The organism is Mariniradius saccharolyticus AK6 (genome assembly GCF_000330725.2).
In the GTDB taxonomy this organism is placed as follows: Bacteria; Bacteroidota; Bacteroidia; order Cytophagales; family Cyclobacteriaceae; genus Mariniradius; species Mariniradius saccharolyticus.
On the sequence record NZ_AMZY02000010.1, the window covers coordinates 1 to 57,671 of the forward strand.

46 protein-coding genes and 1 tRNA gene (1 of these 47 running past the window's edge) are annotated in these 57,671 nt (G+C 46.8%); 20 read left to right on the forward strand and 27 right to left on the reverse strand.

The genetic code is table 11. The features are described 5' to 3' along the window. Positions 1 to 119: 119 nt before the first annotated feature. The gene (locus tag C943_RS09270) at positions 120 to 2,402 is read right to left on the reverse strand and encodes a patatin-like phospholipase family protein (RefSeq protein WP_008626963.1); all 2,283 of its coding nucleotides are present in this window, start codon (positions 2,400 to 2,402) and stop codon (positions 120 to 122) included. 117 nt (positions 2,403 to 2,519) lie between these two features. On the opposite strand from C943_RS09270, the gene C943_RS09275 reads away from it, so the two are divergent. Together C943_RS09275 and C943_RS09280 are read left to right on the forward strand one after the other, a co-directional pair. Continuing rightward, entirely contained in the window at positions 2,520 to 3,038 is a 519-nt protein-coding gene (locus tag C943_RS09275) for a DUF4494 domain-containing protein (RefSeq protein ID WP_008626964.1), read from the forward strand. A gap of 112 nt (positions 3,039 to 3,150) precedes the next feature. After that, positions 3,151 to 4,317, forward strand: coding sequence for a hypothetical protein (locus C943_RS09280; RefSeq protein WP_040479927.1), 1,167 nt, complete (start codon positions 3,151 to 3,153; stop codon positions 4,315 to 4,317). 65 nt (positions 4,318 to 4,382) lie between these two features. Here C943_RS09280 and C943_RS09285 read toward each other — a convergent pair whose 3' ends face one another. After that, positions 4,383 to 4,985 carry a hypothetical protein gene (locus C943_RS09285; protein WP_008626966.1) on the reverse strand — a complete coding sequence of 201 codons (603 nt, stop codon included), beginning with the start codon at positions 4,983 to 4,985 and terminating at the stop codon, positions 4,383 to 4,385. Between the two features lie 233 nt (positions 4,986 to 5,218). Between C943_RS09285 and C943_RS09290 the strand changes: the two genes are divergently transcribed. Next, positions 5,219 to 6,121: a PAS domain-containing protein gene (locus C943_RS09290; protein WP_008626967.1), complete on the forward strand. Its 903-nt coding sequence runs from the start codon at positions 5,219 to 5,221 to the stop codon at positions 6,119 to 6,121. Here the strand turns inward: C943_RS09290 and C943_RS09295 are convergent. The 5 genes from C943_RS09295 to C943_RS09315 all read right to left on the reverse strand — a co-directional run bounded on the left by C943_RS09295 (position 6,118) and on the right by C943_RS09315 (position 14,788). Next, positions 6,118 to 7,830, reverse strand: coding sequence for an efflux RND transporter periplasmic adaptor subunit (locus C943_RS09295; RefSeq protein ID WP_008626968.1), 1,713 nt, complete (start codon positions 7,828 to 7,830; stop codon positions 6,118 to 6,120). The genes C943_RS09290 and C943_RS09295 overlap by 4 nt on opposite strands. A gap of 29 nt (positions 7,831 to 7,859) precedes the next feature. Further along, positions 7,860 to 9,320, reverse strand: a complete 1,461-nt coding sequence (locus C943_RS09300) for a TolC family protein (protein ID WP_245545528.1) — start codon at positions 9,318 to 9,320, stop codon at positions 7,860 to 7,862. A gap of 38 nt (positions 9,321 to 9,358) precedes the next feature. Further along, the gene (locus tag C943_RS09305) at positions 9,359 to 13,246 is read right to left on the reverse strand and encodes an efflux RND transporter permease subunit (RefSeq protein WP_008626970.1); all 3,888 of its coding nucleotides are present in this window, start codon (positions 13,244 to 13,246) and stop codon (positions 9,359 to 9,361) included. A 161-nt stretch (positions 13,247 to 13,407) separates the two neighbouring features. Continuing rightward, positions 13,408 to 13,791, reverse strand: coding sequence for an HYC_CC_PP family protein (locus C943_RS09310; protein ID WP_008626971.1), 384 nt, complete (start codon positions 13,789 to 13,791; stop codon positions 13,408 to 13,410). Positions 13,792 to 13,864: 73 nt separating this feature from the next. Next, positions 13,865 to 14,788 (reverse strand): LysR family transcriptional regulator, encoded by a 924-nt coding sequence (locus tag C943_RS09315; RefSeq protein WP_008626972.1) that lies wholly within the window; start codon positions 14,786 to 14,788, stop codon positions 13,865 to 13,867. 103 nt (positions 14,789 to 14,891) lie between these two features. On the opposite strand from C943_RS09315, the gene C943_RS09320 reads away from it, so the two are divergent. The 3 genes from C943_RS09320 to C943_RS09330 all read left to right on the forward strand — a co-directional run bounded on the left by C943_RS09320 (position 14,892) and on the right by C943_RS09330 (position 16,955). After that, positions 14,892 to 15,392, forward strand: a complete 501-nt coding sequence (locus C943_RS09320) for a hypothetical protein (RefSeq protein ID WP_008626974.1) — start codon at positions 14,892 to 14,894, stop codon at positions 15,390 to 15,392. Further along, positions 15,389 to 16,348, forward strand: a complete 960-nt coding sequence (locus C943_RS09325; RefSeq protein ID WP_008626976.1) for a sodium-dependent bicarbonate transport family permease — start codon at positions 15,389 to 15,391, stop codon at positions 16,346 to 16,348. The genes C943_RS09320 and C943_RS09325 overlap by 4 nt, the downstream gene beginning before the upstream one ends. An 82-nt stretch (positions 16,349 to 16,430) precedes the next feature. Further along, positions 16,431 to 16,955: a hypothetical protein gene (locus C943_RS09330; protein ID WP_008626978.1), complete on the forward strand. Its 525-nt coding sequence runs from the start codon at positions 16,431 to 16,433 to the stop codon at positions 16,953 to 16,955. Between the two features lie 88 nt (positions 16,956 to 17,043). Here the strand turns inward: C943_RS09330 and C943_RS09335 are convergent, their stop codons facing one another. Then, the gene (locus C943_RS09335; RefSeq protein WP_008626979.1) at positions 17,044 to 17,916 is read right to left on the reverse strand and encodes an SDR family oxidoreductase; all 873 of its coding nucleotides are present in this window, start codon (positions 17,914 to 17,916) and stop codon (positions 17,044 to 17,046) included. 126 nt (positions 17,917 to 18,042) lie between these two features. On the opposite strand from C943_RS09335, the gene C943_RS09340 reads away from it, so the two are divergent. After that, positions 18,043 to 18,858, forward strand: coding sequence for a hypothetical protein (locus tag C943_RS09340; protein ID WP_008626980.1), 816 nt, complete (start codon positions 18,043 to 18,045; stop codon positions 18,856 to 18,858). A 131-nt stretch (positions 18,859 to 18,989) separates the two neighbouring features. On the opposite strand, the gene ahcY is transcribed toward C943_RS09340, so the two are convergent. After that, a complete protein-coding gene (gene ahcY / locus C943_RS09345) occupies positions 18,990 to 20,309 on the reverse strand; it encodes an adenosylhomocysteinase (protein ID WP_040479930.1) in 1,320 nt (439 codons plus the stop codon). A 69-nt stretch (positions 20,310 to 20,378) separates the two neighbouring features. Next, entirely contained in the window at positions 20,379 to 21,134 is a 756-nt protein-coding gene (locus C943_RS09350) for a biotin--[acetyl-CoA-carboxylase] ligase (protein ID WP_008626984.1), read from the reverse strand. Between the two features lie 90 nt (positions 21,135 to 21,224). On the opposite strand from C943_RS09350, the gene rsfS reads away from it, so the two are divergent. The 4 genes from rsfS (at position 21,225) to C943_RS09370 (ending at position 25,407) form a co-directional block, all read left to right on the forward strand. Then, positions 21,225 to 21,572, forward strand: coding sequence for a ribosome silencing factor (gene rsfS, locus C943_RS09355; protein ID WP_008626985.1), 348 nt, complete (start codon positions 21,225 to 21,227; stop codon positions 21,570 to 21,572). Between the two features lie 62 nt (positions 21,573 to 21,634). After that, positions 21,635 to 23,740, forward strand: coding sequence for an ATP-dependent zinc metalloprotease FtsH (ftsH, locus tag C943_RS09360; protein WP_008626987.1), 2,106 nt, complete (start codon positions 21,635 to 21,637; stop codon positions 23,738 to 23,740). Positions 23,741 to 23,824: 84 nt separating this feature from the next. Continuing rightward, positions 23,825 to 24,586 carry a UDP-2,3-diacylglucosamine diphosphatase gene (locus C943_RS09365; RefSeq protein ID WP_008626989.1) on the forward strand — a complete coding sequence of 254 codons (762 nt, stop codon included), beginning with the start codon at positions 23,825 to 23,827 and terminating at the stop codon, positions 24,584 to 24,586. Then, positions 24,574 to 25,407: a TolB-like 6-bladed beta-propeller domain-containing protein gene (locus C943_RS09370; protein ID WP_008626991.1), complete on the forward strand. Its 834-nt coding sequence runs from the start codon at positions 24,574 to 24,576 to the stop codon at positions 25,405 to 25,407. Before C943_RS09365 ends, C943_RS09370 begins: the two co-directional genes overlap by 13 nt. A gap of 23 nt (positions 25,408 to 25,430) precedes the next feature. Here C943_RS09370 and C943_RS09375 read toward each other — a convergent pair whose 3' ends face one another. Continuing rightward, entirely contained in the window at positions 25,431 to 25,859 is a 429-nt protein-coding gene (locus C943_RS09375; protein WP_008626994.1) for an FKBP-type peptidyl-prolyl cis-trans isomerase, read from the reverse strand. 212 nt (positions 25,860 to 26,071) lie between these two features. On the opposite strand from C943_RS09375, the gene C943_RS09380 reads away from it, so the two are divergent. Continuing rightward, positions 26,072 to 27,457 (forward strand): sigma-54-dependent transcriptional regulator, encoded by a 1,386-nt coding sequence (locus tag C943_RS09380; protein ID WP_008626996.1) that lies wholly within the window; start codon positions 26,072 to 26,074, stop codon positions 27,455 to 27,457. Continuing rightward, complete coding sequence (locus tag C943_RS09385) at positions 27,447 to 28,790, forward strand: sensor histidine kinase (RefSeq protein WP_040479933.1); 1,344 nt, start codon at positions 27,447 to 27,449, stop codon at positions 28,788 to 28,790. Before C943_RS09380 ends, C943_RS09385 begins: the two co-directional genes overlap by 11 nt. On the opposite strand, the gene C943_RS09390 is transcribed toward C943_RS09385, so the two are convergent. After that, a complete protein-coding gene (locus C943_RS09390) occupies positions 28,780 to 29,241 on the reverse strand; it encodes a hypothetical protein (RefSeq protein WP_008627001.1) in 462 nt (153 codons plus the stop codon). The two genes, C943_RS09385 and C943_RS09390, sit on opposite strands and share 11 nt — an antisense overlap. A gap of 254 nt (positions 29,242 to 29,495) precedes the next feature. Here C943_RS09390 and C943_RS09395 point away from each other — a divergent pair, with 254 nt between their 5' ends. From C943_RS09395 to C943_RS09410, 4 genes are all read left to right on the forward strand, one after another. Continuing rightward, complete coding sequence (locus tag C943_RS09395; protein ID WP_008627005.1) at positions 29,496 to 30,356, forward strand: UDP-2,3-diacylglucosamine diphosphatase; 861 nt, start codon at positions 29,496 to 29,498, stop codon at positions 30,354 to 30,356. Between the two features lies 1 nt (position 30,357). Further along, on the forward strand, positions 30,358 to 31,509 hold the full coding sequence (locus C943_RS09400) for a glycosyltransferase family protein (RefSeq protein WP_008627006.1): 1,152 nt from the start codon (positions 30,358 to 30,360) through the stop codon (positions 31,507 to 31,509). A gap of 152 nt (positions 31,510 to 31,661) precedes the next feature. Further along, positions 31,662 to 34,334 carry an MGH1-like glycoside hydrolase domain-containing protein gene (locus C943_RS09405; RefSeq protein WP_008627022.1) on the forward strand — a complete coding sequence of 891 codons (2,673 nt, stop codon included), beginning with the start codon at positions 31,662 to 31,664 and terminating at the stop codon, positions 34,332 to 34,334. Continuing rightward, the gene (locus C943_RS09410; RefSeq protein WP_008627024.1) at positions 34,309 to 34,908 is read left to right on the forward strand and encodes a ribonuclease HII; all 600 of its coding nucleotides are present in this window, start codon (positions 34,309 to 34,311) and stop codon (positions 34,906 to 34,908) included. The genes C943_RS09405 and C943_RS09410 overlap by 26 nt, the downstream gene beginning before the upstream one ends. Here the strand turns inward: C943_RS09410 and C943_RS09415 are convergent. The 7 genes from C943_RS09415 to lepA form a co-directional block, all read right to left on the reverse strand. Beyond that, the gene (locus C943_RS09415; protein ID WP_081610469.1) at positions 34,905 to 35,450 is read right to left on the reverse strand and encodes a DsrE family protein; all 546 of its coding nucleotides are present in this window, start codon (positions 35,448 to 35,450) and stop codon (positions 34,905 to 34,907) included. The two genes, C943_RS09410 and C943_RS09415, sit on opposite strands and share 4 nt — an antisense overlap. Positions 35,451 to 35,500: 50 nt before the next feature. After that, complete coding sequence (locus C943_RS09420; protein ID WP_169334617.1) at positions 35,501 to 36,847, reverse strand: hypothetical protein; 1,347 nt, start codon at positions 36,845 to 36,847, stop codon at positions 35,501 to 35,503. Positions 36,848 to 36,896: 49 nt separating this feature from the next. Beyond that, the gene (locus C943_RS09425) at positions 36,897 to 37,853 is read right to left on the reverse strand and encodes a DUF1295 domain-containing protein (RefSeq protein WP_211208876.1); all 957 of its coding nucleotides are present in this window, start codon (positions 37,851 to 37,853) and stop codon (positions 36,897 to 36,899) included. Between the two features lie 133 nt (positions 37,854 to 37,986). Beyond that, positions 37,987 to 38,070, reverse strand: a tRNA-Leu gene (locus tag C943_RS09430). 112 nt (positions 38,071 to 38,182) lie between these two features. Further along, on the reverse strand, positions 38,183 to 39,067 hold the full coding sequence (locus C943_RS09435) for a bifunctional 5,10-methylenetetrahydrofolate dehydrogenase/5,10-methenyltetrahydrofolate cyclohydrolase (RefSeq protein WP_008627038.1): 885 nt from the start codon (positions 39,065 to 39,067) through the stop codon (positions 38,183 to 38,185). Positions 39,068 to 39,133: 66 nt separating this feature from the next. Then, on the reverse strand, positions 39,134 to 39,490 hold the full coding sequence (locus tag C943_RS09440; protein ID WP_040479939.1) for a four helix bundle protein: 357 nt from the start codon (positions 39,488 to 39,490) through the stop codon (positions 39,134 to 39,136). Between the two features lie 63 nt (positions 39,491 to 39,553). Then, positions 39,554 to 41,341: a translation elongation factor 4 gene (gene lepA, locus C943_RS09445; RefSeq protein WP_008627043.1), complete on the reverse strand. Its 1,788-nt coding sequence runs from the start codon at positions 41,339 to 41,341 to the stop codon at positions 39,554 to 39,556. Between the two features lie 182 nt (positions 41,342 to 41,523). On the opposite strand from lepA, the gene C943_RS09450 reads away from it, so the two are divergent. Beyond that, entirely contained in the window at positions 41,524 to 42,069 is a 546-nt protein-coding gene (locus C943_RS09450; protein ID WP_040479945.1) for a DUF4924 family protein, read from the forward strand. Positions 42,070 to 42,217: 148 nt separating this feature from the next. Here C943_RS09450 and C943_RS09455 read toward each other — a convergent pair whose 3' ends face one another. Together C943_RS09455 and C943_RS09460 are read right to left on the reverse strand one after the other, a co-directional pair. Beyond that, a complete protein-coding gene (locus tag C943_RS09455; protein WP_040479948.1) occupies positions 42,218 to 43,741 on the reverse strand; it encodes a VWA domain-containing protein in 1,524 nt (507 codons plus the stop codon). Between the two features lies 1 nt (position 43,742). Next, positions 43,743 to 44,696: an ARPP-1 family domain-containing protein gene (locus tag C943_RS09460; protein WP_040479951.1), complete on the reverse strand. Its 954-nt coding sequence runs from the start codon at positions 44,694 to 44,696 to the stop codon at positions 43,743 to 43,745. A 396-nt stretch (positions 44,697 to 45,092) separates the two neighbouring features. Here C943_RS09460 and C943_RS09470 point away from each other — a divergent pair, with 396 nt between their 5' ends. Further along, entirely contained in the window at positions 45,093 to 45,710 is a 618-nt protein-coding gene (locus C943_RS09470; RefSeq protein WP_211208877.1) for a hypothetical protein, read from the forward strand. A gap of 144 nt (positions 45,711 to 45,854) precedes the next feature. Here C943_RS09470 and C943_RS09475 read toward each other — a convergent pair whose 3' ends face one another. From C943_RS09475 to C943_RS09500, 6 genes are all read right to left on the reverse strand, one after another. Further along, entirely contained in the window at positions 45,855 to 46,370 is a 516-nt protein-coding gene (locus tag C943_RS09475; RefSeq protein ID WP_008627061.1) for a nuclear transport factor 2 family protein, read from the reverse strand. Positions 46,371 to 46,941: 571 nt separating this feature from the next. Next, the gene (locus C943_RS09480) at positions 46,942 to 49,311 is read right to left on the reverse strand and encodes an ABC transporter permease (RefSeq protein ID WP_008627063.1); all 2,370 of its coding nucleotides are present in this window, start codon (positions 49,309 to 49,311) and stop codon (positions 46,942 to 46,944) included. A gap of 64 nt (positions 49,312 to 49,375) precedes the next feature. After that, the gene (locus C943_RS09485) at positions 49,376 to 51,748 is read right to left on the reverse strand and encodes an ABC transporter permease (protein ID WP_008627065.1); all 2,373 of its coding nucleotides are present in this window, start codon (positions 51,746 to 51,748) and stop codon (positions 49,376 to 49,378) included. A 214-nt stretch (positions 51,749 to 51,962) separates the two neighbouring features. Further along, on the reverse strand, positions 51,963 to 52,661 hold the full coding sequence (locus tag C943_RS09490; RefSeq protein WP_008627067.1) for an ABC transporter ATP-binding protein: 699 nt from the start codon (positions 52,659 to 52,661) through the stop codon (positions 51,963 to 51,965). 335 nt (positions 52,662 to 52,996) lie between these two features. Continuing rightward, positions 52,997 to 54,724, reverse strand: coding sequence for a tetratricopeptide repeat protein (locus C943_RS09495; protein WP_157198499.1), 1,728 nt, complete (start codon positions 54,722 to 54,724; stop codon positions 52,997 to 52,999). A gap of 435 nt (positions 54,725 to 55,159) precedes the next feature. Then, positions 55,160 to 56,410 (reverse strand): efflux RND transporter periplasmic adaptor subunit, encoded by a 1,251-nt coding sequence (locus tag C943_RS09500; protein ID WP_040479959.1) that lies wholly within the window; start codon positions 56,408 to 56,410, stop codon positions 55,160 to 55,162. 342 nt (positions 56,411 to 56,752) lie between these two features. Here C943_RS09500 and C943_RS09510 point away from each other — a divergent pair, with 342 nt between their 5' ends. After that, positions 56,753 to 57,671: the 5' portion of a sigma-54-dependent transcriptional regulator gene (locus C943_RS09510; RefSeq protein WP_008627073.1), read on the forward strand. Its footprint extends 470 nt past the window's final position; the window shows 919 of its 1,389 coding nt (coding positions 1-919); its start codon is at positions 56,753 to 56,755; its stop codon lies beyond the right edge, outside the window.

Genomic DNA, 57,671 nt, shown 5'->3' on the forward strand with positions numbered 1-57,671 from the left:
AACCCTTTGTAAGTAATTGTAATTCAGCTTCTTTGAAGAAGTTTTACCAACTATTTACCAGTAATATGCCTAAAAATAAAGCTGCCACTACGGTGTAGTCTCCAAATCCAACAAAGGCGCTACTCCAAAAACCTGATCTCCCTAATTTTTCGAAGCGACTCTTGGTTGAATTTGTTGTTGATGTTGTCCAGGATCGACTTCTTTTCCCTTGCCGTTAGGCGCCAGTTGAGAGAGGCACGCAGGATTTCCTGTTGGTTGGGATTAAATACCCCGTCCTCATCCGCCAAGCCGCGATCTTGCAGGAATTGAAGGGTCGAATATTCGAACTCAATCCTTTGAATAGGAAAAGGCATAAGTTCCTGCACGCGAGTAAAAGCATTTTCGTTGTGTAATGTCTGTACATTGTCCCAATTGATGTAGATGTTTTTGAGTGGCGTGAAGAGCTTCTCCAAAAATGTAGGCAGCTTTTTGCGCTCCACTGCCTGGAATTTTTCCGAGTCCCTGATCGCTACCAAAACGACACCCGATGTATTTTCCTCGATCCAATCATGAAAAACATAGATAAACCTTAAGGCATCTTGGATTCCGAAATTATCAGAAAGGCCTGCGTCCATGGTCTGCATTATCGGATTTGATGGTAATTGGATGTTGGGTGTGATAAAGGGAAAGGTCGCACCCATCCGTAGCGCACTGATAAACCGAAGATTTCCGGCATCGTGTGCAGCATAAAAACGTTGAAAATCAATAGCTTGGCTTTTTTCCCGGCGCCCTTCCAGCCTTTCATTTGATATTCCCAGAAAGGAAACAGAATACGGCGCAATAATCAGTTTTCTGCCGTCATTGGTGATGAGCGGCGTAATCGGCATCATAGGGATCTTGGACACCAGTTCGGGCTCGCGGTATGCACTTATTGGCTTATCCATTATGCCCTCGGTGTTCGAGTTGAGCTGCTGCTCGAAGGCATAGCCCCGGTCCTTCAGGTACTTCCGACCGTTGTATTCAAAATGTTGGTTTCTGATGAGCAGGTCATTTACCAAAAGTGTGAAAATAATCGGGTTAAGGTTATCTGCGGAAATTTGGTCCAAGTATTTGGAATCACTGACATCGAAAGCCGAGTCCAGTTTCGACCGCAGGTAAAGCTCCCTGAAAAAACCCGCTCCTATCAAACCGCCCGAAGCTCCGGTTATCATCTGTGTATGGGCGAAAAGCTGCTGACCGCTCGCCTTTTCCACCTCCTGCATCACGCGTAGCGTCCACAAAGCCGCCCGTTGCCCTCCGCCCGATACAGCATAAAACACCATCTTGGGTTTCGTTCCCGCTGGAAATTTCTTCTTCCAATTTTCCAATATTCCGAGCGTGCGCTCTTTATCACTTTCCACCGAATCCTGGTGGAGTATGTCCTGCAAATGTGTGGTACTGTATTCGACTGGCTCTTTTTGATAATCCAATCCAAACGCCGCATGCGGCCGGTTCAGGATTTTTGTACCGGATAGGAGATTGAAAAGCAATAATGCCGCAAAAAAAGTCGGAATCGACCAATCCCGCAACCAAAACACAATCGCGCCAACAGCCATAACCAATATTGCCAAGAGTAACAGGGAACTTGCGGCCGCGGGAATTTGAAGCAATGGAGACTCACGGAAAAAACCCAGAATAAACACCGTGGTGATCAAAACTATCTGGATGACCACCATGTTGAGGTGGTTTTGGTCAAAAACCCTGAGCAGCTGATGGGCTTCAAATCGCGCCAAGTCCTGTCTGACCTCTTTGAACCGCATCTCAATGGAGATGTAATCGAGGACCTTGTTCTTTGCTTTTTTGGTTTCAGATATCCGCTTGAGCATATTTGCCCGTGGAAGCGTGGTTTTGCGCAGCCTTTTCTCCACGCTCCCCGCAAACAACACGAAAAAATCCTTGTTGGTCCACCTGAAGTAGGCGTACAAGACGGTCAGCGTCGTCATGGTCCCTGCAGTAAAGCCAAAGAAAAAATGTAGGATTATCCACTTGTTTTCATGCTCGTTGTCTAGTTGGAAGGACAAAAAGGAAATCACATAAAGCAGGTAAAAGCTGAGGGGAATTATGGAATTGTTGATACAAAAGGTTATAAACGGTCGTTCGACAATTGCCAAGAATTTAAACTTGGTCCCATCCAAGATATAGGCGGTCATGTGAAACGCCATTGTGAAAATGGCCAATGCCACGCCGATAATGAAAAAGCCCTGCCAAGACACGGCATTCAGGTATTCCGGATCAAGGAACAGAAACGGAATACCCAAAACGGTGCCGAAATTTTGGGAGACAATCAGGAAAAGAAGTGCCCAAAACGACAACAACAACAGATTTTTCTTGAGTTGTAGAAAAAAAAGCTGAAGAGGAAAACTGTAAATTATTCGCTCCCACATAGGCTGGATGATTGACAAAATATAAAAGATTTCTTCGGGAAATCTAAATCCAATTTTCCATTGTGGCTTCGCATCCGATCGATTACCTTCGCCCCATCAATTTTAAATAGTAGCTTGATGAGAACTTGGTTTTTGTGCAGGGTTAAATATGCGAAAGAAAACGAGCAAGGATTGCTCAAGAATGTCTCCGAACAATACCTCGTGGATGCAGTCTCTTTTACAGAAGCGGAAGCACGGATTTATGATATGCTCGGCTCGACCATCAGGGGCGACTTTCAGGTGACTAATATCAGCAAAAGCAACTTTGTCGACGTGTTCCATTATGAAGACATCGACATTTGGCACAAGTGCAAAATCACCTATGTCATCGCGGATGCTGATAGCGGCAAGGAAAAAAAGGTGACCCAATACATGCTTGTGACCGCCCACAACGTCAAGGAAGCCTACGAGAGAATCCACGAAAGCCTCAACAATATGCTCGTTACCTTCCGGGTGCCCGACGTGACGGAGAGTCCGATCGTTGAAGTTTTCCCCTATGAAAAGGATGAGGAACTCAATCCGCCGATTCCGGCTAACCTAAAGCCACTGAAGCAGGTGGAGGCAGAATTAAGAGAATATGAAGAAGGGGCCGAATAAGCCCCTTTTTTATTATCATTTCGTTGGCAGATGAAGAATTCAATTTAAAATCGATTTATTTCGTTGAAACTAAGTATATTTGCATCGTTTGGACCAGCACCCTATTACCAATATGAGTACAATATCCCGATTGTCGTTGATTGCCGCCATGGCCTTGGTTTTTTTCTCTTGCAACAAAAACGAAGATCCGCAGCCGGAAAAAGCAAACGAAATATTCCAAAGAGTTCCAAATGGAAACTTTGCCGGAAATTCGATCAACGTCGGAAGAATTGAAGTACTCTCCAATCGGTTGTTTTACTCTGACCGGTCTAATCCAGGGTATATTTCCGATGATCTATCCGTTGAGCAGCTTTGCTGTTACGCATTAAACAATCAAGTTCATCTTCAATCTTTCAGCGAGGATTACGTAGTCGGCGTGAGCAATTACTTGAACTCATTTATTTTGTACTACGTCAACCAACCGAGAAATCCGGAGAGCATCTTCCTGCCAAACGCGCTGGGTCAAACCCTCGGTGATGCGTATATGTGGGGAGGAGAAAACCTAGGCCTTTTTGAATTGAATGACAATCTGCTCTTGGCTTTTGTTCATGTGAAAAATCAGCGAAATCTATACATTTTTGACCTGGAGAAACATGCGAGCAACTTCGGCCTACCTCAGGACACCACAGGTATCATCAAGGTCGACATTTCGCAACTTGGAGTCAGAAACCCAAATTGTGATATAGATAGCCCGGGAAAAATGAGTCGTTTCGGAGAAGGTTGGTTAGTTTCCTTTGTCCATAACTGCGGGTCAAATGCAGGAACCTACTTTGTAGATAAAACCGGAAAGCTGTCAAAAGTCAATGCAAATTTTGACGGAATCTTCTACCACTTGGGACATACCATTCTCGAAAATGGCAAACTTGTGGCATGGGACGACACCAACTTGTACCTGTCTTTGTCAGGATCGTTAGAAGACCTAAGGCCAATTGCAAAGCTACCATTTAGAATGCAGTTCCGAGCAGTAGGAAACCGACTGGTAACCTTTTTCGGAGGCAACAACCTCTTCGAAGCGATGGAATTCAATGATTACTCCGGTGATCCCATCAACTTTAAGAGAATTGACACCCAAGGTATGGAGTTTGCAGATTTGAACGACGTTCGTCTTTTTGGAGAAAGGGTTTTCGTTGCATCAAATACCGGCCTGTTTTTCAAAGCTGAATCAGACTTTTGGACCTATGCAAAAGGGACTGACGACGGAGAATCAAACAGTCTTACGCTTGGGTATTCACTAGAGTGATTTTCAACCTTCATTGGGATATCAGATTTAAATCTATGAAGACGCATCTAGCCCAAAAAGGCTGTCTAAACTTGTCTAAGCTGATTATCAATTACAAACCTGATCAAGTCCTCTACGGCAATTCCCGCTTTTGCGGCAGCGTCCGCGATGTCCTCCCGGCTGACCTGTGCGGCAAAGGTCTTGTCCTTCAGCCTTTTTTTGACACCACTGACTTCCATGCCGTCATATCCCTGTGGCCGCATCAGTGAGTACGCATGGACAAAACCGGAAAGCTCGTCGAAAGCATACAACATCTTATCCATCTCTGACTCTGGCTCTACCCCAAAATATCTCGGTCCATGGCTGGCGATGGCTCTCAGGATACGCGGATCCATTTGCCTTGTTTCCAGTTCCTCTATGATCCTCCGGCAATGCTGCTCGGGCCATTGGTCCCAATCGGCATCGTGCAGCAGCCCCGACAAATGCCAAAGGTGCTGTATTGCGGGATCATACCCTCTCGATTCCGCATATTTCTTCATCAAATGCCCCACTTGCTGCATATGAAAGAGTAGTTTTTCGTTTTTGACCCAATCTTTAAGCAGTTCCATCGCATCTTCTAGGCTCATTAGATTGCCGATATGCTCCTGGGATCCAAATTCTTGACGGTTTAATAAATAGGAATGATTCATAACAGTTTCTATTTTCAAATATTATTTTTTGCTTTTTAAATTAGTATTTGTGCATCTTGTTTTCTTTTTCTACCTTTGGCGCTTATAGACGAGACAATTCAGTAGACGCCTCACCAATGGAAGATTTTTTTCAACTTTCTGATTACTACTATTTCCTCATTCTGGACAAAAAAAGCAATATTTCGCTTTGTAACGCCCATTTTGAAAATAGTTGTCCCTTCATAGATAAACCTATGAAGGGGCTTTCCTTTTCTGAATTCCTCTATTTCAAGGACTTTTCAACATATGAATATTATTTGGAAAAATCCTTATCCGAAGGAAATAGAAAATTCACGCTGGACCTTAGAAAGGTAAATCGCACCGGAAACGACCTGGAATGGACTAAATGGGAATTTACGATTTCCTTTGGCAACCAAGGCGAGCCCATTATCACCGCCATAGGTCATATCATGGAGGAAAAGAAAGAGCGATCTGTCGATTTCCCGAGCGACTTGAGCGAGGTACATGCCAAGCACGACTTGATGGAGGGCATTTTGAACGATACGTTGATTGGGTTTTGGATTTGGAATATGGCTGAGAATACCGAACAGCTGAGCCTTTCCCTTACCGAAATGCTCGGCTACCACGTACATTCGGGTGATACCAAGGCTATCAAATGGAAACGACATATTCATCCCGCCGACCGGAATCTTGTTGAGAAATCCCTGCAAGAACATTTTGGGTCAGGGGGGAAAATCCCCTTTCACTGCGAGTTTCGTATAAGGAACCGCCATAAGCAAGACGTTTGGGTACTCGGCTATGGCAAGGTATTAAAATGGGCCGCGGATAACCACCCTGCAACGATGGCTGGATGCTTCTTCGATATTTCTGAAAAGAAAAAAACCGAGCACTTGCTGCTACACCAACAAAGGCTGCTTCACACAGTCACCTTCAACCAGTCCCATTTGATAAGGGCCAAATTGGCCAATATCCTTGGAATCTTGGAGATTGTAGATCCTAAAGCTCCTGCCGCCGAGACATTGCACTTTCTGAAAATGATCAAAAAGGAAGCAAAAAAGCTCGACGAACAGCTCAAGCGAAGCATTTCGCAATCCAGTGGATTCCAAATCCAGTCCTTGCAGCAAGCATCCCTTTAGATCGGTTTTTTTGGAGAATAGGTCTTCTTCACTTCCCCACAGGTCAACATCTTGTCTCCAAAATAGGGGTTTCTGATCTCCTTTTGCAGGCTAAGCCAGTTTGCGCCTTTGTCACCAAATGCCATCGGGCAAAACTGTTTGTAGAGTTGCATCTCTCCATTACCGAAATACTCCACAACAGAAATCAGGGATTCAGAAAGCGTCTCGAATTCCTTCCTTTTCAGCTCCAAGTCAGTATTTGACTGGATTCCCTTTAAGCTTTTCTGAAGAATTGCCGCACTATTCGTCCATTTCGTGGACTCCTTGCCCTGCAGTTCAGCCATATTTGCGCCGTCGATGTGTTTGGCGAGCGGTAAAATCAACGCATCAATCAATCCTGCGTCAGATTTCACAAAGGCATCTTTTAAATCCGAATAGGCTCCGATGATTTTCTCCAAAGATTGCTGAAAACCGAGTGGCGTCGCAGGGGCCTTTTCGGGAAGGGCCATCATACTGAAATTCCCGGAAAGCTGTGCCGCAGCATCCACCGCGAAAACGCCATTGCTCACCACTTCCTCTCCCAATTCCAACCCACTCGTCACCAAGTAGGCATTTCCTGCTTGTGGTCCAAGTACCACCGCCCTCAACTGAAACTTGGGACTCTCAGACGACCCGACCTGGACGTAAACGACTGATCGTGGTCCTGTCCATAGGACAGCTGACTTGGGTACATAGATCCCTGATTTGCCGATCTTTGCGGATTGGATCGTGGCGTTGACAAACATGCCCGGTTTGAGTTGATAGCCTGGATTTGGAGCTTCGGCGCGGACGGTTATCGTGCGGCTTTGCTCATTGAGTACGGGATCGACAAAACTCACTTTGGCAGAAAAATCTCTATCGGGATAGGCGGAAACCTTGAATTTGACCAGGTCGCCCATTTTCACCGAAGCAATATCCGACTCGTAGACGTCCAACATTACCCACACTTTTCCCAAATCGAGGATCTCAAACATAGACTGACCTCGGCTTATAAAATCGCCCAAAGCAACGTTTCTTTGGCTCACTATTCCTGCCTTGTCTGAGATGATGTCGAATTGGGTTTGGACCTGTCCGTTTTGTTGCAGCGACGCAATTTGTGCATCAGTCAGCTTCCAAGACTTAAGTTTTTGGATCGCGGCCTCGTAAAGCGCAGGCTGCCTATCTTTGATCTTGGCAGCTTCGAGCAGCTCCCGCTGTGCGTTGATCAAATCTGGAGAATACACGGTAGCTAATTTCTGACCTTTCTGTACCACATCCCCGGTGAAGTTGACAAACAACTGATCGATTCTCCCTGAGAAATTGGCGGTAAGGCTTTGGATACCCTGCTCGTTGGGTTGGATTTTACCAACCAACTCGATTGAACGTCCCGCATCCCCACCGTAAACCTGTGTGGTCGAGACATTTGCCAAAGCAACTGCCTCGGGTGTCATTTCCAAAATGTAGGGATCTGTATTGGTGCTTGAGGTAAACTGGCTTAGTGGAACCAGTTCCATGCCACAGATCGGGCAGTTTCCCGGTTCATTCTGTCGGATATGGGGATGCATCGGTGAAACCCATATAGTCTCGCCATCCGCTTCAGCTTGGATTGTACCATTTTCCACCTTCCCGTCACCCCTGACCAGCCAACCGATGACGCCACCGAAAAACAGGCAGCCGAGAATGATTATGATGATATTTTTATTCGTCTTCATATTCTTGATTATTGAAATTCAAAATTTGGTCAAATCCCGATCAATGCCTCCAAGCGGGCAAGGGCCGTGTGCGCCTCGACCATTGAATTGGTAAACTCCTGATCGAAAGCAATCAACTCTTTCATGATAGATAGTATATCTTCCAATCGACCCTCTCCCGAAGCATAAGATGTCACTTGGATTTCGAGGATTTGGCGGGTCATTTTTACCTGTTCCTGAAGAAGCATTTGTGTTCTTTGGGCATTTTGAAATGCCACCAGTTCGGCTTCAAATCCAGTTTCCAAGTTTTCCAAGACCGATTGTTTTTGCAGCGTGGCGTTGTCCCTCCAAAGTTCGGCCTCCCGCTGCATAGATTTGTATTTCTTCCTGTAAATGGGAAGTGACAGGGTTACCATCGGCATCACCATGTTGTTACCCATCCCGGATGGCATATATTCCATGCCGTCCATGCCTCCGATCATCCCTGATTCGGGACGCGGAGAAAACACCATATAGTTGAGCCCAAGTCCCATCATTGGCCGTCCTTCCAACTTCGCCATTTCGGCTTGCGCCCTATAGGCTTGGCCTTCTTTTTCCAACATATTGAGCATGGGATTATTCACCCAAATACTGTCAGAATTATCCAACATCATGGTAGAGGCCGAAATATCTGGAAAAAGAAGCCTTACATCGGATTGATAAGGCCTGCCAATGAGTTGGTTGAAACGAATCTTCAATGCTCTTAGACTTTCAGATGCCTGCTTGATTTCGTTCTCCAATGCCATCTTCTGCACCTGAATCCGCATAATATCGGTCATTTTCCCCGAACCGGTCGATTCCATCGAGTTCATCGCTTGGCTTTGGGCGGGCATCGGTGCAGATGCAGCGTTGCCTTGGTTTCCCATCCCCATTCCGTCTTGTCGAGGTGCTGACTTTGGCCCGCTTGGTCCGGAGCGCATTGCATTTTGTAGGGAAGTGGCCGCTGCGGAGACTTCACCTCCTTGATACTTGATCAGGGCAAGCTCTTCCATGATGTGCAGCAGCTCCAGATTTTCGCTTGTGACATCTATGTTGCTTTCAAGCAGCAGCATTTGGTAATAGGCCTCCTTTACCTGAAAGGCCAACCGGTTTTTCTCCTCCCTAAATGCATGGAACTTTGCCTCGGCCATCAGCATAGCCTCGTCCTTTTGAACCCTGTTCATGCCAAACCAAGGAAACATCTGCATCAGGGACATCTCTGCCCGCTGATTGCCCATGAGCAGTTCCATCGGCCGTAGAAAAATCCCGGCCGAAAACTGTGGATCGGGCAAAGCACCCTTTTGGTTGACTTTCTCCAAAGCAGCCTCGTATTGCTTGAAACTGGCTTGAATAGCGGGGTTGTTTTGCATCGCCATTTCAAGATATTCCGGCAAGCCTTCCTGCGCCTGTACAGTACTCTGTACGCAAATCCAGCCCAAGCCCGCAACAATCATTACTCTGGCGGCAACTTTTCTGATTATATGTCTATCCATCATATCTATGATTTTTTCTGTTTTCTGCCAAAACTCCATCAAACACCTTCATTCTTTGCCTCCCTTTTCAATTCCCATTCCTTGTATTTCCCGAAAAGGACTGGGACAATAAACAGGGAAATTAAGGCTACCGTCATCCCACCAAATGTGGGAATCGCCATCGGAATCATGATATCCGAACCCCGACCTGCGCTCGTCAGCACCGGCAATAATGCCAACAGAGTCGTCGCAGTAGTCATCAAACATGGTCGGACCCGCTTCAAACCTGCTTCCAAAACTGCCTCCCTTACTTCAGCCTTGGATCTGGGTAGGTTTTGGTCAAAACTCTGCTTCAGGTAAGTTCCCATGACTACGCCGTCGTCTGTCGCAATCCCAAAAAGCGCAATAAAACCAACCCAGACTGCCACAGATAAATTGAATGTGCGCACTTGGAAGAGTTCCCGCATATTTGTACCAAAAAGGTCGAAATCCAGAAACCAAGCCTGTCCATACAACCAAAGCATCATGAACCCCCCTGCAAACGCCATGGCGATCGCCGAGAAAACCATCATAACCAAGGCCGTGGACCTAAACTGGAAATATAGGATCAGGAAAATCACCGCGAGGCAAAGTGGAATTACAAAAGCGAGGCGCTTCTCTGCCCGAACCTGATTTTCATAAGTACCGGAAAATACAAAGGTGACCCCCGCGGGCACTTGGAGTTCGCCCGTCCTGATTTTCTCATTGATCAGATTTTGGCAGCTTTCTATCACCGCCACTTCGGCAAAACCATCCCGCTTGTCAAACATCACATAGCCGACCAAAAAGGTATTCTCCCCGCGAATCATCATCGGCCCCGGTCGATAGTTGATCGCGGCAAGCTGTTCCAAGGGAATCGGACCTCCAGATGGAGTGTCCACAAGAATTCGTTTCAATGATTCCGAGTTGTCCCTGTATTCCCGAGCATACCTTGCGCGTATCGAATAACGCTCCCTGCCCTCCACAGTCGTGCTCAAGGCCATGCCCCCGACGGCAACCTCAATGGTTTCCTGTACATCCGAGATATTGAGGCCATACCGCGCCAACGCATTTCTGTCCAAGTCAATTTCCAAATAGGGCTTGCCCAAGGAGCGATCCACGAAAACCGCCTCAGCTTTGACCGAAGGGACTTCCTTCAGCACATTGGCGATTTGAATACTGAAGGATTCTATGCTTTCGAGGTCGGGACCAAAAACCTTCAATCCCATTGGCGCGCGCATACCTGTCTGCAGCATGACCAAGCGCGTCTCGATAGGCTGCAATTTAGGCGCTGCGGTCACGCCGGGGATATTCGAAGTACGGGATTGGATCTCAGTCCAGATGTCATCAGCCGTTTTAATCTCGTCCCTCCATTGTCGGTAGTATTGACCACGGCTAGGATCAGGCACAAGATATTGTCTTAGTTTTCCTGAAATCTCTCTCGCCTCTGAATCCGGCAGGTATTGAAAATCCTTGTCCCAAATCAACCTCGAAACGCGATCGTGCAAATACGATTTCCCGTCAATATTCAATTCAAAAAACCCATCGTTATCTACCCTGAACCTTAGCTTCTGCCCGTTTTCATCCTGAAGGAATTCGGTTTTATAATTGATGATGTTTTCATACATCGACATCGGGGCAGGGTCAAGAGGGCTTTCGGCACGTCCCGCCTTTCCCACGACCATTTCCACTTCGGGAATTGCCTGCACCAGCATGTCGAGTTGCTTGACGATCTGCATATTGGCTTCCACACCTGAGTGGGGCATGGAAGTCGGCATCAGGAGGAATGAGCCCTCATTAAGCGATGGCATGAATTCCTTACCCATACCAGGAAAAGAATGTACCAAGCCTGACCAAAGCGAGCTCGTCCTAACGTTCCATCCGATTTGATCAAAACCCTTTGGAATAAATCCAAAAACCGTACTGAATCCCAGCCAAATATTCAGCCCGAGCAAAACTAGCCCGAATGGTATCAGGAGAAAGGCGCGGGCATGATCGAGACACCAAGTCAAAATCCTTCCATAGTACCTCAAAAACAAACTGAATCCGCCCAAGACCAAGCCTACCGCCAAGCCGATAAAAAGGAAATTGACAAAAAGGGATTGTGTAAATCCAAGTGGTCTCCATTCAATTGCCAACAAGAATGTCACTGCGATAACGGCGATCAACATGTTGATTTGATCTTTCCACCGGCTGTTTTGAAGCACTTTAGGGAAATAATGATGCACCAACGCGTTTGCCCCGAAAGCAATTAACACGATTCCGGCCCAAGGAAAAAAGAAAACAAGAAAGATTCCGGCCAACAGCTGTGCCCATTGCAGTGCCAAGCGATAGGGAAATGTTTGCCCCTTTCTCCCAAAGACCAAAGATGCAAACATGGGCATAAACACCAAGGTGAAAATCAGGGAGGCAACCAAGGCAAATGTCTTTGTGTAGGCCAGCGGCGCAAATAGCTTCCCTTCCGCAGCCTCCAATGTAAAGACCGGCAAAAAGCTCACGATCGTGGTCATCACTGCAGTGACGATTGCAGAGCCGACCTCAGTAGAAGCCTCATAGATCACCTCCAGCTTCCTCTTGCCGTCCGGGGCGGTTTCAAAATGACGGAGGATATTCTCATTGAGGATAATCCCCAAATCCACCATCGTACCGATCGCAATCGCTATCCCAGAAAGTGCCACGATATTGGCATCTACCCCGAAATACTTCATGAAAATGAACGTCATCAATACTGCTAAGGGTAAAAGTGCGGAGATCAGAAAAGACGCCCTTAGGTTATAAACCATCACCATGATCACGAGTATGGTGATAAGGATCTGGAGAATGATGGCTTCGTTGAGCGTATTCAAGGTTTCTTTGATCAATCCGGATCGATCGTAGAAGGGCACGATCGTCACCTTCGACTCAGTCCCATCAGCAAGCGTCTTGGAAGGCAAACCCGGAGAAATTTCATTGATTTTGGATTTGATCGCGTCAATCACAAGCAGGGGGTTTTCACCATATCGAGCCACTACCACGCCACCAACCGCCTCGGCGCCACCTTTGTCAAGGACCGCACGCTCCACCCGAGAGGCGGGGCCAATGTTTACTTTGGCGATGTCCCGTATCCGCAGGGGAACGTTGTTGCTGACTGCAACGACAGCGGATTCGATATCTTCGATCGTCTTTACATAGCCCAAGCCGCGGATGATATATTCGACTTGGTTGATCTCCATCGTGTTGGCGCCAATGTCCAAATTGGACTTTCGCACCGCATCCATCACCTGCATCATGCTGATTTGGTGGGATTTCATGGCCACAGGATCTAGATCAACCTGGTATTCCATCACATGACCGCCGATAGTGGCCACTTCCGATACGCCGTCGCTGGCAGCTAGGGCATACTTCACATAATAGTCCTGTACACTGCGCAATTCGTGCAGGTCCCAACCACCAACGGGATTGCCGCTTGGATCCCGACCTTCTAGGGTGTAGAAAAATACCTGCCCCAAACCGGTCGCATCAGGTCCTAACTTTGGTTGGACTCCCTCTGGAAGCAAACTCGCAGGCAGTGAGTTGAGCTTTTCCAATATCCGCGAGCGGCTCCAATAAAACTCGACATCTTCCTCGAAAATGATGTAGATGGATGAAAACCCAAACATAGAAGTGCTCCGGATGGTCTTGACACTGGGCATTCCCAGCAGGGAAGTAGTGAGCGGATAGGTGATTTGGTCCTCGACATCCTGCGGCGAGCGGCCCATCCATTCGGTAAATACAATTTGCTGGTTTTCACCGATATCGGGAATCGCGTCTACAGGTACAGGGTCATTAGGTAGAAAAGGAACCGACCACTTAAACGGCGCGACAACGATGCCCCAAAGAAGGATACCCGCCAACAAAAGGAAGGTGACCAGCCGATTTTCAAGGAAGAATTTTATGATTTGATTTAACATGATCTTGATTGATCCAATGGTGAAATAACACAATTGCTTTTCAGGGAAGGGGGAAGTCCAGCATGTTCGATTGGGTGAATTTCAAGATGCTTGTAGTGTTGATCAAAAAGACCAAAAGCAGTATCAAACCCAACCGGAATGCACTTCCGCTTATAAATGTATCAGATCAAAAAAATGCAGTGAAGGAGAAAAAGTGGTGTATTCAGTATCGATGGCGGCGACGAATCGGCAAATCCAAAAGTCAATTCTTGCGCAATTTCTGAAACCGGGACCGCGTAATTTCCAAATTCGGGGCAAATCGCATCACTTGCCATGGGTTCGAAATCCAACACGTCAGAAATCTGCTGATCGGTATTTGGGAGCTCCAAATTGGAGACGTCGTCACAACATCCCGGCATCGGTTCTTGGGAAGGACAGCAGGTTTTGGCATCGGCAAAAAGATTGATCCGCTGAAAATCCTCCCCGCAATAATGCATGGAATAGCTCATCCCTGCATTGAATAGCAGGTAAAATAGGAGGAGCGATATCTTCAGCAATTGCCTCACGGTAGGATAATAATTTCCAAAAGTACCAATGGAAAACCAAACAAACTTATATCATTCTCGATTTTTTTCAACTTCAAGACTTGACCGCCCAGTCAAAATACTTCTTGATGATACTTGTTTTCTGTTTTTCAATAAAGGTCAAATAGGCATCCGCAACTGGAGAAAACTTCTTGTTTTTCAGATAAATAAGGTTCCAATTGGTCACAATAGGCAACCCTTCGACTGGAATAACCTGAAGATCGCCATTCTTCAACTCATTTTTGATCCCAATCAGAGGCATGATCGAACAACCCAATCCAGCGATGACAGCCTGCTTCACCGCCTCGTTGGAAGTCAGCTCGAGTTTCTTCCTAACCGAAATGTTGTGGTTCTTCAAAAACCGCTCCATCGTCAGCCGCGTCCCTGAGCCATGTTCCCTAAAAATCAGTGTAATCTGTTCTATCAGCTCGGCTCCAGAAAGAGACTTGTCGACTTCAAAATCCCTGCCTCCGACCAAAAACAGCCTGTTTTCCATCAACTCGACTTTCTCAAATTGTATCACTTCAGGCAGGATGGACACCAAGGCAAAATCAATCTCATTTTCATCGAGGGCGTTGATAACCATGGCCTTATTGGTCACATCGAGCTTGAGTTCCACGCCGGGATTTTGCTCCAAAAACTGTGAAAGGAAATAAGGCATCACGTACTTCCCCGTAGACACCACCGAGATTTTCAACCGTCCAGTCAATTGCCCTTTGAAGGAAGCAGTCTTGAAATTAATCGCGTTGACTTGCTCGAGGATCTTTTCGGCAGCGACAGCAATCTCCTTCCCGAAATCCGTCACGTAAAGCTTCCTTCCCACCACTTCGGTCAAAGGAAGATCAAACTGCTCCTGAAAATTTTTCAACTGGATCGAGACCGCAGGCTGCGTCAAGTGCAGTTCCTCCGCCGCTTTGGTGATGCTTTGGAGTTGGGTTATTTTCAAAAAAACGTGCAACTGGTGCAATGTGTAATTCATAAATAACGTTTATGTTTTAGATTATAAATATAAATAAAAATATATTAATCTAACTCAAGAATTTTGCACAAGGTTTCATCTAAATAAAAAAAAAATTTCAGAAATGGAAAAAACCTTGATCCTCCTCTGTCCTTTCAGCAATTCCCAAAGTTTCCTGGACAGCCGCCTTCCGAAAAAAGACATCCGCTTTTTGACGGCTCTGGGCGGTGTTTTCCCCTTCCAGGACCGGATTTTTGTTGAAATGATGGGCAATTTCCTTATTTCTGAAAATATCAAGGAGGTCTATTTTGTGCAGGACCTGCATTCCAAGTTTTTGAGCGAGGGAATGCAGGAGGCCCAGATGGATCCAAATGATACGATAAAGGGAATTTCGGAGGTTTTTGATCGCCATCAAGTCGAAATCTCCGCGGCTTCAAGCCTTTCGCATCAGCTGTCAAAACTTTCCCTGTTTGTAATCGAGGACCAAGTGCATCAGATGTTGGGACAACCTTGCTTGCACAGGATCATACAGGAAAACAAAATCCAGATTAAGGGCATGCTCACGGACCAATCCCGCGCAAAATCCATCGAGTTTCACGTTCAGCAAGAACTGCAACTTTCATGAACATTCAGCTTCTGTTGGACAATTTCACCAACCCAGCATTCCTCTTTTTCCTTTTAGGTGTCTTGGCAGTCCGGATCAAAAGTGATCTCGAGATTCCCCAAAATTCTTCCAAATTTATTTCACTCTACCTCTTATTCGCCATCGGATTCAAGGGAGGACAAGAGTTGGCACACAGTACATTTTCGTGGAGCATTATTTCCTCAGTTGTCTATGGGATTTTGGCTGCCTGCTTGATCCCACTCTACACGTTTTTTATACTCAAAAGAAGATTTAGCATTGAAAATGCGGGGGCAATCGCAGCTGCATATGGTTCTGTCTCGGCCGTAACATTCGTAACCGCCGTATCATTTTTGGAAATGCAACAACAGGCTTTCCATGGCTATATGGTCGCGATCATGGCCTTGATGGAGGCGCCTGCGATTATTATCGGGGTATTGCTGATCAAGATATTTAGCAAAGAAAGCCAAACAGGTGTAAAGGTAAGAAGCGTAATCCACCATGCTTTTACCAATGGCTCGGTGCTATTGATTCTTGGCAGTTTATTGATCGGATTTTTGGCGAGCGAAAAAGAAGCGGAGGGTATCAAGCCATTCACTACTGATATTTTCAAGGGCTTCTTGGCGATATTCCTTCTCGATATGGGAATTTCCAGCGGTAGAAAATTGAAGGATTTTCTGGAATCCGGCAAGTTCACGGCAGCTTTTGCTGTCATTATTCCACTCATCAACGGCACCATAGTCGCCTATACGAGCCAATTCTGCTGCAATTCGGTCGGAGACAGATTTATCATGGCCATATTGGCAGCTTCCGCATCTTACATCGCTGTACCTGCTGCGATGAAAATTGCCGTGCCAAAAGCCAATCCTGGAATCTACCTTCCAATGGCCTTGGCGGTGACCTTCCCGTTTAATATCACATTGGGTTTTCCACTGTACTATATGGTCGCTTCCCTGTGAAAAATCAGGGAAAAATCTGACTAACGCTTTTGGCAAATACATCTTTTGTATATTTTCGCTCATCACCCAAAAAGCGAGTACAATGAAAAAACCAACAATCCGGATGGCGATTCTGGCCATTTTTCTGGGAATCAACCATTTCTGCTATTCACAAAATGAAGTAGACGTGCAGGATGCAGTAGCCGCCTACTTCAATGCCAAGCTTTGTGAAGACTATGAAACGATGCTGGGCTATACTTACCCTGACGTGGTAGAAAAAGCCGGAGGGCTAGACAACGTCCGAAAAGCTTTGATCCAAATTCAGGAAACCCAAAAGAAAAAAGGTTTCATTCTCCAAGAGTACAAAACCAAACCTGCTGTCCAACAGGTCGTCACAGGAGAAGAAACCCACGCAATCGTTCCTGTGACGACGGTTTCCAAAGTCCCTGGCGGTAAGGTGATCACCGAGACCAATGTAATCGCCGTCGGAACCGAAAAAAATACCCGCTGGTACATCATTGAGACCACTGCCTTGGATGACGGCAATGTCTCCAAAGTCTTGGCGACCTGGGACAATACCATGTTGCTGCCATTCAAGAAAGCACCTGTTTTCAAGGAAGACAAATAAAAAAGCCCTCCCAATCTGCTGGGAGGGCTTTTTTATAGATTTCTGATTTTCCATTTTGCCTTCAGGTAGCCCCAAATCACTTTGGGGCTCATGGCTTTTTTCCCCTTGAAGCCTCGAGCATGTCCCACATTTCCTGGGGAATCGCCTCCAGGTTGTTAAATTCGCCTGCGCCCATCAGCCACTCTCCCCCATCGATTGTGATGACTTCGCCATTGACATAAGCGGAATAATCCGAAACTAAATAGGCCGCCAGGTTGGCCAATTCCTGATGGTCGCCTACCCTACCCACGGGTACCTTTTTGGCAGGATCGAATTTTTTGACCAAATCCCCCGGCAACAGGCGGCTCCAAGCCCCTTCTGTAGGAAATGGACCTGGTGCGATGGCATTGCTTCTGATTTTATATTTGGCCCACTCCACTGCCAAAGACCGCGTCATTGCCAAGACGCCAGCCTTCGCCGCGGCACTAGGCACCACATATCCCGATCCGGTCCATGCATAAGTGGTCACGATATTGAGAAATGTACCTGGTTGTTTTTCTTTGATCCAATGCTTTCCCGCCGTCAAGGTAACTTGGGAAGTACCCTTGAGCACAATATCCAAAACCGTGTTGAAGGCGTTGGTTGAGAGACGTTCCGTCGGGCTGATGAAATTTCCTGCAGCATTGTTGAGCACCACGTCAACCCTTCCGGTCAGGGCGACTGCGTCTGCCCACATTTGTTCCACCTGGGCAATATCCCGTACATCGCAGGCCAAGGCGTGCACCCTACCGCCGGTCAGGTTTTCGATCTCTTTGGCCGTTTCGGTCAAAGTATCGAGTTTTCTACTGGTAATGATCAGTGTGGCACCAAGCTTCGAAAAGTAGGTTCCCATGGACCTCCCGAGTCCGGTCCCGCCGCCGGTCACCAATATTGTTTTGCCCCTCAGGGCACCTTCTTTCAACATTCCATCTGCGTAAGACATATGATTTGGGTTTAATTGCCGTTGAAGATAGACAATACGCCATGGAAAAAAAAGTTGGAAACCAGCATCCGACAAAGCGTGGTGCAAATCCCCGAAAGCGTTTAGATTTGTCCTGATTTGAAAAGAATGACAAGACAAAGCCTTCTTTCCTTTGCGATGCTATTGCTGACTGCCTGCCTTGGAGATGCCGAAAAAAACATCAGCACCGACCAACAGGTGGAAGGGATGGAAATCTTTCGCATCACCCAAAGCCTTGAAGAGTCGCTCTTCTTTGCACTTCAGGGCTTTGATTATTTCAAAACGGTCAATCCCGACACCCTGCCCGGATGTCCTGATGTCACGGTCAACGATGCAAACAGATCCGTCAGCTTGGTTTTTTCGGCCAAGTCGACCTGCACCAACAATGCAAATACCCCAAGAACCGGCAGAATCCTCCTGCAATACATCACCCGAAGTGTGCTTGAATCCAGTGTGGTGCTTACGTATGACAATTACTTTTTCAAAGGAAATGCCATCGAAGGCCTTCGGGAATTTCGCCGGCTAACGAGCATTGCAAACCCCAACCGTCGTACCGAAATCTTCGAAAATCTCATCATCCGTAACGAGAAAAACTCCAGCTCTCGGCTAAATGGCTCCTTCGTCCACCAAGTGACTTTACAAAATTCCACCTTAACCCAGTTCGGCAGTGGCGGTACCATCGAAGGGAGAAATATTGCCGGTCGGGCGATCAAAATGACTCAGGGAACCCTTAGGAACTATGACGTATCCTGTATTCTATCCGGCACGCTGATGCCCAAGCAAGGCAGCGAAAGCTGGGTAATCACCCATGGCGCCGGACAAGTATTCACTCACAACCTCAGCTACACGGGTGAAAACCCCTGCAAATCCACAGCAACGCTGACGCTACAGGATGGACGGGTGATAGTAGTGCAGTCACCTTGAAATCCTATTTTAGAGTAAATTCGGAGGAAGCCTTAAACAGCAAAATATTCAACTTCAAACCTCACATAAACATTCCAAACAAAAAACCCCGGCCTTTCAGCCAGGGTTTTTCTATTTAATTTGAAACTTGATCAATACCTGTAATACTCCGGCTTGAACGGTCCGCTGACCGATACGCCGATATATTCAGCTTGGTCCGGCCTAAGGGTATCGAGTTCGACGCCCAATTTCGCCAAGTGCAGGGAAGCCACTTTCTCATCCAAGTGTTTAGGCAATACATACACGCCAGGCTCATAATTCTTGGAATTGTTCCATAACTCGATCTGTGCCAAGGTCTGATTGCTGAATGAATTGGACATCACGAAGGATGGGTGGCCTGTAGCACAGCCCAAGTTCACCAAGCGGCCTTCTGCAAGGACGATGATTTCTTTGCCCTCCACATTGTACAGGTCAACCTGTGGCTTTATGACGTCCTTGGTGTGTCCATAGTTTTTATTCAACCAAGCCATATCGATCTCGTTGTCAAAGTGGCCAATGTTGCAGACGATCGCCTTGTCTTTCAGTGCCAGGAAATGCTCCTTCACCACGATGTCTTTGTTGCCGGTGGCGGTCACCACAATATCGGCTTCCTTCACTGCATCTGCCATTCTCTTCACGGCAAATCCGTCCATTGCGGCCTGAAGCGCGCAGATTGGGTCGATTTCGGTAACAATCACCCTGGCACCTGCACCGCGCAGAGACGCTGCGGAACCTTTGCCCACATCACCATATCCTGCGACTACGGCGACTTTGCCTGCCATCATGATATCAGTTGCACGACGGATAGCGTCAACGAGTGATTCCTTGCAGCCGTATTTGTTGTCGAACTTGGATTTGGTCACGGAGTCGTTGACGTTGATGGCGGGCATTGGAAGCGTGCCATTTTTCATGCGCTCATATAGTCTATGTACACCGGTGGTAGTCTCTTCAGACAAACCTTTGATGCCCGCTATCAACTCAGGGTAGTTGTCAAATACCATGTTGGTGAGGTCTCCCCCGTCGTCCAAAATCATATTGAGCGGCTTTCTTTCCTCTCCAAAAAACAGCGTTTGCTCGATGCACCAGTCAAATTCCTCAGCCGTCATTCCTTTCCAAGCGTATACAGATATTCCTGCTGCCGCAATGGCCGCTGCTGCATGGTCCTGGGTCGAGAAAATGTTGCAGGATGACCAAGTCACCTCTGCGCCCAAAGCAGCCAAAGTCTCTATCAAGACTGCAGTTTGGATAGTCATGTGTAGACAGCCAGCGATGCGCGCACCTTTGAGTGGCTGCGACGGGCCGTATTCTTCACGGATAGCCATCAAGCCGGGCATTTCCGCTTCGGCCAATTTGATTTCTTTTCTTCCCCATTCCGCCAAGGATATGTCCTTCACCTTGAACTTCACGTATTTTTCAGATTTGATTTCTGACATGATTGTATAATTAAATGATTGATTTTCAATTTGAGCTGGCAAAGTTAAGGCATTTCGTTCAAATAAATATCACAGAAATCTGAGCTCCTTGAATGCATATCTGTGCACCGATCCGCTTTTCTTCTCGATCCGTAGCCGCCCATCGTCCTCAATACCAAGGATTTTTCCTTCAAATTCCTCCCCATCATCGTACCTTGCCCAAATGCTGGACCTGAACAAGTGCTGCAGGTAGTCCGATTTGATTTGCAGCCTGTTTCCTTTTTTCAACAACAAATATTGGCGCTCTAGGTTTTTGACCAAGAGTTTAAAGATCTCCCATTTGTCAAACTCCTGACCAGCGAGTGTAGCCATCGAGCATGCGTAAGGGAGTGAAAAGTTCCTTTGATTGATGTTGAGGCCTATGCCTATCACAGAATACTCGATTGAGGTATTTTGGATCAGATTTTCGATCAGCACGCCTCCGATTTTCCCGGATTGGTCGTGAACGAGATCGTTGGGCCATTTGACCCAAATACCCGACAGATAGGAAGAAAGGGTTTCCCAAATCGCCAAGCTAACGACCATGTTTAACCAAAACTGCTCGGTAGGCATCAGGTAATCTGGACGTAGCACGATAGAAAAGGTCAGGTTTTTGCCCGGCTCAACCACCCAAACATTGCCCCGCTGCCCACGTCCCTTCGTCTGATTGTCTGTGATGATGATGCTGCCTTCGGCGATTTCCTTTGCCTTCAGCCGCCTCAGTGCTTCATCGTTGGTCGAGTGACACTCTGTCAGGTGAATGATGTCTTTTCCCAAAAAAAACGTGTTGGCAAGGATTTTATACATAAGGGATTGGTTATTTGCTACTCAAAATGGAACTTTGCTTGGCAGGCAATCGGATAAAACCTAACTTGTAAAATTACTTCAAACAAAAACATGACAGCAGAAGAGCTGAGCAAAATTATAGTAAAAGGAATGGAAGATAAAAAAGCTTCCGACATTGTGGTGATGGACTTGCGGGGCGTAAAAAATTCCTTCACCGATTTTTTTGTGATTTGTTCTGGAAACTCGGACACGCAGATTGAGGCGATATCCGATTCGATAGAGGAAACAACATTAAAATTCAAGGAAAAACCCTTTCGCAGTGAGGGAAAGACCAACAAGCAGTGGATCTTGATGGATTACATCAACGTCGTAGCCCACATCTTTTTGAAAGACAGGAGGAAATTCTACGGCTTGGAGGAGTTGTGGGGAGATGCAAAGATCACCCACATCGAATCCTGACCCGCCTGTTGAACTTTACGACCCAAATAGCGTTTTACAAACAATTGAATCCATAAGGAAGAATGAGCGAAAACAATAAAAATAAAAACTTCATGCCGAAGACGCCTCAGAAGCCCAACTTTCAGCTTTGGCTGATCATTGCGGCGGTGATCGTGTTGGTAGGCATCACTTGGTTTAACCAAAGGAATAGCGTAATCGAAAAACAACTAAAGGATTTCGAGGACATGTACTTGGCAAACGACGTGGCCAAGGTCATGGTGATCTACAACCAAAATGTGGTAGAAGTGAGCCTGAAGTCCGAGGCCTTGCAAAACAGCAAGTACAAGAATGAACTTGAAGCGAATAGTCCGTTCTACAATCCCGCTGGTCCACACTATCAGATCAGGATCGCATCGGTAGACAAATTCATCGATTATTTCAATGAATTGGAATCCAAAATGCCCGAGGGATCCCGTATTGGCTACACCGCCAAAACACAAGAGTCTTGGACAAATTGGTTCTCCAGCTTTGGCTTCTTGATTCTCCTATTCCTATTCTTCTGGATTATGATGCGCCGTATGGCAGGACCTAGCGGTCCGGGTGGGCAGATTTTCAATGTGGGAAAATCCAAAGCCCAGCTCTTTGACGCTGAAAATAAAGTCAAAATCACTTTTGACAATGTGGCAGGTCTGGATGAGGCGAAGGAGGAAATTCAGGAAATTGTGGAGTTTTTGAAAAATCCAGGCAAATTCACCAAACTCGGGGGTAAGATTCCGAAAGGAGCCCTATTGGTAGGCCCTCCTGGAACAGGTAAGACCTTGTTGGCAAAAGCTGTGGCTGGTGAGGCAGGAGTGCCTTTCTTTACCTTGTCCGGCTCCGACTTCGTGGAAATGTTTGTCGGCGTAGGTGCGGCACGGGTTCGTGACCTGTTCAAACAAGCCAAGGAAAAAGCACCTTGTATCATATTCATCGATGAGATCGACGCCATCGGACGTTCACGCGGAAAGGGCCAAATGCCCGGTTCCAATGACGAACGTGAGAATACGCTCAACTCTTTGTTAGTGGAAATGGACGGTTTCGGAACTGACAGCGGCGTCATCGTACTTGCGGCCACCAACAGGCCGGATGTATTGGATTCAGCACTCTTGCGCCCAGGTCGTTTTGATAGACAAATCTCCATCGACAAGCCGGATATCGTGGGACGGGAAGCGATCTTCAAAGTCCATCTTAAGCCAATCAAAACATCCGATGATGTGGATGCCAAGAAATTGGCGGCACAGACCCCTGGCTTTGCCGGTGCCGAAATCGCCAACGTCTGCAACGAAGCTGCGCTGATTGCAGCGCGAAGAAACAAGACTGCCGTGGATATGCAGGATTTCCAAGATGCCGTTGACAGGGTGATTGGCGGATTGGAGAAGAAAAACAAGATCATTTCTCCTGAGGAAAAGAAAATCGTAGCCTACCACGAAGCGGGTCATGCCGTGGCCGGATGGTTTTTGGAACACGCCGATCCATTGGTGAAAGTGAGTATCGTGCCCCGCGGCGTAGCAGCGCTGGGTTACGCACAATACCTGCCCAAGGAGCAGTTCCTCTACCAAACCGAACAATTGGTAGACGAGATGTGTATGACCCTTGGCGGTCGTGCCTCCGAGGAAATCATCTTCGGTAAAATCTCCACCGGCGCACTCAGCGACTTGGAAAGGGTTACCAAGATGGCCTATTCGATGGTTTCGGTATACGGTATGAACGACAAGATCGGAAACGTTTCCTTCTATGACAGCAAAGCATCCGACTACCGAATGACCAAGCCTTATTCCGAAACCACAGCCGAAACCATCGACGAAGAAGTAAGAAAGCTTGTCTCTTTTGCATATGAGCGCACCAAAGAACTGCTCAACCATAAAAGGGAACAGCTTGAAATTCTGGCCAAGGAGCTGTTGGAAAAAGAAATCCTTTTCCAAACTGACTTGGAAAGATTGATAGGTAAAAGGCCGTTTGCGAAGGAAACCACCTACGAGGCTTTCACCAAGAAAACCCCAAAGGTAGCTGCTAAAGAAGAAGCAGAACCAAAGGCAGAATCTGGGGAAAAAGTCCCTGCTGACAGTTCTACCGTGAGTTTCAGCAGCAATGGCAGCGGCATTTCCCATTCCAATGATCAATCGGAACTGGCGGATCCAACAAAACAATAGCGAATCAATCAGCAATGAATAAATAGGCCTCCTTCATGGAGGCTTTTTTCTTTCCTGTTATCTTTGGCCGATATCACTCAAGGCATGAACTTAAAAATTCACGACAAGAAGGTTTTTTTTGCATCTGACTTCCACCTTGGCGCACCCAACGAAACACTAAGCAAGGCAAGGGAAAAAAAGATCATCGCCTGGCTGGACAGCATCGAAAATGAAGCGGCGGCAATATTTCTGGTGGGGGATATCTTCGATTTTTGGTTTGAATATGAAAAAGTGATCCCAAAAGGTTTTGTAAAGTTCATTGCCAAAGTATCAGCTCTGCGCGACAAAAATGTCCCTATATTCTTTTTCACCGGAAACCATGACCTGTGGATGGATGATTATTTCACCAAAGAGCTTGGAATTCCTGTTTTTGATCATCCTATTGAAGTCAAGATTGAAGATAAGGTGTTCCTCGTCGGACATGGAGACGGCTTGGGTCCCGGAGATACCCAATATAAGATCCTGAAAAAAATCTTTACCAACCCCATTTGCCAATGGCTGTTCAAGTGGCTGCATCCTGACCTGGGGGTACGCATCGCACAAAAATGGTCGAAGAACAGCCGCATTTCGAACAACTCCAAAAACGAGGACACATTCAAAGGAGACGACGAGTGGCTATGGGCGTACTGCAAGCAGGTGGAGGCGAGCAGGCATTTCGACTATTATGTGTTTGGCCACCGACACTTGCCCTTGGAATTGCCTGTCGGAAACAAATCCCGGTACTACAACCTAGGCGAATGGATCAACAATTTCACCTACGGAGTATTTGACGGAAAAGAATTCAAATTGGAAAAATGGCAAGGATAAAAGCGCTGCTGCTACTTTTTCTCGCTCTTGGTAGTGGAAAAGCGTTCTCCCAGGAATCTGAATGGGGTGATTTTGTCGCCGTGGAATTTCCGCGTTTGGACAAAATCTCTCTTGATAACCAAGATTTTTTGTTTGTCGCCGACCCTGAGGGAAACCTCTACCAATACAATCTCTCTGGGCAGCGCATCAACAACTTCTCGCCTCCCCGTCAGGGTAGACTTACACAATTGGAAGCATTTTGGACAGTCAATATCTTCACTTTTTCCACTGACCTGCAGGAATACCGGATTTTGGACCGTTTTATCAACCCAATCTCCGAAAACAAGATCCCTGCCGAAAATATCGCTTTGGCCAAAGCCGCAACGCTCGGCAACAACAACATCATTTGGATCCTTGATGAAACAGATCTCTCGATCAAGCAATTTGATTTTCGCACCCGCCGGATTTTGCAGCAGCAGCCTTTGAACCTTGTGTTGGAAAATACCAGCCTTGACGTCCTCGATATCCGTGAGCATCAAAACCTGCTCTTTCTTAACATTGCCGGCCAGGGCATTTACATTTTTGACAACCAAGGAAATTTTATCAAAAGGCTGCAAGTATTCCCAAATGGCCGTCTAAGCTTCTGGAAGGGCTATTTATTTTTGGTGGAAAAAGACTCCATCCGACTTGTTGACTTCCAATCCGGCGCGGAGGAACAATTCAGGCTGTCGCTAGGTGCGGAAGTGACTGGAATTTTGGTGAACCGCAAGGCTGTCATACTCTACAACAAGCGTGGATTTAGGATTTATCAAAAAGAAAATACCCCATTGAAGGGGTATTAACTTTATTGAGATTGTATTGGGAATCATCCGATGGATACCAGAGTGATATCAAATATCAAATCCTCGCCTGCCAGTTGGTGATTGGCATCCAAGGTGATTTTTTCCTCATCCACATAGACTACTTTCACCGGCACGGGCTGACCCATTTGGTTTTGAAGCGAAAGCTCCATGCCAACTTCAGGCTTGATCGATGGGGGTACTTGATTCATCGGAATATCCAGCATCATATCCTCGCGCTTTTCGCCATAGGCTTCAATGCATGGAATTGTCACGCTTTTTTGGTCACCCACAGCCATGCCGTAAACGGCAGCGTCAAAACCCTTAATCATGTTACCGTCACCAAGTGTAAAACCAAGTGGCGACCTTCCTTCCGAAGAATCAAAAACGGTTCCGTTGAGCAATCTTCCAGTGTAATGGACCTTCACCGCATCTCCCTTTCCTGCAATAGACATAATTTTCTTTTTTAGTGGAGTACAAAGGTAGGCATTCCGAGACGCAATCAAAACTGACGGACACATCATAGCGGACAGTGTTCGGTAATGATATATTTATGTACGTTTTCGAACATATTTCAATCAATCGGGCTAGATTTAGGCTGAATCAGAGCCCTTTTGAAGGATGGCATCATTTTGTCAATAGAAGTTTCACCAAATAATCGCATACCATGGAAAGCCCCCAACTCGGAAAAATCCTGATCATTGACGACAATGAGGACCTGCTCTTTGCCGCAAAGATGTTTTTGAAAAAACATGCCAAAGAAGTCACCATCGAAAAGGATCCCAGAAGAATTCCTTTTTTGATCAATAACAACAGCTTCGACGTCATTCTCTTGGACATGAACTTCACCGACGACACCACTTCGGGTAAGGAAGGATTCCATTGGCTGAAACAAATCAAGGAAATCGACCCAAGTGCGGTGGTCATCCTGATCACGGCATTTGGGGATGTGGAGATGGCAGTACGCGCGCTCAAGGAAGGGGCGACTGATTTTATCCTGAAGCCTTGGCAAAACGAAAAACTTTTGGCCACGCTTACAGCTGCCTCCCGGCTAAAGGAAAGCTACAACCAAGTCGAAAAGCTCTCCACCAAACAGAAGCAACTCCAATCCGAGTTGAAGAAGCCTTATGCGGATATTATCGGGCAAAGCGCTTCGATGAAGAATATTTTCTCCATCATTGACAAAGTCGCGCAGACAGATGCCAACATCTTGATTTTGGGTGAAAATGGTACAGGTAAGGAATTGATCGCAAGGGCTATCCACGACCGTTCGCACCGCAAGGATGAGATATTCGTGGGCGTGGACATGGGTGCGATCACCGAGACGCTGTTCGAGAGTGAGCTCTTTGGGCATAAAAAGGGATCCTTCACCGATGCAAAGGAAGACCGTCCGGGCAGATTCGAAATTGCTGACAACGGGACCCTTTTCCTGGATGAAATCGGAAACCTGAGTATGCCATTACAATCCAAATTGCTAACCGTATTGCAGCGCAGGGAAGTGACAAGAATCGGCAGCAACAAGGCTGTCCCGGTGGACATACGTCTGATCTGCGCTACCAACATGCCCGTGCACGAGATGGTATTGGACAACACCTTCCGGCAAGACTTACTTTATCGAATCAATACCGTTGAGATTTTCCTTCCACCCCTACGCGAACGGCAGGATGACATCCCGATCCTCGCCAACCATTTTCTGAAATCCTATGCACAGAAGTACAGGAAAGAATTTGAGGGATTTACGCCAAATGCCATGCAGATGCTGCAAAAATACCACTGGCCTGGTAACATCCGCGAACTACAGCATGCCATCGAACGCGCCATCATCATGGCCGACGGCAAGCAATTGGACACCAGGGATTTCTTTTTCCTTTCTTCAAAACCGGTCAATGAAAAGGCACCCGCAATGGCCAATACCTACAATCTGGACGAAATGGAAAAAAGCACCATCCAAAGAGCAATCGACAAGAACGGAGGAAACATTTCAAAAGCCGCAAAAGAGCTGGGACTGACCCGCGCTTCTTTGTACAGAAGATTGGAAAAATATGGATTATAAAATTGGACTGCTGGGGCGGATCATACTACTAGCAGTATCACTGTTTGTACTTGCTTATTGCATCCTGAGTAGTGCGGGGGTATTCCTCATAGCGCTGTTTATCATCGTGGTACTGGCACAGGTGGTCTTTTTGATTGGCTATTCCGAAAATTCATTCAAAAAAGTCCGCCAATTTCTCAACAACATCAAACAGGACAATTACAGCAACGTCTATCCGGTCAAATTCGACGGCACGGAGACGGACGATCTGCACATAGAGTTCAATGCGATCCTCGCCAAACTCAAAGAAGACCAAGCCGAAAAAGAAGCCAATTACCAATATTTCCGATCAGTTTTCCAACACCTCAGCATCGGCCTGATTACATTCAACGAAGAGGGAAAAATCCAAATCGTCAATACTGCCGCCAAGCGGATGCTGAACATTTCCAATTTGGCAAACATCTCCGAGGTCGAAAAAATCAACAAAGAACTGCATCATGCGATCCATTCGCTAAGGACCGGCGGAAGCGAATTGATCAAGATCGCGCATCCCGATGGGATTATGCAACTTTCTGTGTATGTCATCGAATTGGTGATGCGGGAATCCAAATTCAAATTGGTATCCCTGCAGAATATCCAAAGTGAGCTTGAGGAAAAAGAAATGGAGGCTTGGCAAAACCTCATCAAGGTGCTGACCCATGAGATCATGAACAGCATCGCACCGATTTCCTCCTTGGCAGCCACCGTCAAGAGTGACATGGAATCCAAAATCAATTCCGCTTCCCAATTGGACGCGCACGACTTGGAGGATTACCTGATGGCGCTTTCCACGATTGAAAAAAGAAGCGAAGGCATGATCAAATTTGTCTCCGACTTCAGAAGTCTAGCCCACATCCCTGCACCGAAATTCCAAGCCATCCAGCTTCACTCGCTTTTTGAACATTTGGAAGTACTGCTGCAGCATCAGTTTGATCAGCACCAAATCCAATTCAGGAAAAAAATCGAGCCCGAGGATCTGATCCTATTCGGCGACCAAAGTTTGATCGAGCAGGTCTTGATCAACTTGATCCAAAATGCCATCCAAGCCGTCGAGGACTCCGTGACGCGGGTAATTTGGCTGGAGGCATTCATTGATGAGTCCGGTAAAATCATCATCGAAGTGGCCGATTCGGGCAAAGGAATCGACGAAGAAGCGCTTCCAAAAATCTTTATTCCTTTCTTCACCACCAAGAAAAAAGGCTCAGGAATCGGACTGAGCCTCTCAAAACAAATCATGCGCCGCCACAAAGGCAACATTCAGGTACGTTCGGAACTTGGCAGCGGCACGGTATTCAAGCTGATTTTCAACGGGTAGCGGATCTCTCATAAATGAAAATCTCACCATCACAACGCAACCAGGAATCGTTCACAAGCTGGTAATCGGTGTTGATAAAAAGCCTTTCTTCGGTTGTCGAGTTGCAATTGACAATGAGTTCCGGCTTCGTTTCAAACACCAGCCTCAAATTCAACAACTGCTCCTCGCTTGTATTGGGAATAATTGTAAACTTGCCTAACGCCCTTATCGGCTGTCCTGCATCTGTGTCGATACGTGTGGAAGTTTTTGCAAAACCACCTCCCGCAAAAAACTCATACTTTTCCGTAAATCCGATATCCTGACCCACGATTGGATCTCCACCCCTCGCGTCGACGAGCTTTACCAACTCCCAAGGGCCATTCACGCTTGTAGGGACATTTTCCTCTTTGTCGCAGGAAATCATTCCAAACGACGTCATCGCCATGATCAATGCCAATAAAACTTTCTTCATATCGACTTGAAATCTGAACTTTTGCTGTGAAGACGGACAATTTCTCGATTCCGTTTCATGCGGCTGTGAATTTCATGCATTTTCCCCAATTCCAGAAACGGAAAATCACAATTCGAACAAATAAGCGTGGACGGATTCCTTAACGTTTTCTTCACATTCACGGATACTTGGGGCAAAAACTTATCTTAATCATAACACGCTGTTTAAGACTGGATTAAACGAGAGTTTTAACTTTCGAGCAAATCCTAATCCACTTGAAAACCCACTTCAAAACCATCATCATCTCCGACGTGCATCTTGGCACCAAGGGATCAAAGGCCAAGGAGGTTGCAAGGTTTCTCAAACAATACAGTTGCGAAAACCTCATCCTCAACGGCGATATCATCGACGGCTGGCAATTGAAAAAATCCGGCTCCTGGAAGCGCAAGCATACGCGCTTTTTCAACAGAATCCTCAAGATGATCGAGCGTGACCAAACCAACGTCACCTATCTCCGCGGCAACCACGACGACTTCTTGGATCAAATTCTGCCTATCCAAATCGGCAACCTTTCGATTCAAAACGATATGATTTATGAAAGTAATGGGAAAAAATTTTTCATCACGCATGGAGATATTTTTGACAGTGTCACGACAAATCTGCGCTGGATCGCCTATTTGGGAGATGTGGGGTACACCTTTCTGCTGTGGCTAAATCGCCTGGTGAACTACCATCGAAGGAAACGTGGCCTTCCCTATTATTCTTTGAGCCAATACGTCAAGGGGAAAGTGAAAACTGCTGTGTCCTACATTGACCAATATGAGGAGGAACTGGCCAAGATGGCCAAAGCGAAAGGCTGTGACGGCATTATTTGCGGCCACATCCACAAAGCCGAAAACAGGATGATTGATGGCATCCTGTACCTCAACTCGGGTGATTGGGTGGAAACGATGAGCGCGCTCGCCGAAGACCACGACGGCAATTGGCAGTTGATCTATTACAATGAAATCAACTTCAGGAAATCCTACAGATCCGAAGACGACAAGGCAGTCGCAATCGAGCGGCCACGCGAATTAAAGACGGTCGCATTCGAATCCGTATCCAAAGGACTGAAAATCCCAAATTTCTTTTTCTAGGATGAAATTTCTCTTTATCGTCCAAGGGGAAGGACGGGGGCATATGACACAAGCCATTGCGCTTTCCCAAAAATTGGAATCCTGGGGCCATACCGTATCGGCAGTCTGTATTGGTAAAAGTGCAAGGCGGCAAATTCCGGCATTTGTCCACCAAAACATCGCCGCACCGATATATCTCTACGACAGCCCTAATTTCGTGACCGACGAAAAACAAAAGTCCATTTTACTCTGGAAAACATTTACCTACAATCTTGGTCAGATCAATAAGTACCAAAAGAGCCTTCGGATTATCGACGAACAAGTCAATAAATACCAACCAGATGTGATTCTGAATTTTTATGATATTCTTGGTGGTCTTTACAAATTGCTTTACAAGCACACGGGCGAATTCTGGACCATCGGTCACCAATATTTGATCGAGCATCCGGAGTTTCCTTTTGCCCCCAATCAGACTCTCGCCAAGTGGCTTTTCAAACTTAACACGAATCTCACTGCGATCGGCGCATCAAAAAAGTTGGCGCTCTCATTTAGAAATTTTACATCATCGTCAAACAAAAATCTGTATATCCTGCCCCCACTCCTGAGGAGGGAAGTAAAGGATCTCCAACCCAAAAACGATGATTTTTTCCTATGCTATATGGTCAATCCAGGCTATGGACAAGACGTGATCAACTTTGCGACAGCAAATCCAAACATTGAAATTGTGGCTTTTTGGGACCATAAATCAATGCCTGACGGGTACAAACCAGTCCCAAACTTGATTTTCCACCAAGTGAATGACAGGCTTTTCTTGGAAAAAATGGCTTCCTGCAAGGGCCTTGTAAGCACGGCCGGATTTGAGTCGATTTGCGAAGCGATGTATATGGGAAAGCCTGTCATGATGGTGCCTGTCGCTGGACAGTACGAGCAAGCCTGCAATGCCATGGATGCGGAAATATCAGGCGCAGGAATTCAAAGCACGGATTTTGACTTCCGGAAACTTATAGAATACATAGATCAAAAGGCGACAGAAGCTCTGGATTCTAAAACTTGGTTTGACCAATTTGATTCATTGTTTTTGAAAATTATCGCCGAAAACGATAAGCCACCGCTAAATTCTAGCTCGGTTAGAAGAGTCAAAAAATCGAAGGCTTTCGGAATTTTATCTTCCTGAAAAGAATCAAATAAGTTTCTGTCACCCCTTCATTCAATCTAAAACGATTGCGATAATTTTTTTCCGATTTCGGGTCTTCCTTCTTCCGATCATTTCGATTTACCCTATGCAAAAATCAGTAAATTGGGAAGTCGAATTTTTACAGGTTAGTTATGACAGAAGAGAAAAAACGGCTTCAGGAGACGAAGGATGGAGTTTACAATTGGAAGAAATGGGGCCCATACCTGACCGAACGCCAATGGGGTACCGTACGCGAAGACTATAGTCCAAACGGTGCCGCCTGGGACAACGTCACCCACGACGACGCGCGAAGCAAAGCCTATCGCTGGGGTGAGGAGGGCATCGGCGGAATCTCTGACGACAAACAAACCCTCTGCATAGCTTGGGCCTTTTGGAACGGGAAAGATCCTTTTATCAAGGAAAGGCTTTTTGGATTGACCGGTCCGCAGGGCAACCACGCGGAGGACGTCAAGGAAATCTACTATTATCTCGATTCCACGCCCACGCACAGCTACATGAAGATGCTGTACAAGTACCCCCAAAACGAATTTCCATATACCCAACTTTTGGAGGAAAACCGGAAGCGGACCAAAAACGACCCCGAATTTGAGATCATTGATACAGGTATATTTGACCAAGATGAATACTTCGATATTTTCATCGAGTATGCCAAAAAATCACACGAAGACATCTCTGGATTTGCCACGATCCACAACCGAGGGCCAAAAGATGCAGATATTTGGGTGATGCCGACTTTTTGGTTCCGGAAAACCTGGTTTACGGGTCAGGAGGCATTTATGCCAAAGCTTACCAAGACCACAGAAAATGTCGTCAAGGCATACACTCCTAATATGGGTAATTATTTCATCAATTTTGATGGAAATCCGGAGATCAGGTTTTGCGATAACGAGACGAACCGCGAGCGACTTTACAACATCCCCAACGACAAGAAATACCTCAAAGACGCCATCAACGACTTCGTTACCAAGGGCTACCAGCAATATTTAAATCCAAAGGATTTTGGTACCAAAACGGCTGCAATCTACAAACTCACCATCCCCGCGGGTGGAAGCGCAGTGGTCAAGTTCAGGATGATGCACCAGCAGTCAAAAGACGCCTTGGAACACTGTGACGCAATTTTGGAAGAAAGGAAAAGGGATGCAGATGAATTTTATGGAGAAATCCAAGAGCGCGTAAAGGACCCTGAAATGCGGAATATCCAACGTCAAGCCTATGCCGGGATGATGTGGGGCAAGCAGTTTTACTACTATAATGTAGACCGTTGGCTTGACGGCGACCCCGGACGATACCAACCGCCAAAGGAGAGGAAAAAGGGCCGCAACAGCAGCTGGCGACACATGTACAACCAAGATATCATCTCCATGCCTGACAAGTGGGAGTATCCTTGGTATGCGGTTTGGGATTCGGCCTTCCACTGTGTTCCGATTGCGAGGATAGATCCTGAGTTTGCAAAAGACCAGCTTATCCTGTTTCTCAACGATTCTTACCTCCATCCAAACGGACAGATACCCGCATATGAGTGGAATTTTTCCGATGTAAATCCTCCAGTCCATGCCTATGCCGTACAGCGGGTCTATCAGATCGACAAGAAAATGAATGGGGGAAAAGGCGACCGGGACTTTTTGGAACGCTGCTTCCACAAGCTGATGATCAACTTCACGTGGTGGGTCAACCAAAAGGACAGCGACGGCAAGAACATCTTTGAAGGTGGTTTCCTTGGTCTAGACAATATTTCAGTTATCGACCGCTCCCATGCCCATCGCTACAAGGGAAAACTGGAACAAGCAGATGCGACGTCTTGGATGGCTATGTTTTCGCTTAACATGCTTCGGATATCCTTGGACCTCTGCGAGTTCAACAAAAACTATCAATACACGGCGATCAAGTTCCTGGAGCATTTCCTCCATATTGCGGGGGCAATGAGCAATATCTCCGAAGAGCACATCAGCCTCTGGAACGATGAGGAAAACTTCTTTTTTGACGTTTTTCACCTACCTGGAAAAGAGCCAAAGGTGATGAAACTCAAATCCATTGTAGGCATCATACCTTTGTTCGCAGTTGAATCGATAAAGGTGGATATGTTTGAGAGCCTTCCGGACTTCAAGGACAGACTGGAGTTCTTCCTAAAGGAAAAACCCAAAATGGCAGCTTTGGTCTCGAGCTGGATCAAGCCAGGATACGAGAAACGGAGGTTGTTTGCCCTCCTAAGGGGACACAGAATGAAGAGCATCCTCCAAAAAATGCTTGACCCGAACGAGTTCCTAAGCGACTACGGCATCAGGTCGCTGTCGAAATACCACCTCAAAAAACCCTATAGCGTCAAAATCAACGGTGACCTGCTGACTGTCAGGTACACTCCTGGCGAGTCCGACTCTCTGATGTTTGGGGGCAATTCCAACTGGCGTGGGCCGATCTGGTTTCCCATCAACCATTTGATTATTGAATCATTGCGCAAATTCGATTACTACTATGGAGGCGAATTCTCGATCGAGTACCCGACCGGCTCGGGAAATTACGTCACGATGGATTTGATTGCCAAAGAGCTTTCGCTCCGCTGCATCAAGCTGTTTTTGCCGGATGAAAATGGAAACCGACCGGTATATGCCCATTATGAAAAATTCCAGAAAGACCCCCATTTCAAGGACCACATCCTGTTTTACGAGTATTTCCACGGAGACAACGGCCGAGGCCTCGGCGCTTCGCACCAAACGGGTTGGACTGGCCTCGTCGCCGAGATGATCCACAAGTATTACAAAACCGAAAGCACATCCAAAGACAATGCTGAGTCCTTTTTTAGAATTTGAGCGGATAGAAGCTGGCTGCGATGAAGTCGGGCGGGGTTGCCTTTGCGGGCCCGTCGTGGCCGCAGCGGTCATTTTGCCGCCTGACTTCGCCAACGCTTTTGTCAATGACTCAAAAAAATTGACCCGGGAAAGCCGGAATGTCTTGGTCAACGAAATCAAATCCGAAGCCATTGCCTGGTCCATCGCCGAGGCAAGTGTGGAGGAAATCGACCGGATAAATATTCTCAGAGCGTCTTTTCTAGCCATGAGCCGGGCAATTGAAGCACTAAATGTGAAACCCCAACACCTGCTGATCGACGGCAACAGGTTTAGCAGCCATTTGACAATACCTCATACCTGTATCGTAAAGGGCGACGGAAAATTCGCGAGCATAGCCGCAGCCTCCATACTGGCAAAAGTCTACCGAGACGAAATGATGGAACGCTTCGCAGCCCAATATCCAGGATATGGCTGGGAAACAAATGTGGGCTACCCTACGACTTCCCACCGCGAGGGAATATTGAAACTCGGCACGACCCCACTCCACAGAAAGAGCTTCAAGCTGCTGCCTGATCAACTGGAATTTGATTTCTAAAAGCGAAGGAGCATATACCCCTGAGGAACATATTTGGTAAGAGTCGTCAGCATCGACAGCGCAATTTCTGCTCCTTGCCACATATCGGCAGGTTTCATATTGCGCGCGATGAGCGATTGGCCACAGATATAGAACTCGACCCCAGCGTCCTTCAAAGCTTCATAGACAGGAAGGTTTGGATTTTTGCAGCCATAGAGCTTTTCATAGTATGCATCTCCGAGGATGCTAAAAACCGCACCACCATGTACCGCCACTTTCACCTGGATATGCTCATGCTTGACGCCGCCGATGCCATGGAGGTTGATCATGCGGGCAATATTGTCCACCATTCGGTTGATTTGCTTGGGATCGTCGGCCGGCGAGGCAAGGTCAATCACAATCTTGAACTTGCCATTTGGGTCGGGCCGTTCTGTGGCTTCAGGTATTTCATAAATACCACCAAAACCTTTCACGATCGGAAATTGTGCAGTTTGGCTTTTGCCTGAAATCGCGAGCAAACAAAGGAAAAATGTCGCAATCAATGTGTCGGTGGGTCGTAGCATGGGTTTGGCATTGGGTTGTGTCCTAAAAAGTACCCAAAAAACAATCCCCCTCAAACTTCTATTTTTTGAACCACGTGCCTTGACGTCCCATTGACGGTTTCAATGCCGGAAACAATGAATTTATTGTCCTTCCAATGATAAAACTTGACCTCTTCCCACTGCTCAAAATTCCGCTTCATTTGCATGAAATCCTCTATCCTGAGCAATCCTGCCAGGTTCCCCTCCTTTATCTGGTAAAGCTTATACCCAGGCAACACATTGTACTTGCTGTTGCCTTCGAAAATGAAATACAGGTCCTTATCGATTAAGCCAAGTGTGCTGTAATCCGACAAGGCATTTCCAAGCCCATAAAACACCTTCACTGAGGTATCGTAAATCCGTGCACCTGAGTGGTCGAGCAAGACAAAATGGACGAATTTTCGCACCACTTTATCGGAACTGGAAGCCATGGCGATGTATTTCCCGTCGGTCTTTGAGTGGTAGACCACCATCTCCCTTCTGAGGTTTTTTGCATTTCTCCTCCATCCGGGATTTTTCTTGTAGTCAAAAAAGCCCTCCAAAGATCGCATCGGATGAATCTTCGCCTCTTGTTCAAGAAAATCATTGACCGAAACATGGTAATATCCCGAAAACTGCTCTCCTTGCTTTTTGGCATAAGTCCCGACAATACTGTATCCAGATGCTGGGGATGAAATCAATTTTGCCGACTTGAAGATCAGTTTCTTCGGCCCGAGGGGAAGTATTTCCTTTTCGTAGACTTTTGCCCCAGAGGTAGCAAATCCAATCATCCTCAGCGACTGGTTGGTGTAATCGCCTTTTTTGTGGATCAGGATATCAAAGACATCACCCTTGACCTGAACATCCCAAACCCTTGTTTTTGGATAAAACAATTCGGACAGCGATATCAGTACCCCAGACCGATAATCGTACAATTGAACAAAATCACCTTTCTCCAGCGATTCAACCACCAAAAGGGTATTTCCGATGATCTTGAATTGATCAATTCTGCCAAGGTTGACAGAAATCGGATAAAACTTGATATCCTGGGTTTTTGTGTCGATGACACAAATCATCTTAAACGAATTTTGATTGGAGAGTAGCAGGTAAACTTTTTCCGCTACGACTTCATGGTTGATTGCCAAAAAATCCCGTCCAACTCGGTACTCTTCGAAAAGCTGGTGATCGAAATTCCCGTCTTTGAGCGACAATGACAGTACCCCCAAAATAGGATCAACTTGATAGGTAAGTACAAAATCCTCCCCCGTTACAACGCCGCTGTTTGCCCCGAATCCAAGTTGACTTTCGGTTTGTTGGCTCAATTCCTGACAAAACCCACCGACGGAAAAAAGAAATAATATTAAAGTCGTTCGAAATAGAAATGCGAAGCTTCGTGACATAACGGAATTTACGCCCCAGAAATGAAATGGTTTTTTAAAACCAAACACTTTAGGAAGTTGGTGCTGGACTTTCTTGGGTTTTTCCCTTTGGTCGTGGCACAAATCTAGGAACGCGGGCTTGATAGGATTTGTATTCGGGATACTTCGAAGCACTGATTTCCTCACTGAAATTAGAACTGCCTTGGAAAAGAATCAACAGCAACAGACAGCCGACTACCGACCAATTGAGCCACTGCCCAGACGTGGCTACAGAAAAAAAGTAGAAAGTCACCCAGAAACCTTGCTCACCGAGGTAATTGGGATGGCGGGAAATGGCCCAAAGCCCCTTGTCCAAAAAACCCTTTGCAAAATCCCCCACAAGCAACTTCCCCTCCCGTATCAGCCTCCATTTTTCAGATTGGTACTTCCACTGCTGCTCGTCGGCGGCGGTTTCCAATGCCAAGAAAAACAAAGTGCCGGCAGCCACGAAGTAATCCCACCTACCAATACCTCCATCGTCAAACTGCATTACCACCAGCATGGGTAGCGTAAACAACAAAATCAACACATTTTGATAGCCAGAAATAAAAAACAGATTGAATAGGGTCCATTTCCATCGGGGTTGAAACTCGGGCTTTTTCCGCAAAATCTCCCAGCGGTAGTCCTCTTCGCCCTCCCAAAACTTCCATCGATAGGCACCTTTTCTGGCAAAATTATAGGTAAGCCGCACTCCCCAAGCGCTTACCAATACTGCAAGCAGGATCATTCTTGGCGTGAAGTCACCATAATTTGCCATCACCCAGGCATAAATGATCGGCAGGATGCTCCAATATTTGTCAACCTGACTGTTATTGCGGGTAAGTTCTCCTACCAGAAAACAATAAGCAATCGACACGCCGCAGATCTTGACCAATAGCGAAAGGGCAGCCCATTCCGATTCTCCCAAGGGTATGCCAAACAGGTAGGTGAAAATGGGTACTACCAAAAGGGTGAATATCAAGAGTACAGCTGTTTGGACGATCTTCATGGAGACAGTATTTTCTATTGAAAATAGGGAGAAAATCAATTTTTCAAAAATCATTACAAACCTGGCGAAAAAAATACTGGACAAGGCAACCCACCTATCAACAAAAAAGCCCCGGAGAGAATCCGAGGCTTTGTGCGCATGAGAAGATTCGAACTTCCACACCCGTAAGGGCACCACCCCCTCAAAGTGGCGTGTCTACCAGTTTCACCACATGCGCGGTTAGGGTCTGCAAAAGTAGAAAGGTTTGGTATTCGTTGCAAGTGGGTAAATGAACTTTCCGAAGAAAAATTGGGCGGAATCAGACTCCGGTGTTCCCGCTTTCTGCAAGCTTAGGGAAAGATTTTCCTTTCCGCAGCCAACAGCGTATTGAAAAGCAAGGAGGCTATTGTCATCGGTCCAACACCACCTGGCACCGGGGTAATGGCCGAAGCTTTGGCCTCCACTTCGTCAAATTTCACATCTCCCAAAAGTCTGAATCCGGACTTTTTACTCGCATCATCGACCCTGTGGATTCCTACGTCAATCACGACAGCACCTTCCTTGACCATCTCTGCCGTGACAAACTCCGGTTTGCCGATCGCCACGATCAGAATATCGGCAGTCTTGGTGATTTCGGGAAGGTTTTGTGTGCGGCTATGGGTGAGCGTGACGGTACAATTTCCAGGATATTCATTTCTTGCCATCAGGATACTCATCGGAGAGCCTACAATATGACTGCGACCTATGACGACACAGTGTTTGCCTGCAGTTTCAATCTTATATCTTTTCAAAAGCTCCACAATTCCGTAGGGAGTAGCCGCCACATAGGCAGGCCAGCCCAAGGTCATCCGCCCCACATTGGTCGGCGTAAACCCGTCGACGTCTTTCTCGGGCTTGATCTTATCGGTTACTTTCTGGACCGAGATGTGTTTTGGCAGTGGCAACTGCACAATCAATCCGTCGATTTCGGGATTGGTATTGATATCTTCCACCACTTGGAGCAATTCCGCTTCGGATACAGCTGCATCCAAACGGACCAAAGTGGATTGGAAACCTACTTGCTCGCAAGCCTTCACTTTAGCACCCACGTAGGTCTGGCTCGCACCGTCGTTGCCGACCAATATGGCTGCGAGGTGGGGGATTTTTCCTCCTTCAGCCTTGATTTCGGCTACCCGAGCGGCGATTTCGGTTTTGATTTGTTCGGAAGTGAGTTTTCCGTCGATAAGAATTGCCATTTGCTATGGATTAAGTTTTTTTTGAAAGTACGAAATCCGAAGTACGAAGTACGAGGAAAGCACACCCTATTGGTTGCTTTTTGCTTTGTTAATCGAAGCCACAACCATCTTCAATATCTGTTCACCCTCATCTAAAAGCAGTGACAGTTCTCTCTCTAACGAAACATCACCGTTGATCTCTCTGATAAGTTCCAGGAAGTATAACGATTCATCAGCTTCCTCTTCGACAATTTTCAATTTATTAATGAAGTCAGCGGTTGACTTTGCGCGTTGACTCGCACGGTAGTTTGCTCCTACTGAACTGGAGCATCTGATAAGTTGGTTGACATAACTGTTGAAGCCTCTGGAATTAGGAAGTTTGTTGCAAAAATGCCAAACATCAACTGCAAACCGTTTTGTCCTTATTGTCAGATTGGTCTGCATATGGGTCTCAAAAGGGCCTTGAGTTAAGATATTCGTACTTCTAACTTCTAACTTCGTACTTGACTAATCCAATTTAAGTACCGCCATAAATGCCTCCTGAGGCACCTCGACATTGCCGACTTGCCTCATTCGCTTCTTGCCCTTCTTCTGTTTTTCGAGGAGTTTGCGCTTTCTGGAAATATCACCACCGTAGCACTTGGCCAAGACGTTTTTGCGAAGTGCCTTTACGGTCTCCCTGGCGATGATTTTGGTGCCGATGGCAGCCTGGATGGCGATTTCGAACATCTGACGCGGTACGAGTTCTTTGAGTTTTTCACAAAGTCTCTTGCCCCATTCGTAGGCTTTGTCGCGGTGCACGATGGCGGAAAGCGCATCTACGACCTCGCCGTTGAGCATCACATCCAATCTCACCATGTGGGATTGCTGGAAGCCCATCAATTCGTAATCGAGCGACGCATATCCCCGCGAAATGGTCTTTAATTTATCGAAGAAATCAAATACGATCTCGGCCAAAGGCATATGGAAGGTCAATTCGACCCGGTCAGAAGTCAAATAGATTTGGTTTTTGATCTGACCTCTTTTTTCCATGCAAAGTTGAATCACAGGACCCACATACTCTGCAGCCGTGATGATCGTAGCTTTAACAAACGGCTCTTCAATATGCTTGAACCTGGTCGGATCGGGCATGTCTGAGGGTGCGTTGATCAATTTCACCTCGTCATTGGTCATGATGGCCCTGAACTGCACAGAAGGCACCGTCGTGATCACCGTCATGTCAAACTCTCGCTCAAGCCGCTCTTGGATGATCTCCATGTGGAGCATTCCCAAGAATCCGCAGCGAAATCCAAAACCCAGCGCCGCAGAGGTCTCGGGTTCCCATACCAGCGAGGCATCGTTGAGCTGTAGCTTCTCCATCGACGCCCTCAACTCTTCGAATTCGGTGGTATCCACGGGATAAATCCCCGCAAAAACCATTGGCTTTACGTTTTCAAAACCCTTGATGGCCGCGGCACAGGGATTTTTCACATGGGTAATGGTATCACCGACTTTCACTTCTTTGGCGACTTTGATGCCGGAAATGAGGTATCCCACGTTACCCGCAGACATGGTCTGTTGCGGAATTTGGTTGATGCCGAGTATTCCGATCTCATCGGCCTCGTATTCACGGCCTGTGTTGACAAATTTGATCCGGTCACCCTTGTTGATCGTACCGTTAAAAATCCGGAAGATAACTTCCACGCCACGGAAAGAATTGAATACGGAATCAAAAATCATGGCTTGAAGTGGTGCTTCCGGATCACCCTTTGGTGCCGGTATTCTTTCCACCACGGCATTCAGGATATCTTCGATCCCAATGCCCTCTTTTCCGGAGGCAAGTATGATATCCTCTCTTTTGCAACCAATCAGATCGATCACCTCATCGGCCACGACGTCAGGGTCAGCGCCGGGAAGGTCAATCTTGTTGAGCACAGGGATTATCTCCAAATCATGGCCAATTGCCAAATACAAATTGGAAATGGTCTGCGCTTCGATACCCTGCGAGGCATCCACGATCAACAGCGCGCCCTCACAAGCGGCGATGGATCTGGACACTTCGTAGGAAAAATCTACGTGTCCCGGGGTATCTATAAGGTTGAGGACATATTCCTCACCCTTGTAGTTGTACTTCATCTGGATCGCGTGGGATTTGATGGTAATCCCCCTTTCCCTTTCCAAATCCATGTTGTCCAACAACTGGTCCTGCATTTCCCTGTCACTTACCGTGTTGGTAAACTGGAGCAGGCGGTCGGCCAAAGTACTCTTCCCATGGTCAATATGGGCGATGATACAGAAGTTTCTAATTCGTTGCATATTCATTCTGGGCGCAAAAATAGGTAAAATTGTGGGTTATTTTGGTATAGCCTCAAAACACCTAGGTAAATTTGAAGGGCAAGAGAACAAACCACAAAATGGCATCAACCAGATATTTGATCTTGGTGTCAATCCTTGATCAAACTGGTTGAAAGCAGCAATTGTTGGCCAGCAGAAAGAACATGAAAAAAATTGCTTTAAATAAACTGGAAAAGAATATCGCCGAATACATCCTGTATATGTACCAAATGGAGGATCTAATCCGGGCATATGATTTCAATTTGGAGGAAATTCGGCAATTTGTCGTGTCTCACTATCCTATTGCTGAGTCTGAAAAACAGGAAACTTTGAGCTGGTTTGCAGAAATCGCCCATGAATTGAAGTCCTCGGGCATCGAAAAACGAGGGCATCTAGTCCGGGTTCAAACACATATGGATACCCTAGCCAAGATTCACTGGGAAATCCTCAAGACCGACAAAAACTATTTCGAGCTCTTCCAAAAAGCCAAACCACATCTCCTTCAATTGGTATTGGAGGCGAAAGGTGAAAACCCCGGAAATGAAATCCGAATTTGCCTGCATTCCATCTACGGGCAATTGCTGGCGAGACTCCAAGGACGAGAGATTCCAGCAGATATCCTCGAAGCAAATGAGCGATTTGGCGATCTCATCAGTTACCTGGTGTTTGTCTTTCACCAACGTGAAAGGGAAAAAATCGAAAAAAACTGATCGTGTTGGCCATGCAATCCACACTTGTGCTTGGCCTTTACAGCGTGTGAGACCAATATTTGCCTCAACTACGTATGGAACCATAAATCCATTTTTTCAAGAATCTTTGAATCCTTTGATGCAACACTGATTTTCTAAGCTTACACGATCACCGCCGCGAGCGGGATTTCACTTCTTCCAGCAAAGCTTCTGTGCCGGTTTCGTGGTTTTGAATATGGATAAAACTGCCCTTTGTGCCAGTTGCCAGTTTTCTCAGATTACTTAGCGCCTTGCCGTCATTGCCCAAACCGACGACCGAAAGTATGATGCGGCGATTGGCGTTGATGCGTTGGCGGTCTTGTGTTGACAGGCTGAAAAGTCCATCTGTCACTAAGATGATCTCATTGTTGCCGTCTTCGACAAAATTACGAACAGTATAGTCATAGGCGAGTTCCAAGCCTTTGTTGGCCTTGGTCTCCCCGGCCGCCGCAAGACTGTCAATCAAAGCGTAAAGGCTATCTTTCTGGGTTACACCCCTCAGAGAAAAATGGACGATCGCCGAATCGGCAAAGCTCATCAGCGTGAGCCGGTCGATATCGCGGAGTTGACCGATGAGCCGCTTCAAAGACGATTTGAGCAATGGCAATTTATTGTCCCCTTTCATTGATCCTGAGCGGTCAATTAGGAACACCAAGTTGTTGGCCTTGTATTTCGCCACCTCCAGTTCGCTTTCCCCTACAGCCTGCATCGGCAGAAGTGGATCAATTTGGGTGTCGCGGGGTGGCGGTTTGATATCCGGGAAGCTCTGGGTAGAATCGGCACGGAGCATGAAAATATCGCCCGATCCATAGCTGTGTTTGTAAGAGACGAAATATGCGAAATCGCGCGATGGAGCGATACAATAATAAATTTCCGAATAATTGCTGTTCACGCGAAACCCGAGATTTTCCGGCACAGACCATTGGGTCCAGGAGTCGCCGAGGCGTCGGGAGCGGTAGATGTCGTCCGCGCCATAGCCGCCCGGACGGTTGCTGGCAAAATACAGCGTAGCGCCGTCATTGTCCAAAAAAGGCGTAGTGTCGTCAAACTCAGAGTTGAGCGGCGCTGGTAAGCGTTCGGGCATTTGCCAACGTAACTCCGTCCACGGCGCTGATGGGTTTTCCGGCTGGCAGACGTAGATATCTTTGCGCTCGTTTTCGGCGTAGCTCAGCAACAGCATTTTGGTTGGTCGGTGCAAAAAAGCGTTGACAAACCGCCCTTTGGCTTGCGTCCGCAATGTCGGTATGTCAAGCCGTACAAATCGTTTTTGACTGGGCAGGTACCATGATAGCCCTGTCGATTGCACCCAACCTATGTCCGTTTGCTCAAACCAGCCGTTGACCAGCAGCAAGTCGTTTTCCACTTGGGCAAACACATACTTACTCCCATCAGTCGGTGGATTAAGGCCCTCGGCTTTCTGTTTGGGTGCCCAAGTGCCCGCTTCGTTCCTTTGGCTAAACCATATCTCGTACCTGCCGGTGGTGGCGTTTTCACTGAAGTAAAGTGTGTTCCCATCCAGCGAGAACACCGGCAAAATCTGGTCTTCCTTCGTATTGACCGATGGTCCCAGATTTTCCTTGATCGAGTTGGTCTGCGCCAACAAAGGCATACCGCTCAGCAGCCACAAAAGCAGCGATTTCAATGCCTTTTTCAAATCAATAGGTGGTGATGTGGATGATTTGCTCGCCCTGCCTGAACATCTTGCCGTTTTGCCGTACAAATCTATCCTGCATCACAGTGTTGCTGAGCAAGTTGTCCATGTAGCGCTTTACGGACTCTTCGGTCATACTGACGGGCGCACCGAAAGTGAGGGCTTCGTCAATATAGGCGTAAATAAGGTTGTTGTACTCACGGTAAAACAAGTCAGGGGAAACAAAAATGTCGCAGCCCATCACCACACCGCCCGTTACTCCCACAATGCCAACGATGTTTTCTTTGTTCATGAATTTTTGGTTAAAAAACTCCAGGTATTCGTTTTCTCGCCTGATGTACTCCGGCGAATTGGCGTGGGCGGTATAGGCCTCTGTGCTGGTGCGGATACCGTCGCGGCGGTTTTCCTTGGAAATCTCCTCCCACACAGCACCTTGACTTTGCTCCCGGTCGATCACTTGTCGTAGGTGCATGCTGGCCTCATGGTAATTTTTGAATTTGGTGCTTTTGGTACCGCCTGACCACCGGCCTTTTTCCACGCAAAAAACCGGCACCTCTACCCTTCCGCTTCTTGGATTTACAATCATGTCCTGCGCAATTACGCGGTCTTGCATGCCGCCTGTGATTACCTCTCCTGACATCAAGAAAATAGGCTGGTCAGAAAAGTTTTCAAAAGTGAGTATGTTCACGTCTTCGCGGATTCGGCCCCTAGCGTCCGTCCGCTCAGTGAAAGCTGCTTGGTTGGTGGCCAAAGCCTGAGCCAAACTCATCACATTATTGAGACTGGCAGCTTGCTGATTGGCCTCGGCAAAACTCGGTTTGGCACGGATTGGAATGATTTTGAGATCCCTAAATTGGTGGGCACCGGCGTAGTCCACTTCGAGGTGTTCGTAGGTAAATTGGGCAAAGACCGAAGAGAAGACACAAGACAGGACAAGAATGAGCAATGTTGGTTTCATGGGGTCGTCGTTAATCTTTATTTTGTGTTAGACTAAATACGAATTTGTTTTCACAGTGGATAAGTTTTAGCCAAGAGGAATCGAAGAAATTTTTAAGGTGAAATAAAAACTCTTTTGAATTTTGGAGGCCATGGAAATTACACCCACTCCGAGCACGAATTCTTCGCCCATCGGGGCGATTCTGGCGAGTATTCGCAGCAAACGGCCGATTTGGAGATTTGAACAATGAATCGGTATTCGTCTTTCGACAACTTGCATTAGTGAGAAACCGAAAGAACCTGTGTTGCCGATACATCCATCGGCACAAAGGCTCGCGCCAAGAATTCTATACGTTATACCTAAATCGTGTAACATTTGTAATCATTGCGCATCATCCATAGGTTTACCGATATGTTGATGAAAATCAAGGAAAACATCCTCGCCCAACTCTTTGTGATCTACACCCGATATCTTGTCGGTTCGGGCTTTGTTTTTGCAAGCATCGTAAAAATCAAAGGCGAAAGATTCACTACCGTCAGCCACGAGGATGCCCCGTTCGGAACGGCATTCCATTTTTTCGAAACCATGTATCAGACCGGGATTTATTGGCAATTTCTGGGCTGGGGGCAGTTAGTCGCAGGTTTGTTGCTGATGACGCAGCGCTTCGCCAAATTGGGTGCGGTGGTTTTTTTCCCCATTATTCTCAACGTATTCGTGATCACGATCTCGATGGAATTCGCCTTCACGCCTGTGATCACGTTTCTGATGCTGATGGCCAATCTGCTGCTGCTTCTTTGGCATTGGGACGAGCTCAAGATTTTGCTCAACTTGACGCCAACACTTCCCGATGCCAATCGATTGGAGAACAAAAAAATCTGGGAAATCACTGGTTGGATCCTGTTTTTAATGACTGCCGGATATCGTGCCATCAACACGCTCTACAACCCGATTCTTTGGATGGGGATGCTGGTATTGGTTGGATTGGTTCCTTTGGTAATTGTTTGGGTGAAGGGGAAAAAATACCTCAGGTTTTGACCAAACTCATGCTGACACGACCGGTCGATCCTCGGCCAGAAATGATTGGATCAGGATCAAAAAAAATCCGCACCCATGTAGGATACGGACCATTTTCGGAACCGGGTAACTCAAACCGGATTACATAGCTGCAACTTCCCGTCGCTAAGGCAAGGTGTCAGCTGCAGCCTTTTGCGCAGCCTCATACTCCATAAAAGCGATGACTATGGGGGAATTGTCCCAGTAGCCATGCTCGCGGGTGATTTTGCCGTCAACAAACTGATAAGTGGCGTGGACGGGAACCTCAAACGCCTGGCCCGTCGCTGCCATTGTCGCTTTCCAAGTTCCCCAAACGTTGACCCATTTTTCGCCCTCATCTGTAGTCACCATTTCAATCGCATCTTCACCAATGGCGATGGAATAACTCGAAAACCCGGCCATCTCGTCCTTTTGTTGTGCGATCATCTGATCTACCGATGTTGGTTTGGTTTCGGGCGCGTTGTTGAATATCTGGGCACCCTCAGCATAAAACTGCCGTTGCCCCTCAAAATCCCCTTTGTTGTAAAGATCGTACATCGATTTGATCGCGTCGATTTCTGGCGACTGCATGGTGTATCGCTGCTCTTGGGCACAAGAAAACAACATGGCGCATACTCCAAGGATAATCAGTGTTTTTTTCATGGGATGGTTTTTTTGATTGATGGGAAATGATTTGCAAATTCTGTCTGCTCAATTAAACCCTGTACTAACAGGTAATGCACCACCCACTTGGGCGTACCGAAAATCTCAAGCTGATTGATCTTTCATCGTAGCCTTGACTATCAAGCTTCCTTCCGAAAAGAGGAATCGATCCTTATAAACTAATTTCTTGGAAATCTAAAAAACCCTACTCAAATCCTCGGGGCGGGCATCCCATTTCAATGGACTTTGGAAACATCAAATTTTGGGCATTTTCACAAAAAACAAACTCTTGTAAATGTTGATAAAATCGCCCAAAAATCAAAACAAATATCGTTGATTATGAGGAATTTAAGATGCAGGAGAACACTTTTTACGACCGAGTATTCGAATTATACATTTCCACTACTCAACTGAAGATACAAGCAAAAATTATTTCCCCACAGGCAAACATACACATCAAGAATAATGCCCCGAAGCGGATGAGGTCTGATGATATTCGAAAGCATTAAAAATCCACCCGGACTACCATCTCGGGTGGACTTAAAAAAACCAGTGTTCCAAATGAAGCTTACTATTCCGATTTCAACGTCTTGGCCGGATTGACCTGGGCTGCTTTCAGCGCCTGCAGGCTCACGGTCATGTAAGCAATCCCCATAATCACCGCGGCGGCCAAGGGTATAAACCACCATTCAAAATCAATCCGATAGGCATATCCCCCCAACCAGTCCTGCATCAGCCAGTATGCAATGGCGGAACCCAGCAGGATTGAGATCGACACGATCAGGATAAACTCGCGGTTGATCACATGGAGAATTGACAAAGTGGACGCACCCAGCACTTTCCGGATGCCGATTTCCTTTGTTTTCTGCTCGGCGATATGGGCAGAAAGGCCAAACAAGCCGAGACAAGAAATAATGATCGTCAGGATGCTGAAATACTGTGCGAGGTCACGAAGCCGCACATCGTCCTGGTACATTCTTGCATAATTTTCGTCCATAAATTGATAGGAGAATGGGAAATCCGGGTTGAGCTCCGTCACCACGCCTTCGATCAACGCGATAGTCTCCTGCATCTTTTCGGGTTGGACTTTGACAAAGGCATTGAATGCGTAGGTCGGGTCCAAAATCATAAACGCCGGTTCCATAGACTGGTGAAAACTCTCGAAGTGAAAATCCTCCACCACGCCGATAATTTCGCGGGGTTCGCCGTTGATTTCAATACTTCTCAAGTCAGGATTCGCTTCGGTGATGATCTCAAAAGCTTTCTTGTTGACGACAACCGACTGTACGGAGTCAGCTGCGCGATCCCTCGAAAATCCCTCGCCAAGGACGAATTTCATCCCCATTGTTTCAAAAAAATCATGATCGACCAATATCCTCTCAAACAAAGCATTGAAATTCGGATCCTTCCCCTCCCAATTGACACCGCCGGTATTGCTGTTTCTTCCCATCAGGCTGTGGGTCGTTCGGGTTATTGATGCGATGTCGGGGCTGGATTCCAGTCTGTTTTTAAAAATCTCATATTTTCCAAATAACTCACCTTCCAAAGGGATTTGAAGCAATTGATCCTTCTCGTAGCCCAGATTTTGGTTGAGGGCAAATTCGATCTGCCGATAGATTACCATCGTGGATACAATCAGACCCGTCGCCAAGACAAACTGAAAAAGCACCAAACCCTTGCGGGCGAACACCACACCACGACCGCCCTTGATGTAGCTCCTGAAAACGGAAACCACTTTGATCGCCGAAAGATAAAACGCCGGATAACTACCCGCTATCAGGCCGGTGATGAACATGACCAGCAGTAACCTCGACCAAAAAACCACGTCACTAAGCGGCATCACGAGCGACTTGCCTGTCAGGTCGTTGAATATCGGCAAGGTCAACTGCACCAACAAAACCGCCAAAAGACACGCAAAACAAGTAACCAACAATGACTCGGTGAGAAATTGTGCAATCAATGAATTCCTATCTGCACCTGCGACTTTTCTTACCCCAACCTCCTTGGCTCTTTTTTGGGACTTCGCAGTGGAAAGGTTCATGAAATTGATGCAGGCAATGATGAGGATAAAAATGCCTATCATGGCAAACAGCTTTACATTTTTGATCCGTCCCTCCTGCAATTTTCCGTTCTCCCAAGAACCATAAAGATAGAGTTCGCTTTGCGGATAAGTGAACAGTTTCACATTGCTGCCTTCGTTGCGGTCGAGGATATAGTTTTCGATGGAAGCCGAGAATTTTTCGGGATCGGCCCCTTTCCTGAGTTTCAAGATTGTACTTGGCCCATTGTTGCCCCAATGCTTCAACCAATCGTTGTAGGGTTTGTCAAACATGACCTTGTAGGGTAGAATGTACTCAAAAGCTGCTGCGACTTTGTTGCCCGGATCCGCCAACACACCTTGGACGATAAAGGATTCTTTGCCCTCATTGGAAATGAACTCAATGGTTTCCCCGATGACGTCTGTCTTCCCAAATAGTTTCAATGCACCCTGTGCGGTCAAAACGATATGTGATTTCTCGGTAAGGGCTTTTTCCCTGGATCCATGCAAAAAGGGATATTGCATGATCTTCAGGTAATCCTCTCCCGCATAGAAGCCATTCAATTTGACCCTGTTTTCGCCGTAAGCAAACAATTCCTCGCTGGACCAGGAATAAGTCGCCGCATGCTCAACGTCGGCAAGCGTCTCCTTCATCGACTCCGCCAGAATCCCGGGTGTGGAGTTGGTGGTGAATATCTGTTCACCATAGGACTGGTGCTCCATGACACGGTGCACCTGTTCGATCTCGGCTAGTCCGTTTCCAACTTCAAACTCACTTTGGATCCAAAGTCCGATCAGGATCGCGGCCCAAAGTCCCAAAGCAAGGCCAAATACATTGATAAAGAAAGTCAGCTTGTGCTTGGCGAAGCCGCGAAGGGCGATTTTGAGGTAGTTGGTGAGCATAGTTGGTAGTATTATTGTTGGTTAGTTTGTTCTTTATCAAAATTTCCAGCTGGCGGCAAGGGTACTATTCGTTTTTGAGAATATGGACCGGATTGGTACCAATGCTCTTGACGGAATGAAACAGGACGGTAAGCAATGCCAAACCAAAACAAGCCATAGCCCCGATGAGAAATACCCAGGGCGTGAGTGGCACTCGAAATGCAAAATCCCCCAGCCACTCTGCCATCAGGAGATAAGCAGTAGGTACAGCAATAAGTACAGCAATTCCTATCAGTTTGAAATAACTGCCGGACAGCAACAGGAACAATTCGGATGTCCCCGCCCCGAAAACTTTTCGGATGCCGATTTCCTTGGAACGCTGCTGCACGGAATACGCCGTCAACCCAAATAATCCAAGCAATGCAATGAAGATTGAGATCAGCGTCAAGACGTTCATCAGTTTTCCCATCCTGATCTCTGAATGATAGACGGCCTCAAAATCCTGGTCCAAAAAGGTGTAATTCATGGGCACTCTTGGCTCAAACTGCTTCCAAGTCTGCTGCAAATCTTCGATGGCTGCGGCAAAATTGCCCGCGCTGACCCTGACCGTGATATAGTCACGCAAAAAATAGTCATCCATGTACTCAATCACGAGCGGTTTGATTTCGGTGCGTAGGGATTCAAAATTGAAATCGCGGAGCACTCCGACAACTTCCAACTTTGCTTCGTCTTCCGCGCCCTGATTCTTGATGATCGTCTTTCCTATCGCGTCGTCCGCAATCCCTAGTACTTTCGCAGCCCGCTCGTTGATCAAAACCTTTTGTCGATCAGCCCCGGGTATTTTTGAAAAATTTCGCCCATCTGCAAGCTTCAAGTCGAGCGTCGTCACGAAATCCTCATCTGCCTCGTACCAATTCATCCCCTGACCTGTGCCGGACTCCGGAAGGTTGAATCCGCGCATGTGGAAGCTTCCCGGAAGTGGTATCCCCGTTGAGAAACTGGCCGACTGAAACATGGGGTTGGTAGAAAGTCGCCGCTTGAAATCCTCCCGCTCCTGATTTGAGACTTCGCCGTCGTTATGGATGACAAGCAGTTGGTCTCGTTTGAATCCCAGGTCGGTATGCTGGATAAAGCCGAGCTGTTCCTGCACGATCAAAGCACTGATCATCAAAACCAAGGATATCCCAAACTGAAACACCACAAGGCCGCTTCGGAGCCCAACGCTGCCCTTTTCGGATAAGGCAGTGCCCCTGAGTGCCTTGATCGGCTTGAAAGAGGAAAGGTAAAATGCGGGATAAAATCCAGCCATCAAAGTCAGAATAAGGACCAGAACTGGCAGTGATATCCAAATCCAAGAAGGCTGCATCAGGTCAAAACTGATCTGCTTTCCGCTGATTTCATTGAATAGGCCGTTGAGCGATTGGATCAAAAACAGCGAAACAACAGTACTCAGCAGTACCAGAATAAATGCCTCCGCAAGGAATTGTCCGATCAATTGGACCTTTCCCGATCCCATTACTTTCCTCACACCGACCTCCATGGACCTATTTGCTCCTTTTGCGGTGGACAGGTTCATGAAGTTGATACTCGCCAGGAGCAAGATGATTGCAGCCACAGCTGAAAAAACATTGACATAACCCCTGTATCCGTTGACTTCGTGCTCACGCAGGAGGTGGGAATCAAGGTGAATATCCTGTACCCGCTGCAGCGCAAAGTAAAAATCCGTCGACTGCTGATCTCCCGTGAGACGAGGCACAATTTCCGTCGCCACAATTCTATCCAAATGCGCTTCTACGGCACTTTCCCCACCCTCTTGCACGACAGCATAAGTGTGGAGGATATTCCATGTCCAATTGTCCATGAGGAATATCTCCTCGTGCATGGATGGCTGATGTACCAATATATCAAAATGAAAGTGCGACTGCGTCGGCAAATCCTTCAATATCGCAGCAATCCGGACGGGAGTAGTTGCAGAACTGCCTATCAGCAGGTTTTTGTCCATTACTTCGTGTAATGGGACATTTCCAAAGTAACGTCTTGCAGCCGTCTCGGTGATTGCCAAGCCATTGCCTTTGGCAAACGACTCCTTGTTACCCTCAATGATTTCAAAGTCGAACACCTCAAAAAAGTTGGGATCCGCATAGAATACAGATGTCTCGCGGAATATCTGTGCCGCATTGAGCCCCGTCTCCGGTTGGATGGTGAAATCATTCCATTTCAGAAGCCTCGTGACGGCTTTGATCTCCGAAATACCACTCGTAAGCGCAACGCCCAATGGCGGAGGTGCCGTGGCGTATTGTGCGTCGCCGTTGGTTCCCCAGTGCGAGGTAATTCGATAGACATGGTCCGCATTGCTGTAAAACCGGTCGTAATTGTTTTCATCCAAAATAAAAAAAACAATCATCAAAAATCCCGAAATGCCTATCGTCAGTCCGAGGACATTTAGCAGAGAGTACATGCTATTTTTTCGAAGGACTCTCCAGGCGATAAGGAAGTGGTTTTTTAACATTTTGATTGATGGTAAGCAGGCTTTAATATCTCTCCTCAATCCAGAATCCTTGAAGTTCACCGAGAATTGACCCAATGCAGCGATTCACAGCTGAATAGATTAGTTGAATTGCGTTTAGAAAAGAAAACCGGCACTTTACTTTGCGCCGGTTTCCCTTTGGCTATCAAATGTGGAATTGTTCGCGGATATTCTCCGTCACCACCTTGCCATCAAACAGATTGATGATGCGGTGGGCATAGTTGGCATCATGGGGGGAGTGGGTTACCATCACGATGGTGGTTCCCTCGTTGTTCAGTTCCTCCAAAAGCCGCATGACTTCCTCACCGTTGGCAGAATCCAAGTTACCTGTAGGTTCGTCGGCGAGGATGACGGAGGGCTTGGCAACGATGGCACGGGCAATGGCCACCCTTTGCTGCTGACCACCGGAAAGCTGCTGCGGAAAATGGTCCCGACGGTGCATAATGTTCATGCGGGTCAAAACTTCCTCTACCCTTCTTTTCCGCTCGTCGGAGGGAGTCTTGAGGTACAAAAGCGGAAGTTCGACATTTTCGAACACAGTCAATTCATCGATCAGGTTGAAGCTTTGGAAGACAAAACCGATGTTGCCTTTTCTCAGTTGGGAACGCTGGCGCTCTGAATATTTGGCCACCTCATTGTTGATAAAATGGTATTGGCCTGCATCTGGGTTATCCAACAGTCCAATAATGTTGAGCAAAGTGGACTTGCCACATCCTGACGGGCCCATGATCGCGACAAATTCACCCTTTTTGATCTCGATATTGATATCGTCCAGAGCGGTGGTTTCCACCTCTTCGGTGGTATAGAGTTTTTTGAGGTTGACGGTTTTGATGATGTTTTCCATATTGATTTTTCGATAGATTTTGCTTTAGGAAAGTTGCATTGATCAACTGATAAACCAAATGTGCCAAACATATGCCACTTATTTTGTCCGCATTTGGTTCAAAATTGGCACTTTTTGTAGATAATCGGGGGAATTTACGAACAGTATTGTCCGCCAGCGAACAAAGCCGAATCTGGTTTCGGTTGGTTGGCCTTCGGTGATTTTCATGCCCCCAAAACACGGACGCACTTCGATTCCGATGAAACCCTAGGAAAAAACTGGATGCTTTTTTTTTGGCTTCTAAGAATTCGAAATAACCGATTTTGATTCATCGAATATCTCTCGAAATCACCCGCTCACTTTATTCTCGAAGAATGCAGCGTCACATCGGCTGTCTTCCATACCGCGTCAAACTGGTCCTTTGCCTGAACGGATTCGCCGGACTTTCCTGATTTCTCCAAAGCCAGCATCAGGCCATAGGATGCCCATCCGTTTTTTGGAAATTCCTCCAAATCCCTCCTGAAAACAGCCTCGGCTTCCTCGTATTTCCCAGCTTCCAAGAGCACCGCACCCAAATGATGACGCGTGGACAAAAACCAATCAGGCGGCTCATTGTACAAAAGCCGGTCCTCCAAATTTGAAGCTTCGCGCAGTTTTGCGATGGCATCTTCAAATTGTCCCTTACTTGCCAAAAATTCCCCCTCGAGCACGAACAATGCGATTTCCAGAATGGACTGAAGTGAATTTATTCCCCAAATCGTGGCATCTCCAAGTGAATTATTGGCAACCAAGCCTTTTAATGCTTTGAGTTCGACTTCGGCAGCGGCCAAATCGTCTTTGCCCAGGAAGGCCATACCGCGTGCATAATGCTTGATTGCCTCTTGGTATTCTGTGCCATTTTCCCAGAGTGAAAGCTCCAAAACCTCATCCCAAAGACCAAACTTGACCCTCACGAAATACGGAATGGTCGAAAAGTGCTGAATGACTTCGAGGCCTTCCACGGCCTTCAAGTCAAGGGCCAAATGTTCATACAACCTGTCCGCCGCGAAAACAGCCCACTTGCTGTTCCCTTCCAAGATCGCGGTCCCGGCCATAAAATGGTAGTTGTGTGGAAAATAGGCCAAAGGGTATGTCCCTTGGGCTTTGCAAGTCTCAATGTAAAGGCTATCTACTTTGGCCGCGCGGAGATTTGCAAGTGTACCCTCATTGTAATGTCCCGTACGGATATAGATGTGGGAAGGCATATGTACCAAATGTCCCGCCATCGGGGTAAGTCCCTGGTCAAATTTCCTGGCTGAATTCAAGCCTCTCTCAGGATTCTTCGATCCCTCGACTGCATGGATGAAAAGATGGTGCGCTCCGGGATGATCAGGATGTTTTTCCAATACTTTTTCCAAAATTTCCAGTATCAAATTGGTGTTCCCTTTGGGATTGCCCTCTTTGTCCCAAAGATCCCAAGGCTGAAGATCCATCAAAGCTTCTGCATAAAGGGTCCCTGCGTCGGCGTCGTCCGGATATTTTTCCCACACTTTGGCCATTGCCTGCGCATAGGCTTCATCCAATTCGGTTCTGTCGGTCCTTGGCTCGGCCACATATCTTTTGTCCATGGCCATGATAAAGGCAGCTTCCTTTTCAGAGACAAGATTCAGCTTGGATTTGGCCTTTTGAATTGCAGAAAAAGCCAACTGGTAGTGCTCGGGCTCCATGCCCGCATTATAGTTGGGCCCCAACACATACGCTTGCCCCCAATAGGCCATGGCGAGGTCCGGATCCAAGCTTGCGGCATATTGGAAGGAGCGCTCTGCTTCCGCATGGTTGAATCCATAGGCAAGCAAAAGCCCTTGGTTGAAGTACTTCCTTGCCTCAGCATGATCGGTCGAAACAGGAAAATCCAAAAGATCCATTCCCTGCAACAAAGGAGCTTTGCCGTCTTTAAAATCCCACTGCATGCCGGCCGGCACAAAACACAGACTCATCGCCTGCTCATAGGGATCCTTTTCGGCAACAACATCATTGGATGGTCTTTGACAGGAAAAAACACTGCCCATCAGACCAATTGCGATAATCAAATTTCTGCTGTACATAGTTTGTAATTGTTAAAATGGAAAATTCAATTCAGTGCTCTTCCTAGCAATATTCAGAATTACTTCTTTATTAGTTTAAGATTATTTCCCCAAACGGACCCAATAGTGGAATTCACACAATCAAAAATATAACTTGTTGATTTATATAAATTTATCTAAAAAACGCATCGAAATCAATCCAAAATTCGAATACCGGCTCATTAAATTCTAATTGAATTCCTGACCCCGACCTTTACTAAATCCCCAGCCATAAAATGACAGAGGGGTGACTAAGGATTCCTTTTGTTTGGGAATCCTTAGTAGAAAAAGCATCCATAGGTCGTTTGGCCATTTGTAACTTGAGTTGATTCCAAAGGAAATATCAAACCCAAAACCAAAGATCGCGGATCTGCAGGCTTACTGAGAATCCTAATTCTGCGCCACTCATGCTACTTCTTAATTCAGATTCAAGACCTCATTCTTGCCAAAGTTCTCGTAGCCACTAATAATGACTTTCTCCCCTGTTTCCAGCCCTTCGATGACTTCATAATATTCCGGATTCTTGCGGCCAAGACGGATGCTGCGTTTCTCTGCCTTTCCGGTGGATTGATTGACTACAAATACCCAGTTTCCGCCGGTATCCTTATAGAATCCCCCCGTCGGCAACAGTACCGCCTGCTCACTTTCACCCAATTCCAATCGGATTCGGACGGTTTGCCCACGCCTGATACCACTAGGCACCTCGCCCGTAAAAAACATGTCCACTTCGAAGCGTCCATTGGTCACGTTGGGATAGATTTTGCCGATTTCCAATTCATATTCTCCCCCCGAAAAGCTGAACGTCCCTTTCAGCCCTGTTGACACGCGTGGCAAGTACAGTTCATCGATCGGTACACGTACCTTGAATTTGTCCAGGATATCTATCTGCCCATATCTTTCTCCTGCGGTGATGGCTTGGCCCACTTCTATTTGCTGTGTTGAAAGTTGTCCTTGTATCGGAGCCCTGACGGCTAAGTTGTCAAGTATACGCCCCACACCCTGAAGGGATTGATTCATCCTGCTTTCGGAATCCTGCAGTTGGCGCTTTTGGGCTACTCTTGAAATCGAATCATTGCGGTACGCCTCATAGGTCAATTTTCTTCTCTTGACGTTGTACTCGTATTGTTCCTTAACCTCTTCAAACTCTCTATCCGATACCAGTTTCTTGGAATGAAGTTCCCTGAATCTTTCATATTGAGGCTTCAACAAGCTAATCTGGTAATCAATTTCAGCCAACTGTCCCTGCTGATTTAGATCATTTTGATCCAATTGCAGCCTGACCTGCCTCAGGTTATTGAGTTGGAAGTACAGACCTGATTCCCTTTCCATCACATCAAGCTGAAGTTTAGAATTGGAAAGCAGCAAAATTGTGTCACCCGCCTTGACGAATGAACCTGACTCACGGACAATTTTTGAGATATTCCCACCCTCCAATGCATCCAAGAAAAAAACCTCTCCCGGCTCGATGGTGCCCGATACGGGGATGTAGTCGGTAAATTCTCCGGATTTGACGGTAGCGATTGTGACGCGCTCCATGGCGACATTCATGGAAGAGCGGGAATCCGCAAATACCAATTGGTAAACAACAAACCCCACCAACAATGTGGCTCCAGCTATCATGGCTATGAACTTTGGTGTCCAGGTTTTTTTCTCGATTTTCCTATCCATCTCGGATGACGTGTTTTAAATGCTGACAGGTATTTGCCAATTAACATGCCATGAAAAAAATGCCCAAAATCGACCAAAATCAGTGAATTTTTCCCAGCGGAAGAAATTTTTCGAACAAATTCGTCCGCCAGCGAACAAAAACCGCATCAAGGAATACAATTCCGACGCTACACCAAACCAACCAAGTAATGGAAAAAATGCCTAAATTCTAGGCGTTTGGCCATTTTCGGTCAAACATTGACCGTTTGTATCATTTCGGTACAAGTTTTGGCCAATCAAAGTGGCGACTATCCTTCATGGATTCGTCTCATATCTTGTGTCTAACGTCTCATGTCTTAAAATATGAAAGAACAAAAACCCGGTAAAATCCTCATCGTCGACGACAACGAGGACCTCTTGAAGGCCGCTAAGATTTTTTTGAAAAGGCATTTTGGGCAAGTGGACACGGAGACGAATCCCGGATTGCTGCCTGTGCTGATCGTCAACGAGCAGTATGACGTGATCATGCTGGACATGAACTTCACCAAGGATGTCAGCAGCGGACAGGAGGGTTTTTACTGGCTGGACCGGATATTGGAATTGGATTCATCGGCAGTCGTCGTTTTGATCACGGCCTATGGGGACGTCAATACAGCCGTCAAAGCCATCAAGGAAGGTGCGACGGATTTTGTACTGAAGCCATGGGAAAATGAGAAACTCCTCGCTACACTCAATGCCGCGCTCCAACTTCGGCAGTCCAAGTTGGAAGTCTCCCAACTCAAAAAGCAGCAGCAGCAACTTTACCAGGATATCGACAGCAAGTTCAAAGATATCATTGGACAGAGTCCCGCGATGGTAAAGGTCTTTGAAACGATCGAACGCGTGGCCGGTACCGATGCCAACGTCTTGATCCTCGGAGAAAACGGTACGGGCAAGGAACTGATCGCCCGCGCGATCCACCGCTTTTCGAAGCGTCACAAGGAGGCCTTTGTGAGTGTGGATTTGGGTTCGATTACGACAACCTTGTTCGAATCGGAGCTTTTCGGCCACAAGCGAGGCTCATTTACCGATGCGAAGGAAGACCGAGCGGGAAGATTTGAGCAAGCCAACAAAGGCACGCTCTTTTTGGACGAAATCGGCAACCTTCCGATGCCATTGCAGGCAAAGCTTTTGGCAGCGCTTCAAAACCGGGAGGTCACCCGCGTGGGCGCCAATAAGCCTACACCGGTCAATATCCGCCTGATTTCGGCCACCAATATGCCGATCCACAGCATGGTGTATG

Excerpts from the sequence above, each read along its gene's own strand:
- C943_RS09270 (WP_008626963.1), bottom strand. The coding sequence starts at position 2,402 with ATGTGGGAGCGAATAATTTACAGTTTTCCTCTTCAGCTTTTTTTTCTA.
- C943_RS09275 (WP_008626964.1), top strand. The coding sequence starts at position 2,520 with ATGAGAACTTGGTTTTTGTGCAGGGTTAAATATGCGAAAGAAAACGAG.
- C943_RS09280 (WP_040479927.1), top strand. The coding sequence starts at position 3,151 with ATGAGTACAATATCCCGATTGTCGTTGATTGCCGCCATGGCCTTGGTT.
- C943_RS09285 (WP_008626966.1), bottom strand. The coding sequence starts at position 4,985 with ATGAATCATTCCTATTTATTAAACCGTCAAGAATTTGGATCCCAGGAG.
- C943_RS09290 (WP_008626967.1), top strand. The coding sequence starts at position 5,219 with ATGAAGGGGCTTTCCTTTTCTGAATTCCTCTATTTCAAGGACTTTTCA.
- C943_RS09295 (WP_008626968.1), bottom strand. The coding sequence starts at position 7,830 with ATGAAGACGAATAAAAATATCATCATAATCATTCTCGGCTGCCTGTTT.
- C943_RS09300 (WP_245545528.1), bottom strand. The coding sequence starts at position 9,320 with ATGGATAGACATATAATCAGAAAAGTTGCCGCCAGAGTAATGATTGTT.
- C943_RS09305 (WP_008626970.1), bottom strand. The coding sequence starts at position 13,246 with ATGTTAAATCAAATCATAAAATTCTTCCTTGAAAATCGGCTGGTCACC.
- C943_RS09315 (WP_008626972.1), bottom strand. The coding sequence starts at position 14,788 with ATGAATTACACATTGCACCAGTTGCACGTTTTTTTGAAAATAACCCAA.
- C943_RS09320 (WP_008626974.1), top strand. The coding sequence starts at position 14,892 with ATGGAAAAAACCTTGATCCTCCTCTGTCCTTTCAGCAATTCCCAAAGT.
- C943_RS09325 (WP_008626976.1), top strand. The coding sequence starts at position 15,389 with ATGAACATTCAGCTTCTGTTGGACAATTTCACCAACCCAGCATTCCTC.
- C943_RS09330 (WP_008626978.1), top strand. The coding sequence starts at position 16,431 with ATGAAAAAACCAACAATCCGGATGGCGATTCTGGCCATTTTTCTGGGA.
- C943_RS09335 (WP_008626979.1), bottom strand. The coding sequence starts at position 17,916 with ATGTCTTACGCAGATGGAATGTTGAAAGAAGGTGCCCTGAGGGGCAAA.
- C943_RS09340 (WP_008626980.1), top strand. The coding sequence starts at position 18,043 with ATGACAAGACAAAGCCTTCTTTCCTTTGCGATGCTATTGCTGACTGCC.
- ahcY (WP_040479930.1), bottom strand. The coding sequence starts at position 20,309 with ATGTCAGAAATCAAATCTGAAAAATACGTGAAGTTCAAGGTGAAGGAC.
- C943_RS09350 (WP_008626984.1), bottom strand. The coding sequence starts at position 21,134 with ATGTATAAAATCCTTGCCAACACGTTTTTTTTGGGAAAAGACATCATT.
- rsfS (WP_008626985.1), top strand. The coding sequence starts at position 21,225 with ATGACAGCAGAAGAGCTGAGCAAAATTATAGTAAAAGGAATGGAAGAT.
- ftsH (WP_008626987.1), top strand. The coding sequence starts at position 21,635 with ATGAGCGAAAACAATAAAAATAAAAACTTCATGCCGAAGACGCCTCAG.
- C943_RS09365 (WP_008626989.1), top strand. The coding sequence starts at position 23,825 with ATGAACTTAAAAATTCACGACAAGAAGGTTTTTTTTGCATCTGACTTC.
- C943_RS09370 (WP_008626991.1), top strand. The coding sequence starts at position 24,574 with ATGGCAAGGATAAAAGCGCTGCTGCTACTTTTTCTCGCTCTTGGTAGT.
- C943_RS09375 (WP_008626994.1), bottom strand. The coding sequence starts at position 25,859 with ATGTCTATTGCAGGAAAGGGAGATGCGGTGAAGGTCCATTACACTGGA.
- C943_RS09380 (WP_008626996.1), top strand. The coding sequence starts at position 26,072 with ATGGAAAGCCCCCAACTCGGAAAAATCCTGATCATTGACGACAATGAG.
- C943_RS09385 (WP_040479933.1), top strand. The coding sequence starts at position 27,447 with ATGGATTATAAAATTGGACTGCTGGGGCGGATCATACTACTAGCAGTA.
- C943_RS09390 (WP_008627001.1), bottom strand. The coding sequence starts at position 29,241 with ATGAAGAAAGTTTTATTGGCATTGATCATGGCGATGACGTCGTTTGGA.
- C943_RS09400 (WP_008627006.1), top strand. The coding sequence starts at position 30,358 with ATGAAATTTCTCTTTATCGTCCAAGGGGAAGGACGGGGGCATATGACA.
- C943_RS09405 (WP_008627022.1), top strand. The coding sequence starts at position 31,662 with ATGACAGAAGAGAAAAAACGGCTTCAGGAGACGAAGGATGGAGTTTAC.
- C943_RS09410 (WP_008627024.1), top strand. The coding sequence starts at position 34,309 with ATGCTGAGTCCTTTTTTAGAATTTGAGCGGATAGAAGCTGGCTGCGAT.
- C943_RS09415 (WP_081610469.1), bottom strand. The coding sequence starts at position 35,450 with ATGCTACGACCCACCGACACATTGATTGCGACATTTTTCCTTTGTTTG.
- C943_RS09420 (WP_169334617.1), bottom strand. The coding sequence starts at position 36,847 with ATGTCACGAAGCTTCGCATTTCTATTTCGAACGACTTTAATATTATTT.
- C943_RS09425 (WP_211208876.1), bottom strand. The coding sequence starts at position 37,853 with ATGAAGATCGTCCAAACAGCTGTACTCTTGATATTCACCCTTTTGGTA.
- C943_RS09435 (WP_008627038.1), bottom strand. The coding sequence starts at position 39,067 with ATGGCAATTCTTATCGACGGAAAACTCACTTCCGAACAAATCAAAACC.
- C943_RS09440 (WP_040479939.1), bottom strand. The coding sequence starts at position 39,490 with ATGCAGACCAATCTGACAATAAGGACAAAACGGTTTGCAGTTGATGTT.
- lepA (WP_008627043.1), bottom strand. The coding sequence starts at position 41,341 with ATGCAACGAATTAGAAACTTCTGTATCATCGCCCATATTGACCATGGG.
- C943_RS09450 (WP_040479945.1), top strand. The coding sequence starts at position 41,524 with ATGAAAAAAATTGCTTTAAATAAACTGGAAAAGAATATCGCCGAATAC.
- C943_RS09460 (WP_040479951.1), bottom strand. The coding sequence starts at position 44,696 with ATGAAACCAACATTGCTCATTCTTGTCCTGTCTTGTGTCTTCTCTTCG.
- C943_RS09470 (WP_211208877.1), top strand. The coding sequence starts at position 45,093 with ATGAAAATCAAGGAAAACATCCTCGCCCAACTCTTTGTGATCTACACC.
- C943_RS09475 (WP_008627061.1), bottom strand. The coding sequence starts at position 46,370 with ATGAAAAAAACACTGATTATCCTTGGAGTATGCGCCATGTTGTTTTCT.
- C943_RS09480 (WP_008627063.1), bottom strand. The coding sequence starts at position 49,311 with ATGCTCACCAACTACCTCAAAATCGCCCTTCGCGGCTTCGCCAAGCAC.
- C943_RS09485 (WP_008627065.1), bottom strand. The coding sequence starts at position 51,748 with ATGTACTCTCTGCTAAATGTCCTCGGACTGACGATAGGCATTTCGGGA.
- C943_RS09490 (WP_008627067.1), bottom strand. The coding sequence starts at position 52,661 with ATGGAAAACATCATCAAAACCGTCAACCTCAAAAAACTCTATACCACC.
- C943_RS09495 (WP_157198499.1), bottom strand. The coding sequence starts at position 54,724 with ATGTACAGCAGAAATTTGATTATCGCAATTGGTCTGATGGGCAGTGTT.
- C943_RS09500 (WP_040479959.1), bottom strand. The coding sequence starts at position 56,410 with ATGGATAGGAAAATCGAGAAAAAAACCTGGACACCAAAGTTCATAGCC.